Raw genomic sequence first — 57,443 nt, 5'->3', positions numbered from 1 at the left:
ACCCGGTAGCCAAGACCGCCGACCGCATCGATCAACGCGTGCTGTTCGTCGACAAGGCCGCCAAGACGGCGGCGCTGGTCGACGTGCTGAGCCTGGAGTCGGTCGACCGCGCCCTGGTGTTCGCCCGCACCAAGCATGGCGCCGACAGAATCGTGCGTGCTCTTGACAAAGCCGGCTTGCCGGCGGCTGCAATCCACGGCAACAAGTCGCAGAATCAGCGCGAGCGCGTGCTGGCCGCTTTTCGCAGCGGCAGCGTGCGGACGCTGGTGGCGACCGATATCGCCGCGCGCGGCATCGACGTCGCGGGTATCAGCCATGTGGTGAATTTCGACTTGCCGAACGTGCCGGAGAGCTACGTCCATCGTATCGGCCGAACCGCCCGCGCTGGCGCCGCGGGGGTGGCGATCTCGCTGTGCGATGCCGAGGAGCGGCCGTATCTGAAGGCGATCGAGAACCTGATCCGCTGCTCGATCCCCACGGTCGACAAGCGGGGCGAGGTGGTGGCCCGGGCCGAGCCGTTCAGGCGCGATGCCGCGGCAGCCGCCGACGCATCGGCGCCGACCCGGACGAAGCCGGTCCGCAGCCGGTCGAAGCGCCGGCCGGGGTCGGCGGAGGGACGGCAGGCTGGTGGCGTGGCGGTCGCGCCGGCGAAGACCGAGCAACGTCCGGCCGGCAAGGCGGGACGCGAGCGTGTGGCAGCGCCGTCAGCGCCGGCGGCGGCGGCTCCGCGCGCCGGGCGGCCGGCGCAGCAGGGGGCGCCGACCCGCGGCAAGTCGCGCTCGGCCAGCCGGGAGCCGGCGAGCGAGGCCGGGTTTGCGTCGATGGCGTTCATGCGGCCGGTCCGGCGGCCGCGTCCGGACGAGCGCGCGTCGGCGGGGCGCCCGACGCGTTGAGGTGTCACGCGGGTCCCCGGCGCTGCGAGCCGGGGACCTGCCTTTTGGAGTTAAAGGATGTCAAAAGAAGAACTGCTCGAATTCGACGGCGTCGTCACCGAGGTGTTGCCGGACGGCAATTTCCGGGTGCGCCTCGACAACGATCACGAAATCCTCGCCTACGCGGCCGGCAAGATGCGCAAGCACCGCATCCGCACTATCGCGGGCGACCGCGTGGTGGTCGAGATGTCGCCCTACGACTTGGAGCGTGGCCGCATCAACTTCCGCCACAAGGCCGAGAGCTCCGGCCCGATCGGCTCCGGTCAGCGCCGGCCGCAGTTCCGGCGGCGCTGACCCGGCGCCCCCGCGCCGGTGCGGTCATCCCGCCTGACGTACCAGCGCCTCGATCCGGGTGACGGCAGCTGCCGGATCCTCGCGCAGGCGGTCCAGCCTGCCGTGCAGCGCCCTGATTTCCAACTTGGCCGTCAGCTTGACCCGCCGCCGCGAGCGTCGGCGGCGCGAGGTCGAGCAGGATGACGCGGTTGGGTCGATCGGCGCCAGCGCGGGTGCGCTGGGCGTCGCCCCGCCATCACCACGCCAAAGCTGAAGATGAACGGCCCATCCGCCGCGCCATGGCGATGCGGCGCGATGGCGCGGTTGATTTTGGGATCACGAACGGATCATCGGAAAAACGTCCGCGCCGGAAACCGCATCAATCCGTCGCGCTGGCGTCCGGGATGCCGACCTCGGATGGCTCGACGATGTAGCGGCTGGAGCAGAACTCGCACGTCACCGTGATCTTGCCGTCCTCAACCATGTGCTGGCGGTCATCGAGCGAAAAGCGGTTCAGCATGTCGCGGATGGTCTCGACCGAGCAGCGGCAGAAATTGGTGACCGGCCGGGGCGCGAACACCCGCACGCCGCGCTCATTGAACAACCGCCACAACAGCCGCTCCGACGACAATGCCGGGTCGACCAGTTCGTGATCCTCCACGGTGGCGGCCAGGGTGCGCGCTTCGACCCAGGCGTCGTCTTCCGCGACCGTGCCCGGTTCGATGCCGGCCGGGGCGTCGCCGGGATCGAGGTCGGCACGCGCCATGCGTTCGGGGTCGGCCGGCATGAACTGCACCATCAGCCCGCCGGCGCGCCAACTGCGCTTGGTGCCGTCCGCGGTCGCCGTCATCTCTTCGGCGACCGCCAGGCGGACGAAGGTCGGGATCTGCTCCGACTGGGCGAAATACTGGTGGGCCGCCGCCTCCAGCCCCTGGCCGGCAAGTTCGACCACGCCTTGGTAGCGGCTCATGTCCGGCCCCTGGTCGATGGTCATGGCGAGGTGGCCCCGCCCGATCATCGCTGCCGGCCGAGTGTCGGTCGCCGCCGCCACCAGCTCCGCGTCGAACCTCGCGCACGCCCGGATCTTGTCCGGGGTCTCGAAATCGACCACCAGCATCCGCACCGGGCCATCGGTCTGGGTCTGCAGGATGAAGCGGCCGTCGAACTTCAGCGCAGTCCCCAGCAGCACGCCGAGCGCCACCGCTTCGCCGAGCACCCGCGAGACCGGCTCGGGATAGCCGTGGCCGGCAATCACCGCGTCGACCGCCGGGCCGAGCGTGACGATCCGGCCGCGCACGTCGAGCGTGTCGACCTGGAACGGGGTGATGCGGTCTTGTTCGGCGACGGGGTCGGGAAGGCGCCCGGGGACCTCTGCGGTCATGCCGCGGGCTCCGCGTGCAGGCACCACGCCAGAATGCTCTTCTGGGCGTGCAGCCGGTTTTCCGCCTCGTCGAAGACCGCCGACTGCGGCCCGTCCATCACCTCGTCGGTGACCTCCTCGCCGCGGTGGGCGGGCAGGCAGTGCAGGAAGATGGCGTCGGGCGCGGCGAGCGACATCAACCGGCCATTGACCTGGTAGGGCTGCAATAGATTGTGGCGGTGCTCGGCCTCGCGGTCGCCCATCGACACCCAGGTGTCGGTGATGACGCAGTCGGCGCCGCGCGCTGCGGCGTCGGGATCGTGGCCGAAGGTGACGCGGGCGCCGGTGCGCTGGACGAACTCCCTCACCGCCGGGCGCGGCCCGAGCTCGGGGGGCGTGGCGACGCGCAGCGAGAACTGGAAGCGCTCGGCAGCCTGCACCCACGACGCCAGCACATTGTTGGCGTCGCCGGTCCAGGCCACTGTGCGGTCGCGGATCGGCCCCCTGCGCTCCTCGAAGGTCATGACGTCGGCCATCACCTGACAGGGATGGGACAGGCGGGTCAGCCCGTTGATCACCGGAACGGTGGCGTAGCGCGCCAGCTCGGTCACCGCGTCGTGATCGAGGATGCGGATCATGATGGCGTCGACGTAGCGCGACAGCACCCGCGCGGTGTCGGCGATGCTCTCGCCGCGGCCGAGCTGCATCTCGCTGCCGGTGAGCATGATGGTCTCGCCGCCGAGCTGGCGCATGGCGACGTCGAAGGATACGCGGGTGCGGGTCGAGGGCTTGTCGAAGATCATCGCCAGCACCCGGCCCTCCAGCGGCCGGTCGGATCGCACGCCGGCGACGCGTGCCTGCTTCATCTCGGCGCCATGGTTGAGGATGCGCCGCAGCTCGCCGGCGGAGAGCTGGTCGAGGTCGAGGAAATGCCGGGGGCCGCCGGCGCCGTTGCTGGTCATGCCGCCGCTCCCGTCTTCGGATCGGAGGTCCGCGCCGCCGACAGTTGTGCGCAGGTGCGGTCGATCGCCTCGACCGCGGTTGCGATGTCCGCCTCGCCGATGGTCAAGGGCGGCAGCAGCCGCACCACGTTGTCGCCGGCGCCGACGGTGAGCAAAAGATTCTCGCGCAGCGCCGCCTGCAATTGGGTGCTGGGGATCAACGCCTTGAGGCCGAGCAGCAATCCCTCGCCGCGCACCTCGGCGATGATGTCGGGGTGGCGGTCCTTGAGTTCGGCCAGCCGCTGCTTGAGCAGCAGCGCGGTGTGCCGCACCTGGTCCATGAAGCCTGGCTCCAGCACGATGTCGAGCACAGCGTTGCCGACGGCCATCGCCAGCGGGTTGCCGCCGAAGGTCGAGCCGTGGGTGCCGGCGGTCATGCCGCGCGCCGCCGCGGTGGTGGCAAGGCACGCTCCCATCGGAAAGCCGCCGCCGATGCCCTTGGCAATCGCCATGATGTCGGGGGTGATGCCGGCCCACTCATGGGCAAACAGCCGCCCGGTGCGGCCGACGCCGGTCTGAACCTCGTCGAGCACCAGCAGCAGCCCGGCGTCGTCGCACAGCTTGCGCAACGCGCGCAGCATCTCCGGCGCAAACGGCCGAACCCCACCCTCGCCCTGGACCGGCTCGAGCAGGATGCCGGCGGTGGCCGGCCCGATCGCGCCGCGCACGACGTCGAGGTCGCCGAACGGCACCTGGTCGAAGCCGTCGACCGGCGGGCCGAAGCCCTCAAGATATTTCGCCTGGCCGCCGGCGGCGATGGTGGCGAGCGTGCGGCCGTGGAAGGCGCCCTCGAAGGTGATCAGGCGGTAACGCTCCGGCTGCCCGCCGGCGGCGTGGTACTTGCGCGCCATCTTGATCGAGCACTCGAGCGCCTCGGCGCCGGAATTGGTGAAGAATACCGTATCGGCGAAGGTGGCCTCGACCAGGCGCGCGCCGAGGCGCTCGCCCTCCGGGATGCGGTAGAGGTTGGAGACATGCCACAGCCGGGCCGCCTGCTCGGTGAGAGCGGCGACGAGGTGGGGATGGGCGTGGCCGAGCGAAATGACTGCGACGCCGCCGCCGAAATCGAGAAAGCGTCGGCCGTCCTCGGCGGTCAGCCAAGCACCCTCGCCGCGCACGAAGGCGAGGTCGGCACGGGCGTAGGTCGGCAACAGGACGGAAGGGCTTTTGCTAGGCACAGTCTTGGCGGTCACGGGACGCCTCTCCGACAGGCTCGCTAGACCGGGGTCACAACCGGCGCGATGCGGAACGGGCTAAAAGAGGGCAGCAAACGAAACGTGCCGCCCCGCGGGGCGGCACATTCACAGTGAATAGTACCCCCCGGTAAGCCTGTGTCAACATGGCCACACCAGTCGAGATTGTTACGACAGCGCCGGCCGTTTGTTGGGGAAAATGACTCGCGAGTCCGGCGGACTCTTGTCGGCGAGTCAGCACCTATTGTAGCCTTCTTTCGGTCCGGCACGACATCTCGGTGCGACGGCCAGTTCCCCTTTGAGTGATGCGGCGCGTTTCGCCGAGCTTTTGTTGGCTCGGCACGGGGAGCGATTCGGCCCGCAGGATGTGTCGGACCCAGGACGAGAGGCTGACGACGATGTCGTGGAACGAAGAGCGGATCGAACTCCTGAAGAAGCTGTGGGCGGATGGCCTTTCGGCCAGCCAGATCGCAGCGGAACTGGGCGGCATCACGCGCAACGCCGTGATCGGCAAAGTACATCGGCTCGGCCTATCCGGCCGGGCGAAAACACCTTCGGCGGCCGTGCCGCGCTCGCGCAAGCAGCGCACCCAGACGCCCCCGCGGCAAGGCGGGTTCGTCCACGGCAATGTCGTGCTGGCGCCCCGGGTCGCGCCGGAGGAGATGCCGGAGGTCGAGCCGGAATGCGCGGTCGAACCGGTGGAAAACGTGGTGCCGATCGGCCAGCGCTGCACCATTCTCGACCTCACCGAGGCCACCTGCCGGTGGCCGCTTGGCGAGCCGGGCCGCGCCGACTTCTCCTATTGCGGCGGCCGGGCGACGCCTGGCCTGCCCTATTGCAGCTTCCACGCCCGGATCGCGTACCAGCCGGTGGTCGACCGTCGGCGCGACCGCCGCGTGGTCGGCGGCTGACGCGCCAGCCGGCGGCATCACCGGACGGCCGGCGCGCCGGAGCGTCCGACCCAACGGGGGGTACGGTTCTCGGCCGCTCTGGCCGCCGAGCCGCAGTCCCACCGTCGAAAACCGCAGTTTCGCGACACGCATTCTCGTCGGGACGATGTTCTGGACTGCCATCCGACCTGACGGCGTCAGGTCGGATGGCAGTCCAGGTTTTGACGTTTCGCTCCCAACGCCGGTGTCCGCTGTTGCGAGCGCATGCGTTGAATCAAAGGCTTGAAGCGACCTGGTACCCGAGGTGCTGACGGCTGACCGTTCTCGGCCTCATGGTGAGGAGGCTGCGAAGCGACCGTCTCGAACCATGGGGCAGGCCTCAGCTCGAAAGTCCGCCTTCGAGACCCGCTGTCGCGGGCTCCTCAGAGCTTGTGAATCTTTTCGATTCCGCCGCCCGTTCCACCGCGCGGCGTGCCGGCGCTCCGGCCTGTCGCAGCCCTTGAGCCTTCAGTAAACCCGCGCGGCAAGCCGGCGGACGCGGTGCTGCCGGCGCTGAATGATCTGGTTCAGGATCGTCGCGATCTCGAACACGGCAAAGTTCTTCGGGACGTTCCGGTCGATATTGGCTTTGAAGGACGCCAGCGACGCCAGCATCGTCTGCACGGCGCCGACGATATCCTTCTCGAAGCTCTTCACCGCCAACCCGACCTGCATCTCCAGGATCCAATCGACGTTGGGGCGCTCCTGCGGCATCGTGCTCTTGTTGCATTCGACGATGACCGGGCAGCCGACGTGGATGGCTTCGCTGACGCTGCCGGGGCCCGGCTTGCCGATCAGGAAATCCGCCAGCCGCATGTAATCGGCAACGTTGGCAACGAAGCCGACGGCGTGGCAGCCCGCCCGGCCCTGCAGGCTGTCGTAGAGCTTTTTGTTGTTGCCGCACATCACGATGGTCTGAAGCTTGAGCTTGGCCGCCTCGAACTGCTCGAGGATGCTCAACGACACGCTCAATGACCCGTTGCCGCCGAACATGATGATCGCGGTGGGTAGGCTTGGCCGAAGGCCGAGGTGCTCGCGGGTCAATTGCCACTTCGCAGCGTCCTTGTAGAAGGATTTGCGAAGGATCATGCCGGAAACCTCATAGATATTCTGCGCCCGGTAGAACCCGCTGGTCTTGGCCTGTTCGAGCGCGCGCTGCGTGCCGCAGACCACGACTTGGTCCTGATCCTCCATCCAGAAGTGCGGCGGGCAGTCGACCATGTCGGTCATGACGGTGACGAACGGCGTGTTCGGGTGGACCGCCTTCAGCGCCCGAAACATCACGCCGTTGAAATTGGGGATCACCGAGACGACGAGGTCGGGCGCCTCGGCGTCGGGCCGGCACCAATAGCGCTTGAGGATCCCTTCGATCTTCGGCGCGTTCAGCTCGATGTAGGTTTGCAGGATGGGCAGGATCGCGCCGAGCCCGAACGTGACGCCGCGTTTGAGCGCGACGTTGTAGATGTCCTGGGTCTGGAACGGCCGGAAACTCAGGCGCGGCGCCAGTGGCACCAGATATTTGTGCAGCGGGCGGGACAGCTTTTCGGTGATCTGGTGAACCGGGTCGGCCGGCTCGAGGAGTTTCTGCAGGTTGACCGGCTTGATGCACCAGGTCGGATAACGCTCCTCCAGAACTTCCTTCAGCGCGTTCATCGCGCTGCGGTGGCCGCCACCGGCGTCGAAATAGACGATCTCGAGGACTGCACTCGGCTGTCTCATGGTGAATGATCTAATGGCTCGAAGCGGTGAGATCCAGCGACGCCGACAGCGAAAAGCGTAGCACGTCCGCTTCGGCTGCGCAGTCCGCCGTCACGCCCGCAGCCGGCTTGCGCGCCGCACGCCGCTTGCCGCGGCCGGCCGGCTGCTGTAGCCCGCGCAAATCATGGCCCGCTCCGATGATTCCGCCCCGCCGCGCGCCTGGCAGCGCATGCTGTCCGGCCGCCGGCTTGATTTGCTCGACCCCTCCCCGCTCGACGTCGAGATCGAGGACATCGCCCACGGCCTGGCCCGGGTGGCGCGCTGGAACGGCCAGACCCGCGGCCCCCACATTTTTTCGGTGGCCCAGCACGTGCTGCTGGTCGAGGCGATCTCGCGGCGGCTCGCGCCCAACCTCGACCGCTCGTGGCGGCTGGCGGTGCTGCTGCACGACGCGCCGGAATACGTCATCGGCGACATGATCTCGCCGTTCAAGGCGGTGATGGGCGGCGCCTACAAGACGGTGGAGGCGCGATTGCAGGCCGCCATCCACATCCGGTTCGGGCTGCCGCCGGCATCGCCGGCGGAGCTGCACCGGCTGACCAAGGCCGCCGACCGCGGCGCCGCCTATCTGGAGGCGACGCGGCTCGCCGGCTTCTCCGATGACGAGGCGCGCAAGTTCTTCGGTGCGCCGCCGGACCTGCCCGCCGCCTCCGCCGAGCGCCTGCTGGCGCCGTGGACCGCGGGCGAGGCGGCGCGAAAATTCCTCACCCGCTTTCGCGCCCTGGCCGGGGATTGACCCCGGCCTGCGGGCGCGTCGGCACCCGGACGACCGGCAGGCTCCGTCGCAAAAGCTTGTTCGAAAACAAGATTTTTGCCGAGGCGACGATGCCGCGACGGCGGGCCGGCCGCAACGCCCGTCACACCGCCGAGTGCACCCATTGCACCAGCTTGGCCTTCGGCGCGGCGCCGACCTGGCGCGAGGCCAGCTCGCCGTTCTTGAACAGCATCAGGGTCGGGATCGACATCACGCCGTATTTCGCGGCAGTCGCCGGGTTTTCGTCGACGTTCAGCTTGACGATCTTAATCTTTCCGGCCATTTCCGCGGCAATTTCGTCGAGAACCGGCGCGATCATCCGGCACGGTCCGCACCATTCCGCCCAGAAATCGACGAGAACAGCATCGCTCGACTTCAGAACATCCTGGTCGAAGCTGGCATCAGTTACCTTGGAGACAGCCATGGCCGGTCCTTTCCATTGGAAGGCGGGGTCGTTGATTACGTAAAACTAGGGATCGGTCGGGAGAGCGTCAAGGCAGGGCGGGTGCGGAGGTGAGCCGCGCCAACGCCTCGTCGAGCAGCGCGTCCGGCACCGGCATCACCCGCGGGCCGCAGGTGAACACCAGCCAGCACGCCACCGGCCGGCCTGGAAACAGCTCGGCGAGCAGGGCGCGATAGAGCGCGAGCTGGCGCCGATAAGCACCCGGAACGTCCGCGGCTGTGGTTGGAACCGCGGTGTCTGTCTTGAAGTCGGCGATCAGCACCGCATCCTCGCCCACCCAGACCCGGTCGATGCGGCCGGACACCGGCACCGGCGTCAGGCCGGCCGAGCCGATGGTGCCGGCGAGCGGCACCTCGGCTCGGCTGCCGGGGCCGAACAGCCGCGCCAGGGCCGGGTCGGCGATCAGCGCCAGCGTGTCCTCGACCACGCCGGTGCAGCCGGCGGGCTCGAGGCCGAACCGGGCCGTCAGCGCTTCGGCCACCGCCGGGCGCTCGGCGGGCGGCAGATCGGGCAGCACTTCGAGCAAACGGTGGACCAGCCGGCCGCGCGCCACTGCGGCGGGGTCGGCCGGCGGGCCGGTGCGCGAGGGCTTGAGCGGCGCCGGCCGGGCGATGGCGCTGTCCACCGGGCGGTCGAGCCAGGCCGGTCGCTCCGGCGGCGGCGCCGGGGCCGGGGCGCCGCCTGCCGCCGCCGCCACCTCCGGCCAGCGGCTCCAGCGCCACACCGTGCCGTCCCAGCCGTCGGCCGGCTCCTCGGCCGCCTCGGCCTTGAGCGCGCCCTCGACCAGCCTGTACCAGCAGCCGTCCGGCTCGGCGGTCTTGCCGCGGGCGCCGGCGATCACCAGCACGTCGGCGGCGCGGGTCAGCGCGACGTAGAGCAGGCGGCGATATTCGGCCGCGGCCTCGGCCCGCACGCCGTCGCGGGCGGCGGCGGCCGCCGCCGGCTCGCCGGCCCGGGACGGCACCCAGACCCGCGGCTGCGGGGCGCCGTGGGCGGCGCCGGGCCGGGCGAGCGGCAGCAGGCGTAGATCCTTGGCGCCCTCGGGCCGGGCGACGGTGTCGGCCAGGATCACCACCGGCGCTTCGAGGCCCTTGGCGCCGTGCACCGTCATCACCCGCACCGCGCTCGCCCCCACCTCCATGTCGCGCTTGACCTCGGCGCCGGCGGCGCGCACCCGGTGGAGAAAGCCGGTCAGCGCCGGCAGGCCGGCGCCCTCGTCGGCGAGCGCCAGCGCCAGGAACTCGTCGAGCGGGTCGGCCGCCTCCGGCCCGAGCCGCGCCAGCATCGCCCGCCGCCCGCCGTCGCGGCCGAGCACCCGCGAATAGAGGTCGAACGGGCGCAGCGCCCGGCCCTCGGTCCGCCATTGGGCGAGGCGGGCGGCGGCGGCCTGCGCCTTCGGCTCGGTGGCGTGATCGAGTGCCGCGGCGAGCGTGCCGGTGCGCGGCGCCGCAATCGCCATCAGCTCGTCGTCGCTGAAGCCGAACAGCGGGCTTTTCAGCAGGCAGGCCAACGCGAGGTCGTCGTGCGGGCACAAGATGGCGTCGCCGAGTGCGATCAGGTCCATCACCGCGATGTGCTCGGCCAGCACCAGCCGGTCGGCGCCGGCGACCTCGAGGCCGCACGCCTTCAGCGCCTTCAGCATCGCCTCGAACAGCGCGCCGCGCCGGCGCACCAGGATCAGCACGTCGCCGGCGCCGATCGGGCTGCCGTCGGCCTTGCGGCGGCCGCCGCGGGTCCAGGCCGCCACGCTCGCGGCGATGCGGTGGGCCAGCCGCACATTGGGGCTGGCGGCGGTGGCGGCGTCGAGCGGCAGGTCCCACGGCTCGCGGCTTTCCGAGGCCGCGTCGGGCTCGATCAGCGGCCACAGCTCCACCACCCCCGGCGCGCCGGCCCGCACCGACTGGTGGGCCAGGGCGGCGTCATCGACCACCTGGAGCCCGGCGCGGGCGGCGTCCTGGGCGAACACGCGGTCGACGGCGTCCAGCACCGGCTGGCACGAGCGGAACGACACCTCGAGCCGCACGCTCGACCAGGCGTAGTCGCCGTCCTCGGCGGCGTCCTTGAAGTGCGTCTGCATCTCGCCGAACATCGCCGGCGCCGCGCCCTGGAAGCCGAAGATCGACTGCTTGGCGTCGCCCACCGCGAACACCGTGCGCGGCCGCTCGCGCGCTCCTTTGCCGGCAAAGAATTCGGCGGTCAGCGCCGACACGATCGCCCATTGGGCCGCCGAGGTGTCCTGCGCCTCGTCGACCAGCACATGGTCGATGCCGCGGTCGAGCTTGTAGAGCACCCACGCGGCGCCGATGTCTTCGAGCAGGGTCCGGGTGTTCGCCACCAGGTCGTCGAAGTCGAGCAAGGCGCGCCGCGCCTTCATCGCCTCGTAGCGGCCGATCACGGCGTCGGCGAGCACCAGCAGCGCGGCGCTGCGCTCGGCGGCGGCGGCGGCCCGGCGGGGTTCGATCAGCGCCGCCAGCCGGTCGCGCTCGGCGCGGAGCGCCAGGGCGAGGGCGGGGTGATCGTCGCGGATGCGCTTGGAGGGGAACTGCTTGTCGCTGCGCGGCTCCTCCTTGTCGGTCAGGAATACCTTGAGACAGGCGTCGAGCGCCTGGGCATCGTCCGTGGCCGCGGCGGCAGCCAATAAATAGCCGGCAAACTTCTTATCGTTGGCGCCGCTGCCGGCGGCGAACTCCGCCGCAACCGCCGGCCATTCGCTGCGCGGCAGATGGGGGCTCGCCAGCATGTCGGCCTCGATGGCGGCGCGGGTTTCGCCAGGGCGCAGCCCGAGGCACTCGGCGACCTGGCCGGCCGCCGCCTCGACGCCGCCCGCCGCCGCGATCCAGCCGGCGATGGCGTGGCGGTCCTGCACCGCCTCGGCGAACGCCTCGGTGAGCCCGTTGTCGGAGGCCGCTGCAATCGCGGTCTCCAGCGCCCGGCCGAGCGGCGATGACGGATCGTTGGCCGCCTCGACCATCACGCGGGCACGGGCGCCGGCCAGCAGCTCGTCGGCGAGGCGGTCGTCGAGCACCGAGAACCCGGCCGGCACGCCGGCCTCGAACGGGAACTGGTGCAGCACGCGGTCGCAGAACGCATGGATGGTCTGGACCTTCAGGCCGCCCGGCGTCTCCAGCGCCTCGGCGAACAGCCGCCGCGCCCGCGCCCGGCGCTGCGGGGTCGGGCTGTCGCCGTCGATCTCGGCCAAGGCGCGGTCGAGCTCGACGTCCGTCGCGGTGGCGAACGCCGCCAGCGCCGCGAGCACGCGGTTGGCCATGTTGGCGGCGGCGGCCTTGGTGAAGGTCAGGCACAGCACCTTGTCGGGCGGGGTGCCGCGCAGCAGCAGCCGCACCACCCGCCGCGCCAGGACGTGGGTCTTGCCGGAGCCGGCATTGGCGTCGACCCAGGCCGAGCGGGCGGGGTCGGAGGCGGCGGCCTGGTCGAGCCGGGTCTTGTCGGGAATGCTGAAGGCGCTCATGCCTCGCCCTCCTCGCCGGCGCCGCCGGTCGCCGACCATTCGGCGACGCGGGCGAGATGGTCGTAGTCGCCGTGGCGGCCCGTAAATTCGGACCGCACCAACGACTGATAACCTTGCGTGGGCTCGCCGAAGCGCGCCACCAGCCGCGCCAGGCCGGCCAGCGCGGCGGGAGCGAGGTCGGCCACCGCCCCGGCCTTGGGCTTCACCGGCTTCCACTCGCCCGGCGGCTCGCCGCCCGAGACGCGGACATAAACCAGGCCGTCGATGGCGGTGCCGGCCGGCACATCCTTGAAGCCGCCCAGCGTCACCATCGCCGCCTCCAGCGGCAGTTGCGGCGCAAGCCCGCTCTCGACCTGGGGGCTGGAGGGCGGCTGGCCGGTCTTGTAGTCGATCACCACCGCGCCGTCCGGCGTCAGGTCGATGCGGTCGGCGCGGCCGGTCAGCAGGAAGCCGGTGCCCGGCACCGTGATCTTCCCCCCCAGCTCGACCAGGCTCTGCACCGGGCCGGCGCTGCGGCGCTCGGTCTCCACCGCCACCAGCCAGCGCGCGACGCGCTGAAAGCGCGGCCACCACACCGCGACGAGATCGGGAAAGCCGTCGAGGCGGGCGAACGCGGCGCGGCCGCAGCCGAGCAGCCGTGGCAGGGCGTCAGGCGGCAGCCGCTCGGGATAGACCTTGAGGAACTCCGCCAGCGCCTCGTGCACGATGGTGCCGCGGGCGGGCGCGGCGACGTCGGCGTCGAGCGGCTCGAGCGGGCTGAGGCGCAGCACGTGGCGGGCGTAGATGGTGTAGGGGTCGCGAATCCAGTCCTCGACCTCGGTGACGCTGAGCTGCGTCGGCCTGAGGTCCAGCGGCGGCGCCGGCATCGGCCGCGGCGCTGGCACGGCGGGCGGGGCGGCGTCGACCAGCCGGGCGGTGGCGAGGATGCGCTCGCCGCGCGCGCCGACCTCGTGCCAGGCCGCGCCCGACACCGCGGCGAGCCGTTGCAGGAAGCGCGCCGGCACGGTCGGCGCGCCGCCGGCCTTGCGCGCCCGCGTCAGCACCACCTCCGGCGCGCCGAAGCACTGCGCGAAATCGTGCGCCGATAGCCCGATGCGGCGCTCCGGCAGGTCGAGCCCCAGCGCGCGGCGCATCGGCCGGCTGAGCCAGGGGTCGTTCGAGGTGTCGGGCGGCCAGCGGCCCTCGTCGAGGCCCGACACCACCACCCGGTCGAGCGGCACCAGCCGCGCCTCAAGGGGGCCGAGGATTCGCACCCGCGCCGCCTCGTCGAACGCGGTGCGCACCGCGACGCCGCGCATCAGCGCCGGCACCGCCTCGGCGTAGTCGGCCAGCGACATCGCCGCGGCGTCGGCCGCCGCCTCGGCCAGCTCGTCGAACCATGTCATCAACGCGTCGCCGTCGGCGCCGGCGAGGCCGGAGCCGTCCGGATGGCGTGCCGCCGCCTCGACCGCGTCGCGGTGGGCGGCGAGCAGCGCCGCGAACGGCTGCGCCCGGCCACCCAGCGCCAGCACTGGGCCAAGGCCGGTCTCCAGCCGCGCCACCAGGTCGAAGGCAAGCGCGAAGTCGGAGTCCAACAGCGTGCGGCGCGGGTCGCGGCGATATAAGGTGGTGCGGGCGTCCTGCACCTCGCGCAGCGCCAGGGTGAGGCCGCCGGTGCCGGCCTTGGGGCGCGGCCCGCGCAGCACGGCGAGTTCCAGCGCGGCGCGCCGCGCCGCAAGCTTGGCTTCGGTAAGGCCGAAGCGGGCGTCGGGCTGGTTCAGCAGCACCGCCAGCGGCACCGGCGCCAGCGCCGCGGCTGCGGCGTCGGCCAGCGCGCGGGCGAGCAGGCCGGCGCCGGAGTCGGCCAGCGGCACGCCGGCGGAATCGTCGACCCGGATGTTCCAGCGCGTCAGGTCGGCCGCCACCCGGCGGGCCAGGGCGCGGTCGGGCGTCACCAAAGCGGCGGTGCGGCCGGGCTCCTCCACCACCTCGCGCAGCGCCACCGCGACCGCCAGCGCCTCCTCCTGCGGTTCGGCGGCGACCACCAGCGCCACCCGCGCCAGCGCGGCGGCAGGGTCGAGATCGGGATCGGGCGTCGCCCACTGGTCGGTGGTGGCGGCCGGGCGCAGCGCCCGCGACAGCAGTCGTTCGCGCCCGCCCGCGGCGGACGTCGCCAGCGGCTCGACCTCCTCGCGCCCAATGCCGATCGCCGCCAGCAATTGCTGAAGGCCGAACTGGGGATGGGTCGGAATCGGCTCGCCGTCGGCGCCGGGGTCGAGCGCGCGCCACGACGCCTCGTCGAGGTCGCAGTCGAGGCCGGGCAGCACCACTGCGCCGCTGGGGTGGCGGGCGATGGCGGCGATCAGCGCGCGCGTCGCCGGAAGCGAGCCGGTCGAGCCGGCCACGATCACCGGACCGCCGTTCCCCGCCGCCAGCCGCTCGGTCTCGGCCCTGGCGAGCAGGTCGCGCCGCACCGCGGGGTCGAGCCTGCCGCGCTCATTAAGGATCGCCGGCCACAGCTCGGTCGCGACCGCCTTCAGGAAGCGGATCGAGATTTGCCAGTAGCGGTCGAGCTCGTCCGGCACCAAGCCGTCGAGCCCCGACCACGGCACCCGCCCGGTCGCCATGCGGTCCATCAGCTGCGCCAGCTCATCGGCCAGCGCCAGCGCCGCCGCCGGCGCGGTGGCAAGGCCGGCGGCGTCGCCGAGCTTGAGCGCCGGGCTGCCGGCAAAGCCGGCGACCAGCTGCGCCAGCAGCAGCCGGCGGCTCAGCTTCGGGATCGCCGGTGGCAGGTCGAGGCCGCCGGCAAGGTCGAACTCGTCCTCGTCGACCTCGCCCAGCGCGACGAGGCGCGGCAGCAAGGTGGCGTTGCCGCCGTGGGCCTTGAGGAACGCCGCCTCGATCAGGCGGCGGGCGCGCTGGGTCGGCAGGTAGAGCGTGGCGCGGGCGAGCGACAGCGGGTCGGCCGGGTCGGGAAAGCCGCGCACCACCTCGCCGGCCAAAAGCGCGGCGACGAAGGTGTCGAGAAACGGCGCGCCGGCGGGAATGGTGAAGACGCGCGGCGCCATCACGATGCCGCGTGCGGCTGCGCGGCGATCGCGGCCTCGGCCAGCGCGATGGCGGGCGGGGTGCCGACGTGGAGCCACAGGCCATCGAGCCGCTGGCCGTGCAGCCGCCCGGCCGCCTGCGCCCGGTCGAACATGCGGGTGAGCTTGAACGGTCCGGCCGGCGCGCCCTCGAACAGCGTCGCCGTCATCACAGCACCGCCGGCATACACCAACGGCGCGGTCGGCGCCGCGCCGCGGCGCTTCAGCCGGCCGTCGGGCTCAAGGAAGAAATCGCCGGCGCCGTCGAAGCCGATGGCGGCCGCGCGGTCGGCCAGCAACAGCCGCGCGTCCATGGCCTCCGGGTCGAAATTGGCCGCCAGCGCCTTGAGATTGAGGCCGGGCCGGTCGAGCCAGAAGCTGTCGGCGTTGAGGACCAGGAACGTGTCGCCGAGCTGCGGCAGCGCCTTGACCACGCCGCCGCCGGAATCGAGCAGGCCGTCGCGTTCGTCGGAGACGATCACCGTCGGCCGGCTGCGGCGCTCGAGATGGGCGATAAGCTGGTCGGCGAGGTGGTGGACGTTGACCACCGCGCGTTCGATGCCGGCCTCGGCCAGCGTGTCGAGCACGCGGTCGATCAGGGCGCGGCCGGCGACCTCGATCAGCGGCTTGGGCATCGACAGCGTCAGCGGCCGCATGCGCAGGCCGAGGCCGGCGGCCAGCACCATCGCCGTGGTCGGCAGCAAGGTCGCCATCGCCTCACTCCGCCTGCGGGATCGACGGCGGCAGATCGGCGGCGGGCCGATAGTCGAGCGGCACGTGGGCGGCGTACCACTTGGCCAGCGGCGCCAGGCCGGGATGGGCGAGGCTGCGCTTGAGATAGCGCGCCACCCGCGGCAGGTGGGTGAGGTATTGCGGCTTGCCGTCGCGCGCGTTGAGGCGGGCGAAGATGCCGAGGATCTTGGTGTTGCGCTGGGCGCCGAGCGTGGCGTAGGCGCGGGCGAACTGGGCGACGTCGAAGCCCGCGTCCAGCCCGCGGCGCAGCGTGACGTAGTGCTTGAGGATCGCCAGCTCGGTGTCTTCCGGCACATCGACGCGGGCGTCCTGCGTCAGCGACACCACGTCGTAGGCCGGCGGCCCCATCACCGCGTCCTGGAAGTCGATCAGGCCGAGCTGCGCCACGCCGCTGCGCTGGTCGAGCCAGATCAGGTTGGGGGAATGAACGTCGCGCAGCACCCAGGTCCGCGGCCCGGCCGTCACCGGGGCCAGCGCCTCGCGCCACAGCGCCACGAAGTCGCCGCGCGCGCCGGGCGGCAGCATCACGCCGTGGAACGGCAGGTACCAGTCGAGCAGCAGCTCGGCCTCGATCAGGAAGGCGTCGATGTCGTAGCGCGGCAGCACGTGGTCGACGCCCGGCGCCACCGCCAGCCGGTCCGGCAGCGACAGCGAGTGCAGCGCCGCGAGCAGCTCGGCGGCGGTGCGATAGCGCTCCAGGATCGGCTCCGCCGGGTCGCCCGCCACCACCTTGCCGTCGCCGAGATCCTCCAGGACCAGGAGCCCGAGCGCCAGGTCGGCGGCGAGCACCTCCGGCGCCGACAGCCCGTGCTCGCGCAAGCCCCGCGCCAGGGCGAGAAACGGCGTGACGGTCTCGGCGAGGTGGGCGATGCGGCTGTAGGGCAGGCCGGCCCGCACCGGCGGGCCGTCGGGGCGGGCCGGCGCGTCCATCAGCACGGCGCGGCGTCCGGGCTCGACCAGCCGCTCGTAGCGGCGGCTGGAGGCGTCGCCGGCGAGCGGCCGGCGCTGGGCCTCGCCCCAGCCGGCGCCGTCGAGGAAGGCGCGGATGTCGCGCATGCGCTTGAGCCGCGGCGCAAACGCCGCCAGCCCGGTGAGCCGGGCGCGGCGCGCCTCGGCGCCGAGGTCGGGCGCGAGGTTCAGCACGATCTCCAGCCGGTCGGCGGCGAGCAGGCTGCCGGCGCGGTCGGGCCATTCCACCAGCGCCAGCGCGTCCTCGGCCGCTTCGTCCCAGCCGATCTCCTCCAGCTCGTCGGGGCTGCGCACGCGGTAGAAGTCGGCGTGGACCACCGCGAACGGCTCGATCTCGTAGGTCTGCAGCAGGGTGTAGGTCGGGCTCGGCACCTCGAGCCCGTCGTCGCCGGCGAGGGTGCGGATGATCGCGCGCGCCAGCGTCGACTTGCCGGCGCCGAGGTCGCCGGCCAGCGTCACCAGGTCGCCGGCCTGCAGCCCGAGGCACAGATCGCGTGCCAGCCGTGCCGTCGCCTGCTCGTCCGGCAGCACCACGTTCCAGACCAGTTCGGTGAGCGCTGCGGTCATCCGCCGCTACTCCGCGGCCATCACGTGTGTCATGGGAAACCGCACCACCACGGTGGTGCCGCGGCCGGGCTGGGTCTCGATCGCGACCTCGCCGCCGTGCAGCGCCACCAGCGAGCGCACGATCGACAGGCCGAGCCCGGCGCCGCGGTGCTGGGTGCCGCCGGGCGAATAGCTCTCGAAGCGCTCGAACACCTTGTCCTTCAGCTCGGCGGGAATGCCCGGCCCCTGGTCGGTGACGCGGAACACCACCGCGCCGGCCTCGGCGCGGGCGGCGAGCGTGATGATGCCGCCTTGCGGGGAGAAGCTGACGGCGTTGGAGAGCAGGTTGAACAGCACCTGCCGGACGCGCTTGGCGTCGGCGATGAAGGTGCCGATGCCGGGCGCGACGTCGAGCACCAGCTTGAGCCCGGCCTCGGCGAGGCGATCCTGCACGCCGTCGCTGGCGGCGCGCATGGTCTCGCGCAGGTCGATCTCGAACGGCTCGATGGTCATCGCGCCGGCGTCGATGGTGGCCAGATCCAGAATGTCGTCGATGATGGCGAGCAGCGCCGCGCTGGAGCCGGTGATGTGGCCGACATAGTCGCGCTGCTTGGCGTTGAGCGGGCCGATGGCGGGGTCGCCGAGCAGTTGGGCGAAGCCGATGATGTTGGTGAGCGGCGAGCGCAGCTCGTAGGAGACGTGGTGGATGAAGCGCGTCTTCAGCCCGTCGGCCTCCTCGAGCGCCTCGTTCTTCTCGGTCAGCACCCGCTCGACCGACACCGAGTCGGTCACGTCGCGGAAGGTGACCAGGGTCGAGCCGTCGGGCAGCTTGGCGGCGCTGGCGTCGAGCACGCTGCCGTCGGCCCGCTCGATGCGGCGCGCCACCGGCTCGTGCCGGCCGCCGATGGCGGTGACGGTGGCGTGCAGCACCGACCAGGCGTCGTTGGCGCACATCGCCTGGCACCAGGTGCCGACCACCTCGACGTGGGGCTGACTCGCCAGCGCATCCGGCGACAGCCGCCACAGCCGCACGAACGACGGATTGTGCAGCTTGAGCCGGCCGTCGGAGCCGAACACCGCCACCGCCTCGGCCAGGTTGTCGAGGGTTTCGCGGTGCAGGCCGGACAGCTGGTTGATGCGGCTTTCGAGGTCGATGCGCTCGGTGATGTCGTCGAACAGGTAGGTCAGGCCGCCGTCGGGATTGGGATTGGTCACCACCCGCAGCATCTGCCCGCCCGGCAGGTGCCAGGAATGCTCCTGCGGCTCGATGGCGCGGTAGGCGCCGAGGAAGCCGTCGCGCCATTTGCGGAAGTCGGCCTGCTCGGGCAGCTTGCGCTCGGCGCGCAGCCGGTCGAGCACGTCGGGGTCGGACGGCTTGTCGTCGAGGAAGGCGGGGTCGAACTCGAACAGTCGCTGGTAGGCGGCATTGTAGAACACCAGCCGCTTGTTGGCGTCGAAGATGGCGACCCCGGTGGCCAGGCTGTCGAGGATGCGGCGGTGGGCGGCGATGGTCTGCTGCAGGCCGACCCGCACCTGCTCGGCCTCGGTGGCATCGAGCGCGATGCCGGCGCAGATGCCGTTGGCGTCGGTGATCTCGACCACGTCGAGCTGGCGGCGCTCGCCGGCGACGATGGCGGCGACGCGCTTTTCGAACCGGCCGTGGGCGTCGCGGGCCTGGGCGGCGGTGATGCGGTCGCCGCGGTCGAGCAGTTCGGTGCCGCGGTCGATCGACTCCTCGGTGGTCTTGGCGTCGACGGCGTGGGCGTAGGCGGCATTGGCCCAGCTCAGGCGGCCGGTGGCGTCGCGCACCCACATCGGCACCGGCAGGCTTTCCACCAGCGTGCGCAGGATGGCGGCATCGCGCTCGGCCCGGCGCAGCCGGTCAGCCAGCTCGGCGGCTTCGCCGCGGGCGCCGGTGGCCTCGCGCAGCCGCAGCACGGCGTGGCCGCCGATGGCGCGGCCGTCGGCCTCGATGTGGCGGCCGTCGCGGGTGGCGAGCGCCATCGCGAACGCCTCGCCGCGCTCGCGCAGCCGCTCGACCGCCGCTTCGAGATCGCGCGCCCGCTCGACATCGAGCCAGATGCCGAACGCCAGCACGCGGAACGGCTGGGTGGCGCCGACCACGCCGATATCGCCGCCGATCTCCGGTTCGCCGCCGCTCCACACCACGGTGATCTGGCGGTCGAGCTGCAGCAGGGTGCGGATGCGGTCGGTCTCCGCTCGCAGCGTGGCGATCTGGCTGCGCGCCGCCGCCCGATCGCGGCTAGCCCGGCGCGCCACGCGCAGCAGCTGGGCCGCCGACAGGATGGCGAACAGCGTCACCCCGGAGGTGAACGCCATGGTGAGGATCTGGTGTGGCCCGAGCAGCGTGACCAGTTCGGCGGCATTGACCAGCATCGGCTCGGCCTTGGCGCCGGTGGACATCACACCGGTCGGGATCAGGGCGGCGGAGCCGGCGACCGTTTCGAGCAGGCGATGCCGGCACCACGCCGCGGTCCGACTCCGCTCTGCCATTCTCGATCACCCTCCAAGGGTCGCGGCCCGCCGAACGGGCTCGCCGCGCCACGTCTCGAATCGAAGGCCACTGTAACCCCGAGGGCAGAGGTCGCAGAAGGGGAAAATGGCTGTCGCATCGCCTCCCGCCGCCGTTCGGCTGGCCGAAGCCGGCGTCAGCTCGCGGGTGCCGGGGATCCCGAGGTGCGGTGTTCGGCCGGCCGCATCCCCAACAGCATAAGGCCGGGTCGAAACCCGGCCTTATATCGTCTCGACGTCACGCCAACGCCGCTGCGGCAGGCCGCCGGCTCACAGCCCGTCGAACAGCGCGGTCGACAGATAGCGCTCGGCAAACGAGGGCAGGATCACCACGATGGTCTTGCCGGCGAACTCCGGGCGGGCGCCGACTTCGAGCGCGGCGGCGATCGCCGCGCCCGAGGAGATGCCGACCGGGATGCCCTCGTAGCGCGCCAGCGCGCGGGCGGTGTCGAACGCGGTCTGGTTGCCGACCGTGACCACCTCGTCGATGACGCTGCGGTCGAGTACGTCGGGCACGAAGCCGGCGCCGATGCCCTGGATCTTGTGCGGGCCGGGCTGGCCGCCCGACAGCACCGGCGAATCCTCCGGCTCGACGGCGATGACACGAAGTCCCGGCTTCCTCGGCTTCAGCACCTGGCCGATGCCGGTGATGGTGCCGCCGGTGCCGACGCCGGCCACCACCACGTCGACCGCGCCTTGGGTGTCGTTCCAGATTTCCTCGGCGGTGGTGGCGCGGTGGATGGCGGGGTTCGCCGGGTTCTTGAACTGCTGCGGGATCACCGCGTTCGGCAGGTCCTTGACCAACTCCTCGGCCTTGGCGACCGCGCCTTTCATCCCCTTGGCGGCTTCGGTGAGCACCAGCTCGGCGCCAAGCAGCGCCAGCATCTTGCGGCGCTCGATCGACATCGATTCCGGCATCACCAGGATCAGCCGGTAGCCGCGGGCGGCGGCGACGAACGCCAAGGCGATGCCGGTGTTGCCGGAGGTCGGCTCGACCAGCACGGTGTCCGGCTTGAGCACGCCCTGCGCCTCGAGCGCGTCGATCAGCGACACGCCGATGCGGTCCTTGACGGACGAGATCGGGTTGAAGAACTCAAGCTTGGCCAGAATGTTGGCGTTGACGCCCTTGAGCTGGGGCAGCCGGTTCAGCTTGACCAGCGGGGTGTCGCCGATGGTGTCGGTGATGGAGTCGTAGACCCGGCCGCGGCCGGGCACGCGGGCAGGCTGGAAGTGGTGGGCGGGCTGGGCCATCGGGTTCTCCTGAAATCGCGTCATATGCCGTGACGCAATATACGCATGAAATACGGAATTTAATTAGTAACCATTTTGTGAATGTATTTTACGCAGCGGCAGCCGGCGTTGGCTCCGACCGCAATCCCGATCATACGGTTTCCGGCTGATCGGCTCGGAATGGCCGTTGGTCGAGGGGCGCGTCTTTTCCCTCTCCCCTTGTGGGAGAGGGTGGCAAGGATGAGCGAAGCGAAATCCGAGCCGGGTGAGGGGTATGTCAGCCTTCTGCGCGCAGGCCCCCTCACCCGCCTCGCGATCTTTACGATCGCTCGGCACCCTCTCCCGCAAGGGGAGAGGGAAGGAAGAGCCGAGCTGATCAAACGGAAATCGTATCAGATCGCGAAATCTTCGCCGCTGGTGTCGCGGCCGAGCCCGGCGGCCTCGGCCTGCCGGCACAGCTCCTCCAGCGTCATCGCCTCGAGCCGGGCGCGGGCGTCGGTCGCCGCCTCCGCCAGCGCCGGCATCACGATGCGCGCCATCAGCGGCGAGCCGGGCAGCTGTTCGGGCTCGTCGAGCTCGGCGGCGGCCAGCACGTCGGCCAGCCGGATGCGCCGGCGCTCGCGCGCCAGGGTGTAGCCGCCGCGCGGGCCGCGCGCGCCGGCCAGGAAGCCGTCGCGCACCAGCGTCTGCAGCAATGGCTCGAGGGCGCGCGCCGGCAGGCCGAGCCGCGCGGCGATCGCCTTGCCGGGCACCGCGGCGCCGCGGGCATGGAGCGCGACGTCGAGGATGGCGGCGACGGCGAGGTGGGAGCGGCGGGACAACAGGCGCATCGGGAAAATCGGGGGGCGAACGGTGGACATTCGGGCGCGCCAGCATGCCACAACCACGACGGCGCGAAAGGCGCGGCGCCGTGGCATTACCGAACCGAACCGGCGCTTGTCCGGGACGACGGCGCGAGCACGGCGCCGTGGCGCGCAGCGCGCGGCTTCTGTTTAGCCTGACCCGGACGACAGCCCGGTCGAGCCGAAGCCGCCGGCGCCGCGGACGGTGGCGTCGAGGTCGGCGACCGCGACCGGCTTGGCCTGCACCACCGCCGCCACCACCAGCTGGGCGATGCGCTCTCCGCGGGCGATGGTGACCGGCTCGCCGCCGTGGTTGATCAGGATCACCGCCACCTCGCCGCGATAATCGGCATCGATGGTGCCGGGCGCGTTGAGCACGGTGACGCCACGCTTCAGCGCAAGGCCGGAGCGCGGTCGCACCTGGCCCTCGAACCCGGCCGGAATCGCCATCTCAAGGCCAGTCGGCACCGCGGCGCGGGCGCCGGGCTGAAGCGTCAGCGGCTGGCCGGCCGGCAGCGCCGCCACCAGATCGAGACCGGCGGCGCCTTGGGTGGCGTAGGCCGGCAGCGGCAGGCCCTCGGCGTGCGGCAGGCGGCGGATCGGCAGCTCGATCATGGCTCGCCCCGTGCCAGCCGCTTGGCGATGCGGGCGACCAGGCAGGTCGCCACCTCGTCCTTGGACAGCTCCGGCCAGCTCTCGACGCCGGAGGTCGAGATCAGGTGGATGCGGTTGCGGTCGCCGCCCATCACTCCGGTTTCAGGCGAGACGTCGTTGGCGACGATCAGGTCGCAGCCCTTTCGAGCCAGCTTGGCCTTGGCATGGTCGATGACGTGACAGGTCTCGGCGGCAAAGCCGACCACCACCGCCGGCCGGCGGGGGCCGCGCGCGATGGTGGCAAGGATGTCGGGGTTCTCGACCAGCACCAGAGCGGGCGGACCCTCGCCGGTCTTCTTGATCTTGTGATCGGCGTCGCGCGCCACCCGCCAGTCGGCGACGGCGGCGGCGAACACCGCGGCGTCCGCCGGCAGCGCCGCTTCGCACGCTTTCAGCATGTCGCGGGCGGTCTCGACGCGCACCACCTCGACGCCGGCGGGATCGGGAAGCCGCACCGGCCCCGACACCAGCGTGACGCGGGCGCCGAGCGCGGCGGCGGCGGCGGCGATGGCGTGGCCCTGCTTGCCGGAGGAATGGTTGGCGATGTAGCGCACCGGGTCGATCGGCTCCCGCGTCGGGCCGGAGGTGACCAGGATGTGCCGGCCCTTGAGCGGCCCGGGCGCGGGGATGAGCCGAGCCATCACCGCCTCCACGATCTCCGCCGGCTCGACCATGCGGCCAAGCCCCGATTCGCCGCGCTCGGCCATCGCCCCCGCGGCCGGCCCCAGCACCACAACGCCGCGGGCCTGAAGCGTCGCCACATTGGCCTGTGTTGCCGGGTGCGCCCACATCGTCGGGTTCATCGCCGGCACGATGACGATGGGCTTGTCGGTGGCGAGCAGCGCGGTCGAGGCGAGGTCATTGGCGAGACCCAGCGCCATCTTGGCGATCAGGTCGGCGGTGGCGGGGGCCACCACCACGAGGTCGCAGTCGCGCGCCAGCTTGATGTGGCCGACGTCGTGCTCGTCGGTGAGGTCGAACAGCTCAAAGAACACCCGCTCGGCCGACAGCGTGCCGACGGTGAGTGGGGTGACGAACTCCGCGCCCGCCTTGGTGAGCAGGCAGCGGACGAGCACGCCGCGCTCGCGCAGGCGCCGGATCGCCTCCAGCACCTTGTAGGCGGAGATGCCGCCGCCGATGACGAGCAGGACGCGCTTGGCGGGGGACACGGACGAGGGCATGGGTTCACTCGGACCAGGGGTCGATGACGTCGAGGCCGACATCCTCGAAGTCTCTCACATTGCGCGTCACCACCGCCATGGCATTGGCGCGCGCAATGGCGGCGATGCCGGCGTCGAACGGCGCAATCGGGCGGCCGCGCTTCTGCCGTGTCGCCGAAATGTCGGCGTAATGCACCGCCGCGACGGAATCGAAGGGCAGGATGCGATGGCGAAACCTGTCCGTGAACATGATGCCGGCGCGTGCCGCGAGCGCATCGCGCCTTGCACCATTCGGCATCTTGGCGATTCCGAACAAGATTTCGCTCTGGGTGAAGGTGGTGATGAAGAGATCACCGCGGCTGACGGCGTTGACCCAACTGGAAACCTTTTCTGCCGGTGCCGGCCGCATCAGCTCGGAAACCACGTTGGTGTCGAGCACGAACATCACTCGAAGGTGGGCGGCTCGCGCCCCATCTCGCGCGGCGGCAGCTCCAGCTCGACGCCGCCGAGCGGCGCAAACAGCGCGTGGATGGCGTCAGCGAGCCCGGTCTTCGGCTCGGCCGGCTGAGCGAGCGCCTGCGCCAGCAGCTGCCGGGCCTCCTCCTCCATCGAGTGGCCGCGCTCGGCTGCCCGCCGCCGCAGCCGCGCCTTCACCCCGGCGTCGAGGCCGCGGATGGTCAGGCTCACGGTGCCTTGCGGCTTTCGGCGAGGCGAATCTGGCTTGGACGGCGCGGCTGATTTCGGCATGCGGACAGTATAGGCAGTGCCGGCACTGCCATCAATGCAATCACCACAGCTTGACCAGCAGCGCCGCCAGGAGGGCCGCGATGATCCAGGCCGCCGCGGCGATCTGGCGGTTGCCGCGGCCCTCGGCCCGGCCGATCGCCTCCACCGTCTCCGGCGCCAGCACGAAGCCGGCGCGGGTGAGTTCGTCGACCCGGCGGACCAGCACCGCGGAGCGGCCGAGCAGCTCCGGCACCGCGCCGATGAAGCGGCCGACGCCGACGGCGCCGTCGGTGACGTCCTCGGCCCGGCCGATCGGGCCGAGATTGCGGGCGATCCACTCGCGCACCACCGGCGCCGCCGCCGTCCACATGTCGAACTTGGGGTCGAGCGCGCGGGCGACGCCCTCCACCACCACCATGCTCTTTTGCAGCAGCAGCAGCTCGGGCCGGGCGCGCATGCCGAACAGCGAGGTGATCTCGAACATCAGCGTCAGCAGCTTCGCCATCGAGATCTGGTCGTTGGAGCGGCCGTGGATCGGCTCACCGATGGCGCGGATGGCCTGGGTGAACGACTCCACCGGGTGGATGTCGGGCACGTAGCCGACCTCGAAATGCACCTCGGCGACGCGGCGGTAGTTGCGCACGATGAACCCATGCAGCACCTCGGCCAAAAAGCGCCGCTCGGTGTCGCCGAGCCGGCCCATGATGCCGAAATCGACCGCGACGATGCGGCCTTGATCGTCGACGAACAGGTTGCCGGGGTGCATGTCGCCGTGGAAGAAGCCATCGCGCATGGCGTGGCGCAGGAAGCTCTGCATCAGCGCGCAGCTCACCGCGGCGACGTCGCGGCCGGCCGCAATCAGCGCGTCGCGGTCCGACAGCTTGATGCCGTCGATCCACTCCAGCGTCAGCACGGCGCGGGCGGTGCGGTCCCAATCGACCTCCGGCACCCGGAAGTCATGGTCGTCCTTGGTGTTCTCCGCCATCTCCGAGGCCGCGGCGGCCTCCAGGCGGAAATCCATCTCCAGCGTCACCGAGCGCGCCAGCGTCTCGACCGCTGCCACCAGCCGCAGCCGCTCGCCCTCCGCGCTCAGCTGTTCGGCGAGGCGGGCGATGAAGAAGAAATCGCCGAGGTCGCGCTTGAAATGGCGCTCGATGCCAGGGCGTAGCACCTTCACCGCCACGTCGCGGCGGCTGCCGTCCTCCCGCACCACGCTGGCGCGGTGGACCTGGGCGATCGAGGCGGCGGCGACCGGCGGGCCGAACTCGGCGAACAGCGCCTCGACCGGGGCGCCGAGCGCATCGGCGATCACCGCGCGCGCCTCGTCCATGCCGAACGGCGCCATCTTGTCCTGCAGGCTCTCCAGGTCGCGGGCGAGCTGTTTGCCGACGATGTCCGGCCGCGTCGCCAGAAACTGGCCGAACTTGACCCAGGACGGCCCCAGCCGCGTCAGCGCCGCCGACAGCCGGACCCCGGCCGCGCCGGCGTTGCGACGCTCCAGCAGGCGGATGGCGGACACCGCGAAGCGCGCCAGCGGCGGCAGCGACGACGGGTCGATGATGGCGAAGACACCTTCGCGGGCGCAGACGAAGCCGGCGCGGGCGAGGCGGGCAAGATGGCCGAGGGCACGCAGCACGAGAGACAGGCTTTCAAGAACAAGGCGATCCCCGCGATCACGGCAGATCAGTGGGGACCCAGTCGAGCCGGTGCCCCGCGAACGGGACCGCCGGCGTGCGAGCGGTGGAGCGCCCGGCAGGGCGCCGGTTCCGTCAGACCTTCCAGCCCGAATGCAGCGCCACCACGCCGCCGGTCATCGGCATCGCCGTCACCCGGGAGAAGCCGGCCTCCGCGATCATGTCGGCGAACACGGTGCGGTTGGGGAAGCGGCGGATCGATTCCACCAGGTACTGGTAGGGCTCCGCTTCGCCCACCACCATCTTGCCGATGCGCGGGATGAGGTGGAACGAATAGAAATCGTAGATCTTGTCGAGGCCGGGCACGTCGACATTGGAGAATTCCAGGCACAGGAAGCGGCCGCCCGGCTTCAGCACCCGGTAGGCCTCCGCCAAGGCGCGGTCGATGCGCGGCACGTTGCGGATGGCGAACGCGATGGTGTAGCCGTCGAACTGGTTCGATTCGAACGGCAATTCCTCGGCGTTGCAGACCTGGAAGGTCAGGCGGTCGCTGAGGCCCCGTTCGAAGGCGCGCTCCTCGCCGACCTTCAGCATCTCCGGGTTGATGTCGCAGACGATGGAGCTGACGCCGGCACCGGCCCCCTCCACCACCCGGAACGAGATGTCGCCGGTGCCGCCGCCGACGTCGACCAGCCGGAACGGCCGGCCGGTCTTGGGTGCGGCGAGGGTGTTGACCATGGCGTCCTTCCACAGCCGGTGCAGGCCGGCGGACATCAGGTCGTTCATCAGGTCGTAGCGGCGCGCCACGGTGGCGAACACGGTGTCCACCAGCGCCTGCTTCTCGGCGAGCGGAACCTCGCGAAATCCGAAATGGGTCGCCTCCGTATCTCGAAGCGCGTCGCCGGCCATGTCGTCCACCTTACTCTTCGTTCGCCTGGGAGCGCCCACCGGTCCGCTGACCGGGATGGTCACTCCAGGTTTTTGGTTTATCGCATGTTCTCCGCAAAACCGGGTCCCGCGGATGCGGAAAATGCGCTGGTTCGAGGTCTCGTGCTGCCCTGTTCGCGGCGCGTGGACCATAGCCCAGCGGGCGCGCGCGCGCTATCTCATAGCGACTCCAGCCGGCTTTGGCCGGCGGCCGCGGTCAGGTTTCCGAAAATCCCTGGTTTGACAAGGATTTGATGGCGATTTGCCCCACGCGCCCACCGCTGCGGGCGCGCAAAGAGGCCGGCCGCACCATGTTTCGGTCGGTCGACCCTCCGGCGGCCGGCCGCAGCGGCCGGGTCGGCTCGCCTGGTCCCACCGCCGCGCCGCGGCGTCATACATGCTCCGGAGCGTCGCGCCGGCGATTCCGGACGAATCTCTGCCGAAACCCCCTGATCGGACGGGGAATTTTCGGCGACTCGACGACGAAACGCCGGCCTGATCGGCGACAATCCGGATCAGGCCGATGAGCGATGGTGTCATGCCCGAACTTCCCGAAGTCGAAACCGTGCGTCGTGGCCTGCAGCCGGCGATGGAGGGCGCGGTGTTCGAGACCATCGTGCTGCGCCGGGCCGATTTGCGCGTGCCGTTTCCGGCCCGGTTCGCCGAGCGCCTGGCCGGCCGGCGCATCCTCGCGCTCGGCCGCCGCGCCAAATACCTGCTCGCCGACCTCGATTCCGCCGAGGTGCTGGTGATGCACCTCGGCATGTCCGGCTCGTTTCGCGTCGAGGCGGCGCCGGTCGGGGCGTTCCACCATCCGCGCGGCCGCGATCCGGTCCACGACCATGTGGTGTTCGACCTCTCCACCGGCGCGCGCATCACCTACAACGACCCCCGCCGGTTCGGGCTGATGGCGCTGGTGCCGCGGGTCGGGCTGGCCGACCACCCGTTCTTCGCCGGCCTCGGGCCGGAGCCGCTCGGCAACACCTTCTGCGCCGAGCTGCTGGCGGCCGTCGCGCGCGGCCGGGTGACCAGCCTCAAGGCGCTGCTGCTCGACCAGCACGCCGTCGCCGGGCTCGGCAACATCTATGTGTGCGAGGCGCTGCACCGCGCCGGCCTGTCGCCGTTCAACGCCGCCATGACGCTGGCCGACGCCGCGGGGCAGCCGGCCGCAGGCGCGGCGCGGCTGGTCGAGGCGGTGCGGCAGGTGTTGGAGGAGGCGATCGCCGCCGGCGGCTCATCGATCTCCGACCACGCCCGCCCGGACGGCGGCCTCGGCTATTTCCAGCACGCCTTCCGGGTCTATGACCGCGAGGGCCAGCCCTGCCCGACGCCCGGCTGCCGCGGCGTGGTGCGGCGGGTGGTGCAGAACGGGCGCTCGACGTTCTTCTGCCCGGTGTGCCAGCGGTAGGGCCGGCAGCTCGGCTGCTGCGCTGGCAGGCCTGCTGCTGAAGCGGCGCTTTGCTCCACCGTCCGACCAACGAACGAGACGTGGTGCCGTTGCGCCCGCACCGGCATTCGTTAACCTCGCCGCCCACACCCCGGGAGGACTGCATGAGTTATGAGACGCTGATCGTCGAGACCCACGGCCGGGTCGGCCTGATCACCCTGAACCGGCCGCAGGCGCTGAATGCGCTGTGCGATCAGCTCACCAGCGAGCTCGATCAGGCGCTGGCGGCGTTCGACGCCGACCCCGCGATCGGCTGCATGGTCATCACCGGCTCGGCCAAGGCGTTCGCCGCCGGCGCCGACATCAAGGAGATGCAGCACCGGCAGTTTCCGCAGACCTATCTCGACGAGTTTCTCAACTGGGGCGCAATCGCCAGGAAGCGCAAGCCGGTGGTGGCGGCGGTGGCCGGCTACGCCCTCGGCGGCGGCTGCGAGATCGCCATGATGTGCGACATCATCATCGCCGCCGACACCGCCAAGTTCGGCCAGCCCGAGATCAAGCTCGGCGTCATTCCCGGCGCCGGCGGCACCCAGCGCCTGACCCGCCTGGTCGGCCGCGCCAAGGCGATGGACCTTTGCCTCACCGGCCGCATGATGGACGCCGCGGAGGCCGAGCGGGCCGGGCTGGTGTCGCGGGTGGTGCCGGCGGCCGAACTCCTCACCGTGGCGCTCGACGTCGCCGCCACCATCGCGGCCATGCCGCTGCCGGCGGTGCTGGCGGCCAAGGAGTGCGTCAAGCGCGCCGACGAGGTCGCGCTCGAAGAGGGGCTGTTGTTCGAGCGGCGCGCGTTCCATTCGATGTTCGCCACCTTCGACCAGAAGGAAGGCATGGCCGCCTTCGCCGACAAGCGCGCGCCGAAGTTCGAGAACAGGTGATTCGGCGGTCGGTGGCGGCGGCGTCCGGCCGGCGCAGCGAACACCGCGTTGCCGAAAGCCCGACGAGCCGGACCCGGCATTTTCGGCGGGCGGGGTGGTTGCCGAGCGGCGGCGCGGCCTGTAGAGGGAATGCCAACGCTTGAGCGGGGCCGGGCGCGCGGTGCGCACCCCGATTCCGCGCCGCGCCGGACATCCGCAGCAATCGGAGCGGGATTTTCGGCGATCGGACTGCGGCTTCCGGCTCAACCGCCGGGGTCGGTGCTGCCGCGGGGGGCGTGCCCACTGCACGGCGTGTGCCGAACGCCGTGTTCGGACCGGTGGCGTTGATACGGCCGGGGGCATCCGTTATGGTGCGTCCGCATCGGCACCCGTAGCTCAGCTGGATAGAGCGTTGCCCTCCGAAGGCAAAGGTCACAGGTTCGAATCCTGTCGGGTGCGCCATTAAAATCAATCACTTAGCGAAATTTCACCGTTTCAGATTTAGGGATTGAAACGGTTTTCGCCCCCGCCAACGGGCGCCGTGAGGCTCGGTCTCCACCACGTCTGCCAAACCATGGCTCGGAGAAGAGAGCGAGGGCGCGACGGAAGGCGGGCTCGCTCCATGCTGCACAAGGACGGGATCGAGTGCCATTTGGGCACTTGTGGGCGGCGGTTGGAAGCGTCGGCACGGCACAGACGATCGGCGGCGCGGTCCACCGATAAGAGCCGTCATGCCCAGCGCGAACAGACCGGCAAGACGCAGTTGGAATACGCGCTTCGGCTTGCATCAAGCGCGTTTGGCAGCTGCCGTGCGGGCCAGCGTTGCCACGAAACCGACCAGCGCGACAACGGTCAGCGGCCCGCTCCAGGCACGGCCGTCGGACCACGCCAGCAGGTCGCTGGCGATGCGCAGCAGAACCGAGGCGTGCAGCACGGCGAGCGGTGCGTAGAGGAGCGGCCGATAGGCCAGGCGCACCCGCGCCACCGCCGGCAGGATGATCAAGGCGTGGCCGAACACCATCGAGAGAACGAAGCCGACCAGCACGGCGTGCAGCACGGCGTCATAGCCGAAGGTGGCGGTGGCCGGCGGCGCGGCGAGCAGGAGCACGCCGGCAATACCGAGCCACGCATAGCCGGCGGCCATGCAAACCGCCATGAAGCGGGTCTGGCCGGACCTCCGCAACGTGATGCGCACCACGTCGTGGCGCACCAGCCAAGCGGTCATCGCGACCAAGGCAAGGCCGATCATCGCGGCGCCGCCGCGGTCCAATATGCCGTACGCCGCGCCGGCCAAGAGCAGCACAACGGCAGCGCCGAACAGAACCACACTGCCGCTCTTCGGCGCGGTCAGCCGGCTGAGTTCGAGCCGCTCGCCGGCAATGGTCAGGATCAGGAAGGCGAGCCACCAGCCGGTGACGTCCGGCACGCTGTGGCCGCCAAGCCACAGCAGGTTGCCGACCAGCCAGGACAGCGCGCCGAGCGATAGCGTCGCCATGAACAGCGCCGGCTGCCGCGTGGTGATGAACAGCGTTGCCGCCGAAAGCACCGCGGCGGCGAGCACATAGGCGAGCGCGCCCACCGCAGGCGGCAAGCCGGCCAAAAGGCACAAGCTGCCGAGCGCCGCCAGCGCGGGCGCTGCATATGCCGCGTCGCGCCCGAGCGCCACCGCGCGCTCCAGGCTGATCACCGTGCCGAACAGCCCGCACACCAGCAGCGGGCCGTGCAGGTCGGCAACACTGCCGCCATGCGGCAGCGCCCAGCCGGACCGCCACAGCCCGCCGTAAAGCCCGGTGAGCATCGCCAGCGCGCCGAGCCCGAGCAGCACGATGCGAAACGGGATCCGGCCCGCTGCGCCGGTCACGCCAGCCGTCTCACGCGGTGCGCTCGATGCGGACGCGCCAGACATCGGGGCCATCCTCCAGGTAAGTCCAGGCGAACTGATCGGGGTGCGACAGATCGAGATAGCCGCGCAGCGGCTGGGGGTCGTGGTCGTTGACAACGGTCAGCACCGCGCCGGGCGCCAACTCCTGCAGGGTGCGCACGAGGGTGTTGCGGCAGGTGCCCGGCGGCAGGGTACGGACATCGATGGTTGCGGACGTCGCGGTGGTCATCAGGCTCAGTTCCTCGGTGGGCGGCCCAACAGCGTCAGGCCGTGATCGGTGATGCGGTCCGGGCTCCAGGCCGGCTCCCACACCAGAGCGACAGTGACGGGGGCGTCCATGAAGCGCCGGCGCAGCGCCGAGCGGGCGTCCTCGACGATCATGTCTCCGAGCGGGCACGCCTGGGCGGTGAGGGTGAGGTCGACCTCGATGCCGGCGGTGGTGCGGGCGGCGCGGTAGACCAGGCCGAGATCGACCACGCTGAGCCCGATCTCCGGGTCGATGACGGCACAAAGGCAGTCGAGAACCTCGGGATCGAGCGCAGCGGGCGGGGGATACGGTGCGGGGGAAGGCGGCTGAGACACGGCGGACCTCGCTGAAGAGGTCGCCACCATGACGAAGCGGGATGCGCCGCTCTTTGTCGGGGCGCAAACTCGGCGACGATTGCGCCGCCCGGCCGCACCGGGGTTGTCCGGGGACAACGAGCGATCAAGGCCGGCGGCCCAAAACCACCGCGGATCAATACGCTTCGCCGTGGAGGACCGATGGACGTTCAACCCTGGCACGCCGTGGCCGCCGTGATGGACCGCGCGCCGGCAACGATCCGGGTGTTCCTGGATCACCGCATGCACTGCGTCGGATGTCCGATCGCCCGCTTCCACAGTGTCGAGGAGGCCTGCCGCGAGCATGGGCTCGCGCTGGCGCGGATCCTCGCTGCGTTCGATGCCGCCGCTCGCGTCGACGAGCCTTCGTGACGAATCCTGACGCGCCGCTCAGCCGGTTCCCTCGGCCAGCAGCATCAACTGGTGGGGCTGGCGCAGCGTGATCTTCTGGCGGGCGCTTTCGACCAGGCCGCGCGCCTCCCAGGCGCTGAGGATACGGCTCACGGTGTGGAGCGTGGTGCCCGTCATCTCGGCGACGTCCTGCCGGGAGATTGGAAAATCGATCGTCACCCCGGTCTCGACCTTGCGACCGGCCTGCTGGGCGAGGCGCAGCAGCGCGTGCGCGATGCGGCGCTCGACCTCCAGCGTCGCCATTTCGACGACGCGGGTGTGCATGTCCTGCAGCCGCGCGCCGACCGTCTGCAGCGTGTTGTTGGCAAGTTCGGGATGCGCCGCCGCCAGCCGCGGCCAGGCCGCAGACGGCCATTGCAAAGCGATGCTGTCCGCCACCGCCACCGCCGTGCCGGGATAGACGGTGCGGCCGATCGCCATGGCGACGCCGAACACCTCGCCGGGCACAACGAAGCGCACCACCACCTGTTGGCCGTCCGGTGTGAGCTTGAACACCCGCAAATGCCCGTGCAGCAGCACGAAGAACGCTCGGGCCTCGGCGTCCTGGTGGAACACCGTCACACCCTTGGGATAGCGGACCGACTGGGCCTCGCTCAGCAGCGCGTCGAGTTCCTCGGGCTTGAGGCCGGAGAACAGCGGGAGGTTGGCGATCAACGTCCGGTCAAGGCTCGCCATCATTGGCTCCGGTCAACCGACCTTCCGTCAAATAGATTCCTGAGTGCGCATGATGCTCCGCCAATTTCAGGAGGCGGTATGTTGTCCGGCTACAGTTAGCCGATTTGGCTCGGCGTTGGCAGGTGGTGGACCGCCGCTCATATTCGCGGATTTCCGGGTGGCCGCTTGGCGAACCTTCTTGCCAAACGCCACATGCTGACGCGCGGTCATCATGTGGCGATGCCTTGCGCCAAATGTGTGCGGGTGAGTCGGTCGGCCTGTCCGCGACGGCGACGCGAACGTTGTTTACGGCGAGGGCTGCCCGGTTTTTGGTCCAAGCTTCGGGCAGTCATTGGACGGCGTCCTCCGGCACCTCCCGGCCCTCGGCGCTCATGCGCTGGTGATGTCTGCAATGAGGCAGGCCGCCGCCATGCGGCCTGACAGGGTCGCCATCGGCACGCCCGCGCCGGGGTGGGTTGAGCCCCCCGCCAGATAAAGGCCGGGCAGCGTGGTTCGTACGCTGGGACGCTGGAACGGCGCCCGCCAGCCATGCGTCGCTTGGCCATAAAGCGCTCCGCCGGTTGCCGGAAACCTGCGATGAAAGTCGGCTGGCGTCGACACGACCATCTCTTCGGTGTGCCATTTCACCATCAGGCCACACGAGCCAAGGAGCGAAAACGTGCGCTTCGCGTAGTCTTCAATCTCGGCCGGTGTAAGCGTCTGCTCGTCGCCGCGTGCCACCACATTGAGCTGGTGGAACAGCCGTTCTCGCGGGAGCGCTTGGCCGCCCGGCGTGCGGTGATCCTGATCGGGTCGGCCTGCGCCGGTGAGGCCATCGTCGTTCCGATCCTGCGCGCATAGATAGACGGTCGGCTCACGGGGCAGCCGGCCGGCGACAATGTTGGCAAATTCGGCGCGATAGTCGCGCGAAAAGAAGAAATTGTGGCGGATCAGCGGGAAACCGTCAGATTCCGCGAGCATCGAAAAGGTGATCGCCGAGAAGGATCGCTTGGCCACCGGCCGGCGCGGCACCACCCGCGCCGGCTTCGGGCCAAACAGGCCTGAGGCAACCGCCGCAACATCGCCATTGACGATGACCGCGGCCGCCGGCACCACCTCGCCGCTGGCGAGCACGACGCCGGCCACCCGGCCGCCCTCGACCAGCAGCCGATCGACATGTGCGCCAAAGCGGAATGTGGCGCCCCGCGCGCTGGCCAGCGCCGCCAGCGCCTGGGCGATGCGGCGCATGCCACCGTCAACCAGCCACACCCCCTGCTGCTCGACATGGGCGATCAGCATCAGGGTTGCCGGCGCGGCGAACGGCGTCGAGCCGCAATAGGTCGCGTAGCGGCCGAACATCTGGCGCAGGCGCGTGTCGCGGAAACGGCGGTCGAGCTCACGCCACAGCGTGGTGAAGGGCTTGATCCGCAGCCCTTCGAGGCCGTGGCGGCGGATCAATGCCAGCGAGCTTGGGTGAACCGCCCGGATGAAGGGCTGCTCGACCAATCGGTAGATCGCCCGCGCTTCGGCGCGGAAGCGCTCGAACGCCCGCGCCTCCGCGGCCCCGGCGAAATCGCCGATCGCCTCTGCTGTGCGCGCGGGATCGGCAAACAGATCGAGCCGCGCGCCCCCCGGCCAGGCGTGGCGGGCCAGGATCTCCACCGGCTGCATCGGGATGTGGGCGGCCAGATCCTCGCCGACCGCGGCGAACAACTCCTCGAACACCCAGCGCATGGTGAACACGGTCGGCCCGACGTCGAAGGCCACCCCTCCGACCGAGGCCGGCTTGAGCTTGCCACCTGGCTCGCTGTCACGCTCGATCGCAATCACCTCGAAACCGCTTGCCGCCAGTTCCAGCGCCGCTGCGAGGCCACCTGCGCCGGTGCCGACGATTACGATGCGTTTGCGTAGGCCGCCAGAGTGTCTCAGGAGGTTCATCGAGCCAGTCCATGGGCTGCGCCACTGCCGCGCGGTCGACCGCGCTGCCCCACTCCGAAGCGAGGCTCGCTCAACCGGCATGCACTCGGTCCAGCAACACCCGGATTGGCATTGCCAATGCGCACTCCACGGCCATACTTGTTAGAGTGCTCCGAAGATTTCCTTTTTTGATAATCTATCCGAGAGATCCTTTCAACGCATGCTTTATGACGCTCTGAAATCTCTGCATATTCTTGGTGCCGTGGTTCTGCTCGGTCGCGTCACTATCACCGCATTCTGGAAAGCATTTGCGGACCGGTCCAGCGATCCGCGGCAAGCCGGTGCGGACGACCGTGCCCGCTCACCACGTCAACCGGGTCTTCGGCGCTCCGGCACCGGGCCGGCTCTGGGCCCTGGACGTCACCTAACGTCAGAACGTGGTCCAACCGGGCCCGGCTCCGCGTCTTTGGATGGCGGCGGACCGAAGCGTGACCGCTACCGGCGGCGACCTGCCTAAAATGTGCGCACCCTGCCCGGAAACTGCCCGCGGCGGCGGCGCCGCGCCGGGTGCAGCCCGATACGGGCAGGGTTTTTTTCTGGCACGAAATCTGCTCTAACGACGTCATAACGCATCTAGGGTTCCGGCCGCTGCCGCGGCGCTGGTCCGAGAGATGCACTCCCGCCCCGCAAGGGGCGGAGCCACGGCGGGATAAAAGCCCGGGAGATCCACCGCGAGAAGCTTCGGATTCTCAAGGCGAGGTCTCTGCCCGTGCACCCGCTCGATGGGCCTCCCGATTCGGATCTCCTCGCGAACGATGCGTGAGATCCAATCGCGAGGGTTCAATGACCGTCTCATTCAAGCGACTTTGCGGCCTCGTCCTGGGGCTGGCCGCTGCGACCGCCATCGCCTGTTCGCCCGCGGCCGCCGCCGAAAAGACCAGCTTCAAGATCGCCTGGTCGATCTATGCCGGCTGGATGCCGTGGGGCTACGCCGCCGATACCGGCCTGATGAAGAAATGGGCCGACAAGTTCGGCATCAATGTCGAGATCGTGCAGATCAACGACTACGTCGAGTCCATCAACCAGTACACCGCCGGCGGCTTCGACGGCTGCGTCATGACCAACATGGACGCGCTGACCATTCCCGCCGCCGGTGGCGTCGACTCCACCGCGCTCATCGTCGGCGACTTCTCCAACGGCAATGACGGCATCGTGCTGAAGACCGGCAAGAGCGTCGCCGACCTCAAGGGCGAGAAGATCAACCTGGTCGAGCTGTCGGTGTCGCACTACCTGCTGGCGCGCGCGCTCGACAGCGTGAAGCTGACGGAGAAGGACGTCGCCGTCGTCAACACCTCCGACGCCGACATCGTCTCGGTGTTCACCTCCTCGTCCGACTCCACCGCGGTGGTGACCTGGAACCCGCAGCTCGCCGAGGTCGCCGCGGTCAAGGGCGCGACAAAGGTGTTCGACTCCTCGAACATCCCCGGCGAGATCATCGACCTCATGGTCGTCAACACCGCAACGCTGAAGGACAACCCCGCGCTCGGCAAGGCGCTGGTCGGCGCCTGGTACGAGATGATGGAGAAGATGGCGGCCGGCGACGAGGCGATGCTGACCCATATGGCGAAGGCCTCGGGCACCGATCTGGCCGGCTACAAGGCCCAGCTCGCCACCACCCGCATGTTCTTCAAGCCCGCCGAGGCGGCCGAGTTCGTCACCTCGCCGCAGTTGGCGAAGACCATGGAGCTGGTGCGCAGCTTCTCGTTCGAGCACGGCCTGCTCGGCGAGGGCGCCAAGACCAAGGATGCGGTCGGCATCGCCGTCCCCAGCGGCGAGTTCCTCGGCGACAAGGCGAACGTCAAGCTGCGCTTCGACGCCGACGCCATGAAGCTCGCCGCCGACGGCAAGCTCTGACCCGCGGCGCAAACCGCGGCGCCGGTGTTGCGAAACCACCATCCTCGCTCGGACGCCAAGGTCCGACGACGATGCCGTCGCAAACACGCTCTGCTTCAGGAGAGCTCACGACATGGGCCTTCGCATCATCAACCGGCGCCCCGGCCGGGGCAGCGCACTGTTCTGGGGCGCGCTGCCCTTCCTCGCCGTGCTGGCGTTGTACCTGGTGTTTTCGACCCTCCGGCTGGCCGAGAACCCCAACGACAAGCTGCTGCCGGCGCTTTCCACCATCGCCGACACCGTCGGCCGTCTCGCCTTCAGCTTTGATCAGCGCACCGGGCAGATCCTGCTGTGGGCGGACAGCGCCGCGAGCCTCAGCCGCCTCGGCTACGGCCTCGCGGTGTCCGCCGCCATCGGCCTCGTCGTCGGCATCGGCAGCGGCCTGGTGCCCTTCATCCGGGCCGGGCTGGCGCCGTCCATCGCCGTGGTCTCGCTGATCCCGCCGATGGCGCTGCTGCCGATCCTGTTCATCTCGTTCGGCCTCGGCGAGCTGTCGAAAGTGGTGCTGATCGTCGTCGGCGTCGCGCCGTTCCTGGTCCGCGACCTCGCCATGCGGGTCGAGGCAATTCCGGCCGAGCTGATCATCAAGGCGCAGACGCTCGGCGCCTCGACCTGGCAGATCGTCACCCGCCTGGTGCTGCCGACCATGCTGCCGAAGTTGATCGACGCGCTGCGGCTGTCGCTCGGGCCGGCATGGCTGTTCCTGATCTCGGCGGAGGCGATCGCCGCGCAGGACGGGTTGGGCTACCGCATCTTCCTGGTGCGGCGTTATCTCGCCATGGACGTCATCCTGCCCTACGTCGCCTGGATCACGCTGCTGGCCTTCCTGATGGACTGGGGCTTGCGCACGCTGAACCGGCGCATCTCGCCCTGGCTGACGCGGGGGGCGGCATGAGCACCGTGCGGGTACGCGATGTGTGGATGCAGTACGGCGACCAGGTGGTGCTGGAGCGCATCAATCTCGACATTCCGTCCGGCGAGTTCTGCGCGCTGGTCGGGCCGTCGGGCTGCGGCAAGACCACCTTCCTCCGCCTGCTGCTGGCGATGGAGCAGCCCTCGCGCGGCGCCATCACCGTCGACGGCAAGCCGTTGCCGCGCGAGCCGCGGCCCGACCGCGGCGTGGTGTTCCAGCGCTATTCGGTGTTCCCCCATCTCACCGTGGAGGGGAACGTGGTGCTGGGCCTCGAATTCGCCCGCGCGCCGCTGACCGGGCGGCTGTTCGGCGCCAGCAAGCGCCGGGCGCTGGAGGAGGTCGCCGACGTCATCGACCGCGTCGGGCTCGGCGCGGCGCGGGCGAAATATCCAGGCGAGCTGTCCGGCGGCATGCAGCAGCGGCTCTCGATCGCCCAGGCGCTGGTGCGCAAGCCGCGCATCCTCTTGATGGACGAGCCGTTCGGCGCGCTCGATCCCGGCACCAAGAACCAGATGTACGCGCTGGTGCGCGAGCTGTGGCGGGCCGAGCGCATGACCGTGTTCATGGTCACCCACGACCTGAAGGAAGGCTTCTCGCTGGCAACGCGGGTGCTGGCCTTCGACAAGGTGCGGCACGACCCGCAGGCGCCGGAAGCCTATGGTGCCACGGTGAAATTCGACCTCCCGCTCGACGACAAGGCCGAACGCGCCGAGATCGTCGGAAAACTGCCCGCCCTCGCAGCGTCGGTCGACGAAGAGGGCGCCACCCGGGGACGACCCTGGGCCAGGCTCTTCGATTTTGCCGGGACGACCCGGCGCAAGCGGAGAGATTCGCATGACCGAACTTCTGTATGAGGACGTGCTGCCCGGCGGCAGCCACTGGTCCTTCACCGTCCGGCGCGGCACCGTTCTGCGCCTGATCGACCGTGACGGCGGCGCCAATGTCGGGATGCTGTTCTACAATCCCGCCAACCTGTTGGAGCGCTACAACGCGCCCGACACGCTGAAATGCCAGCACACCTTCAAGCTCACGAGCGGCAACTGCCTCTACTCCGACATGGGCCGGGTGTTCTGCTCGATCATCGCCGATAGCGTCGGCTGGCACGACACCGTGTGCGGCAACACCACCCGCGCCATGGTGGCGGCGCGCTGGGGCACCAAGACCTATCAGGCCTGCCGCAACGACTGGCAGTTGAACGGCCACGACAGCTTTCTGGTCGAGGGCGGCAAATACGGTCTGGGCCGCCGCGACCTCGCCGCCAACGTCAACTGGTTCTCGAAGGTGGCGGTCGCCGACGACGGCGCCATGACGTTCGACGCCGCCAACTCGAACGCCGGCGATCACGTCGATCTCCGCTTCGAGATGGACACCCTGGTGCTGCTGCACACCTGCCCGCACCCGCTGAACCCTGCGGCAGCCTACCCGCGCGCGGCGGTGCGCTATCAGTTCCGCCGTGCCCAGCCGATGACGGACGACGACGTCTGCCTCAATGCCTGCCCGGAAAACCGCCGGGGCCTTGAGAACAACCGTCTTTACCACCTGTTCGGCTGAGAGGGCCCGCAACATGCTGAAGGAAAGCACGCTGGCCGTCGCCGCCGCGCTCCATCGCGCCGTCGTTCCCGCCGGCGACTACTGGCTGCACGAGGTCAAGACCGGCCAGACGTTCCGCATCGTCGACGTCGACGGCAACCAGGCCGCCGACACGCTGTTCTACAACGCCGGAGATCCGTTCGAGCGCTATTCGGCGACCGACACCATCCGCGCCCAGGCCAATGTCTATCTCGGCGTCGGCTCCAAGCTGCTGTCGACCGACGGCAACGTGATGGCGACCATCACCGCCGATACAGTCGGCCGCCACGACACGCTGGGCGGCGCCTGCGCCACGGAATCCAACACCGTGCGCTACGCGCTCGAAAAGAAGACCATGCACGCCTGCCGCGATTCCTACCTGCTGGCGCTGGCCGAACATGACCACTTCGGCCTGACCAAGCGCGACATCGGCCACAACATCAACTTCTTCATGAATGTGCCGATCACCGAAGATGGCGGCCTCACCTTCGCCGACGGTGTGTCGGGGCCGGGCAAGTACGTCGAGATGGTGGCGGCGATGGACCTGCTGGTGCTGATCTCCAACTGCCCCCAGCTCAACAATCCCTGCAACGCCTACAATCCGACGCCGATCGAACTGCTGATCTGGGGCGAGGGAGCCTGACGCATGTTTGCCAAGGTTCTGATCGCCAATCGCGGCGCCATCGCCTGCCGCGTCATCCGCACGCTGCGGCGCATGGGCATTGCCTCCGTCGCGGTCTATTCGGAAGCCGACCGCCATTCACTGCACGTCGCGGCGGCCGACGAGGCGGTGTGCATCGGCCCCGCGCCCGCCGCGCAGAGCTATCTGCGGGCGGACGTCATACTCGAAGCCGCATTGCGCACCAAGGCGCAGGCGATCCACCCCGGCTACGGCTTCCTGTCGGAGAATCCCGAGTTCGCCGAGGCCTGCGCCGCGCTCGGCATCGCCTTCATCGGCCCGCGGCCCGAGCACATGCGGGCGTTTGGCCTCAAGCACACCGCGCGCCAGCTCGCCCAGGCGGCGGGCGTGCCGCTGGCGCCGGGCTCCGATCTTCTCGCCGACGTCGATCACGCCAAGGCCGAGGCCGGCCGCATCGGCTACCCGGTGATGCTGAAGAGCACCGCCGGCGGCGGCGGCATCGGCCTCACGCTGTGCCGCAGCGAGGACGAGCTCGAACCGCTGTTCGAGCGCGTCCAGCGCCTCGCCCGCAACAACTTCAACAATGCCGGGCTGTTTGTCGAAAAGTTCGTCGAGCGCGGCCGCCACATCGAGGTGCAGATCTTCGGCGACGGCCAGGGCGAGGTGGTGGCGCTCGGCGAGCGCGACTGCTCGGCCCAGCGCCGCAATCAGAAGGTCATCGAAGAAACCCCGGCGCCGGGCATCGGCGATGAGCTGCGCCGCGCGCTGTTCGACACCGCCGAACGGCTCGGCCGCACGGTGAACTATGCCAATGCCGGCACGGTGGAGTTTCTCTACGACACTGACAGCGGCGCGTTCCACTTCCTCGAAGTCAACACCCGGCTCCAGGTCGAGCACGGCGTCACCGAGCAGGCGACCGGCATCGACCTCGTCGAGTGGATGATCCGCCAGGCCGCCGGCGAGCCGCTGCCGCTCGGCGCGGTACCGCCCGCGCGCGGCGCCGCGATCCAGGTCCGGCTCTACGCCGAGGATCCGGCGCGCGAGTTCCGGCCGTCGTCCGGACTGCTCACCCACCTGCGCTGGCCGGACGGCGCCCGCATCGAAACCTGGGTCGAGCCCGGCATCGAGGTGTCGCCCTACTACGACCCGATGATCGCCAAGATCATCGTCACCGGATCCGACCGTGACGACGCGGTTGAAAGGCTCGGCGCCGCGCTGGCGGCGACCGAGGTGGGCGGCATCGAGACCAATCTCGATTATCTGCGCGCGGTGGTGGCGGGCGATGAGTTCGCCGGCGGCCACATCACGACGCGCTCGCTCGCGGCGTTTGCGTTCCGGCCGCGAACGATCGAGGTGATCGCCGCCGGCACCCAGACCACGGTGCAGGACTATCCCGGCCGCGTCGGCTATTGGGACGTCGGCGTGCCGCCGTCCGGGCCGATGGACCATCTGTCGTTCCGCCTCGCCAACCGTGCCGTCGGCAACGACGCCGGCGCGGCCGCGCTCGAGATCACCATGTCCGGGCCGACGCTGCGGTTCAACGCGCCCGCGCTGATCTGCCTTGCCGGCGCCGACATGGATGCGCAGCTCGACGGCGTGGCGCTGCCATTGCTGCGCCCGGTCGAGGTCGGCGCCGGGCAGGTGCTGCGGCTCGGCGCCGCCACCGGCGCCGGCTGCCGGGCCTATCTCGCCGTGCGCGGCGGCCTCGACGTGCCGGATTATCTCGGCGCGAAGGCCACCTTCACGCTCGGCGGGTTCGGCGGCCCGGCCGGCCGGGCGCTGACGGCCGGCGACGTGCTGCATCTTGGCGATGCGAGCGAGACCGCGCCCTGCGCGGTGCCGGCGTCGCTGGTGCCGCCGCTCACCCGCGACTGGGACATCGGCGTGCTGTACGGCCCGCACGGCGCGCCGGACTTCTTCACCGAGGACGACATCGCGACGTTGTTCGCCGCGTCGTGGGAGGTTCACTACAACTCCAGCCGCACCGGCGTGCGCCTGATCGGCCCGCGGCCGACCTGGGCGCGCAGCGACGGCGGCGAGGCCGGCCTGCACCCCAGCAATATCCACGACAACGCCTATGCCATCGGCACCATCGACTTCACTGGCGACATGCCGGTGATCCTGGGGCCCGACGGGCCGAGCCTCGGCGGCTTCGTTTGCCCGGCCACCATCGTCAAGGCCGAGCTGTGGAAGATCGGCCAGCTCCGGCCGGGCGACCGCGTGCGCTTTTGCCGCCTGACGCCGGCCGAGGCCGCGGCGCTGGAGGCGAGGCAGGAGGCCGAGATCGCCAGCTTCGCGCCGGTGCCGTTCGATCCGCTTTGGCTCGCGGCCGATTGCGGGCCGGACGACGCCGTCGTCGGCGAGATCGCGGCGGCGGACGAGCGCCCGCGTGTGGTCTACCGCCGCGCCGGCGACAAATATCTGCTGGTCGAATACGGCCCGCTGGTGCTCGATCTCGAGCTGAGGTTCCGTGTCCACGCGCTGATGACGGCACTCCAGGCGGTGTCGCCGGCCGGCATCGTCGAGATGACGCCGGGCATCCGCTCGCTGCAGATCCATTACGACAGCCGCGCGCTGCCGCTGCCCCAACTGCTCGAGATCCTGCGCCGCACCGAGGCGTCGCTGCCCGCCACCTGCGACATCGAGGTGCCGACCCGCATCGTTCACCTGCCGCTGTCGTGGGACGATGAGGCGACCCAGCTCGCCATTCGCAAATACATGCAGTCGGTGCGGGCGGACGCGCCGTGGTGTCCGAGCAATATCGAGTTCATTCGCCGCATCAACGGCCTTGCCAGCATCGACGACGTCAAGCGCATCGTGTTCGAGGCGAGCTATCTGGTACTCGGCCTCGGCGACGTCTATCTCGGCGCGCCGGTGGCGACGCCGATCGACCCGCGCCACCGCCTCGTCACCACCAAGTACAATCCGGCGCGCACCTGGACGCCGGAGAACGCGGTCGGGATCGGCGGCGCCTATCTGTGCGTCTACGGCATGGAGGGACCGGGCGGCTATCAGTTCGTCGGCCGCACCTGCCAGATGTGGAACAGCTTCAAGGCGACCGACGCCTTCGAGCCCGGCAAGCCGTGGCTGCTGCGCTTCTTCGACCAGATCCGCTTCGTCGAGGTCAGCGCGGCGGAGCTGCTCGCCTTCCGCGCCGATTTCCCGCGCGGCAAGGCACGGCTCAAGATCGAGCACGGCACCTTCCGCCTCGCCGATTATCGCCGCTTCCTGGCCGACAACCGCGACGGGATCGACGCCGTCAAGCGGCGCCAGCAGCAGGCGTTCGACCAGGAGCGCGTCCGCTGGGAGGCCGCGGGACAGAGCGGCTATGACGCCGAACTGCCGGATATCGTCGATGACGGCGGCGACGATCCGCTGCCGCCCGGCGGCGTTCCGGCGGCATCGCCGGTGCCCGGCAGCGTGTGGAAGATCGCGGTGACGCCCGGCCAGAGCGTCGAGGCCGGCGACATCTTGGTGGTGGTGGAGAGCATGAAGATGGAAATCACCGTGGCGGCGCCGATTTCCGGCGTGGTGGCGGAGCTGCGGTGCGCGGAGGCGCGGGCGGTGGCGCTGGGCCAGACCCTGGCCGTGGTGGTGCCGGCGGAGGCGCGCTGATGCTGTCGCTCGACATCGCCTTTCTGAAGCACGGCTATGAAACCGGCACGCTCAAGCCTGAAGCCGTGCTCGATATGGTCTATGACCGCATTGCCGCGCGCGGCGAGCGGCCGGTGTGGATCACGCTGGTGCCGAAAGCGGCGGCGCTGGCGCAGCTTGCCGCGGCGCCGCGCGGCCCGCTGTGGGGCATTCCGTTTGCGGTGAAGGACAATATCGACGCCGCCGGTTTGCCGACCACCGCGGCCTGCCCCGCCTTCGCCTATACCCCTCGGCGGTCGGCCGGCGTGGTGGAGCGGCTGCAGGCCGCCGGCGCGATCCTGATCGGCAAGACCAACATGGACCAGTTCGCCACCGGGCTGGTCGGCACCCGCAGCCCGTACGGCATCTGCGCGTCGGTGTTCAGTGCCGACCACATTTCCGGCGGCTCGTCGTCCGGCTCGGGCGTCGCGGTCGGCGCCGGGCTGGTCGCGTTCGCGCTCGGCACCGACACCGCCGGCTCGGGCCGGGTGCCGGCGGCGTTCAACAACGTGGTGGGGCTGAAGCCGACCCGCGGCCTTATCAGCACGCGCGGCGTGGTGCCGGCCTGCCGCAGTCTCGATTGCGTCTCGGTGTTCGCCGGCACGGTGGCCGACGCGCTCGCGGTGTTGGAGGCCGCCGCCAGCTATGACGCAGAGGATGCGTTCTCGCGCCGGCCGCAGCCGGCCGCGCCGCTGCCCGAGCGCGTCCGCTTCGGCGTGCCGGCGGCGCTCGAATTCTTCGGCGACGATGCCGCCGCCGCGTTGTTCAAGGCCAGCGTCGAACGGCTCACGGCACTGGGCGGCGAGGCGGTCGTGTTCGACTTTCAGCCGTTCCGCGACGCCGCCTCGCTGCTCTATGCCGGGCCGTGGGTGGCCGAGCGGCTCGCCGCGATCGGCGATTTCGCGCGGCAGCAGCCCGAGGCGGTGAACGAGGTGGTGCGCGACATCATTCTCGGCGGCGGTGGCCATTCCGCCGTCGATGCGTTCAAGGCGCAATACCGGCTCGCCGAGCTCGTCCGCGCCGCCGAGGCCGAATGGGCGAAGATGGACGTCATGGTGCTGCCCACCGCACCCACGATCTATCGCATCGACGAGGTGCTGGCCGACCCGGTGCGGCTCAACAGCAATCTCGGCACCTACACCAATTTCGTCAATCTGATGGATCTGGCCGCCATCGCCATCCCGGCCGGCTTCCGGCCGGACGGCCTGCCGTTCGGGGTGACGCTGGTCGCGCGGGCGTTTCAGGACGGCGCGCTGGCGGTGCTGGCCGACGCCCTCCACCGCGCGCTGCCCGGCGCCTGCATCGGCGCGAGCGATGTTGCGCTCGCCGCGACGCCGCCTGCGCGCATCCAGACCTCCGCCGATTGCGTCCGGCTCGCCGTGGTCGGCGCGCACCTCACCGGCCAGCCGCTGCACGGCCAGCTCACCCAGCGCAACGCGCGCCTCGTTTCAACCACCCGCACCGCGCCCGGCTACAGCCTTTATGCATTGAAGGGCACCCAGCCGGCCAAGCCCGGCCTGGTGTGCGACGGCGCGGGAGCCGGCGGCATCGAGGTCGAGGTCTACGAGATGGACTTGGCCGGCTTTGGCAGCTTCGTCGCGCTGGTGCCGTCGCCGCTCTGCATCGGCACGGTGACGCTGGCCGACGGCAGCGAGGTCAAGGGCTTCCTGTGCGAGGGCCGGGCGACGGCGGACGCGCTCGACATCACCGGCTTTGGCGGCTGGCGGAGCTGGCTGGCCTCGCGGCCGGGCGAGCGACCGCTTTAGAGAATTCTCCGCAACAGCAGGTCGCGGTCGTGCGGACGAGAACTGATGAAATCAAATCCGGTCGGGGCGATGGGGTAAAGGAGGCGTCATGGCTTGGCTCGCGCTGTTTCTCGCCGGCCTGCTCGAAATCGTCTTTGCGTTTTCGATGAAGCTGTCGGAGGGGTTCACCCGGCCCGGTCCGACCGCGATCACGGTGGTGAGCCTGATCGGCAGCCTGATGCTGCTGTCGGTGGCGATGAAGGCGCTGCCGCTCGGCACCGCCTACGCGGTGTGGACCGGGATCGGCGCGGCCGGCGCCTTCGCCGTCGGCATCGTGTTCCTCGGCGAGCCGATGACGGCGCTGCGGATGCTGGCGGCCGCGCTCATCGTGTCCGGCATCGTGCTGATGAAGCTGGCGGCGGAATAGCGCGGTCGATCCGGGGTTTCGGTCTCGTTGTCGGCGGATGTCGTCTCAGCCGTTGACGCGCCCGAACGGGTCGGCCGCCACCGGCACCACGTCGACGGCGACGGTAAGCGCGTGGTCGCCGGTGGCGACGATGACGCCATCGACCGGCGCGGCATCGGCATAGTCGCGCCCCACCGCCAGCACGATGTGGTCGAGCCCGGCCAGCATGGCGTTGGTGGGGTCGAGCCCGACCCAGCCGACCGCCGGGCCGCACCACAGCGACACCCAGGCGTGGGTGGCGTCGGCGCCCTCCAGCCGCGGCTGGCCCGGCGGCGGCGTGGTGCGCAGAAAGCCGCTGACATAGCCGGCGGCAAGGCCGAGCCCGCGCAGGCCAGCGATCATGATCTCGCTGAAGTCCTGGCACACCCCGCGCCGCAGCGCGAACGCGGTCGCGGCCGGCGTGGTGACGTCGGTGGCGCCGGGCGCGTAGGCGAAATCGGCCTTGATCCGGCACGCCAGCTCCAGTCCGGCCGCCACGATCGGCCGACCGCGCGGGAAACTCTCGGCGGCATAAGCGGTGATCTTTGGCACCATCGGCACCCGCCGGCTGGCGAACAGATGGTGGGCGGGGGCGTGCGGCGTGAGGTCGGCCGAGGCCCAGGCGAGCTCGCGCACCGTCTCCCACGGCAACGTCGCCTCCGGCGCCGGGATCGCCGGCGGCGCGACGGCGATGCGCGCATGGGTGCGCAGCACCAGGGCGTCGTGACGGGTGTGCAGCGCAATGCGGGTGAGGCCGTTGCCGAAGAAGTCGCGCATGTCGGCGCGCTCGGCCGGCGCCGGCACCACATTGAGCACCGTCGACAGCACCCGCTGACCGGGCCGGTCGACCGGCGTCAGCCGCAGCAGGTGGCTGGCGGTGGCGACCGGTGCCGCATAGCGATAGGTCGTCACCTGCCGCACGTCGTAGATCATGACGACGGGTCTGCCTGGTCGCGATGGGTGAACCAGCGATCGGAAATCGCGTCCGACAGCGCCATCAGCGCCTGTTCGGCCCGAACCATGTCGAGGTCGCCGATGTGGGCGGCGTCGAGCGCGGTGACGTCGGCGGCAAGCCGCAGCAGCCGCCGCTCGGGCGGCGAGGCGGTCTCCTGCACCAGCCGCGCGGTGAGCACCGCCATGTGCTCGCGCATGTGCTCGATCTGGAACATCACCGAGCGCGGGTTGGAGGGGTCGAGCACCACGGTGTCGAGCACCGGCGCGCGCGCCGCCACCATCACGTAGCGCATGCGGTAGGTGATCTGGCTGTCGGCCAGATCGAGCAGAACGTCGAGCGCCTCCTCCGGCGCGGTGGCGAGGCCGAACTGGCGCGCGAAACGACAGGTGACGAGGGCGCGCTCGATGCGCCGCCCCAGCTCCAGGAAGCGCCAGCCGGTGAGCTGGTTCATGTTCTCCTGGGCGAGGCCGGCGAACGAGGCGGTCAGGCGCAGCGCCTGGTTGATGCGCGCCAGCACGGTGGCGCCGGTGCCGTCGCTCGCGACCGTTCGCGCCAGCAGGAACTCAAGGTCGGTCAGCGTCCGCCAGGCGTCGGGCGAAAAGCGATCGCGGATGACCGAGGCCGCCCGCCGTGCCGTCGACGCCTGCGTCAGGATCGAGCCCACGGTGTCGTGGTGATTCAGCGCCCGCGCCGCAAGGCGGATCGGGTCCATCGCGCCCGGCGGGGTATCGACCACCTTCCACACCCGCAGCAGGTCCTCGATCAGCCGGGTGGTGGCGGCACCGCGGCGCTCGCGCTCGGCGGCGCGGGCGGTGAGCAGCCGGGTCAGGCGCAGCGTTGCCTCGGCGCGCTCGATGTAGCGGCCGAGCCAGAACAGATTGTCGGCGACCCGGCTCGGCAGCGGCCCGACATTGCGCCGGATCGGCACGTGGCCCGGCGCCGGCAGCAACGACACCGGGGCCACCGCCACCTCGGACGGAACCCAGACGTCGGCGGCGCGGCCGCCGCGCTGCATCGACACCGCGCGGGCGTCGCCGTGGTCGGCGATGCGGCACAGCCCGCCCGGCATCACCGTCCAGCCGTCCTTGGTGCGGGCGAGATAGACCCTGAGCACGAACGGCCGCGGCTCCAGCCGGCCGTCACACCACACCGGCGTGGTGGAGAGCTTGGCCGCCTCGTGGGCGACGAGGTCGACGCCGCGCTGGCGGATCATGTCGACCAGGGCGGCGCGGTCCTTGGCGTCGAGGTCGGCGGCGACCACCGGCCCGTTGTGCAGCGGCGGCGGCAGCGGGTATTCGAACGCCGGCGCGATGACGAAGGCGCTGAGGTCGGCGATCACCGCCTCGCGCTCCAGCGGCTGGCCGCACCACCAGGTGGCGACGTTCGGGATCTTGAGCGAGGCGCCGGTGAGATGGCGCGCCAGCGCCGGCACGAAGCTGAGCAGCGCGCGGGTCTCCAGCACGCCCGAGCCCAGCGCGTTGGCGAGCGTAACGTTGCCGGCGCGCACCGCCTGCACCAGGCCCGGCACGCCGAGCCGCGAGGCCGGGTTGAGCTCCAGCGGGTCGGCCCAGTCGGAATCGAGCCGGCGCCACAGCACGTCGGTGCGCTCCAGCCCCTCGATGGTGCGGATGTGGACGGCATCGCCGCGCACGGTGAGGTCGGCGCCCTCGACCAGCACGAAACCGAGATAGCGGGCGAGGTAGGCGTGTTCGAAATAGGTCTCGTTGAGCGGGCCGGGCGAGAGCAGGCACACCCGGCCGTCCGGATTGCGGCACAGCGCGGTCAGGTCGGCGCGCAGCGACTGGAAGAAGCCGGCGAGGCGCATCACCTGCAGGCGCTCGAACAGCTCCGGCAGCGCCCGCCCCATGGTGATGCGGTTTTCCAGCGCGTAGCCGGCACCGGATGGCGCCTGGGTGCGGTCGTCCAGCACCCACCAGCGGCCGTCCGGGCCGCGGCCGATGTCGGCGGCATAGACCGACAGGCCGGCGCCCTCGCCCGGCGCGGTGCCGGCCGGCAGGGCGCCGACCAAGGGGCGCAGGAACTCGCGGCTGCCCGTCACCACCGCGGCCGGCAGCCTGCCCTCGGCCACCAGCCGGGCCGGGCCGTAGATGTCGGCGAGCAGTTTCTCCAACAGGCTGGCGCGCTGGGTGAGGCCCGACACCAGCGTGCGCCATTCCGCCGGGTCGATCACCAGCGGCAGGTGCGACAGCGGCCACGGCCGCTCGACCCCGGCGGCGTCATCATAGAGCCGGTAGAACACGCCGGAGTCGGCGAGGTAGCGGTCGGCGGTCTGGAAGCGGCGGCCGAGCTCGGCCGGCCCCAGCGCGGCAAGGCCGTCGAGCACCGGCCGCCAGTGCTCGCGCACGGCGCCGCCGTCGTCGATCATCTCGTCGCGCACGCCGGGCAGCGGCCGATAGCCCTCGATCAGCGCCGCGCGGTCGCGGTCGGCGTCGGACGATACCCGGCTGCTGGACGCGCTGTTCACGGCGTTGGCCGCCTGAGGTCGAGGGTGGTGGGAAACCGGACGCCCGGCGTCTCGTCGACGCGGGTGACCTTCATGTCGAAGCCGAACGACGCCTCGGCGGGACCGACGGTGCCGGAGATCGGCGCGGCCGAGCGGTAGTGCGGCGTCGCACACAACGGAATATGGCCCTCGCCGCACAGCAGGCCGGAGGTGGGGTCGAGCCCGATCCAGCCGGCGCCGGGCAGAAAGACCTCGGCCCAGGCGTGGAGCGCGGCGAAGTCGTGATCGGTGCCGGACGGGCCGTCGAGCGATTGCAGGTCCGGCCGGAGCTGAACGAGGTAACCCGACACGAAGCGGGCGGCGAGGCCGAGCCGGCGCAGCAGCTGAACCAGCAGCCAGGCGGTGTCGCGGCAGGAGCCGGCTGTGAGCTCCAGCGTCTGGTCGGGCGTCTGCACGCCCGGCTCCATCCGGATGACGTAGCCAATGTCGCGTTGCAGGCGGGCGTTGAGGTCGACCACGAAATCGACGGTGTTGATCGGCCCGTTCGCCACCTCGGCGAGATAGGCCTCGAAGGTGTGGCCGTCCGCCTCGCATTCGAGATAGGGCGCCAGATCGCGCGCGGTCTCGGCCGGATAGGCGAACGGGAAGCGATCGGCCCACGGCTCGACAAAGAAGTCGAACGGGTTGACCGTCGACAGCTCGACGAGGAGATCGACGGTGATCGCGAACTCGGTGGTCATGTCCGGGAAGACGAAGCGCGCCACCCAGTTGCCGAACGGATCCTGCTGCCAGTTCACGAAATGGCGCTCGGGCACCACCTTCAGCGAATAGGACGGGATACGGGTGCGGCAGAGCGGCGCCGGTCTCAACCGGATCAACTGCGGGCCGAGGGAAACGGGACGGTCGTAAACGTAATGGGTGACGTGATGAAGTGCCGCGAGGATCGCCATCCGGTGAGGGTAAAGGTCAAGTCCCTGCGCGGTCAAAGCTTTGTTGCGGGCGTCGGCGCATTGGCGGTGCAGGATGTCGTTGCGACTGCACTGGGTCGCCCGATTGCGGGGATACGCCGCGATTGCGCCGGCGCGAGCGGGCGCCCTGCGATCGGTCGAAAACCGATCAGTGGCGCGAGAACAGGTCGCGCAGCCGGCACAGGCTGGTGGTGATGTCGAACCGCGGATCGGCAAGCGCCTCGCCGGCGATCAACCGCGACAGCGCGGTGGCCGGATCGGTCTCGCCGGTCAGCAGCACCTCGGCGCCGCGCTTTTTCATGTGACGGACGAAGCCGTCGCCGGCGCTGCCCGCGACGATGATGCCGACGCCATCCAGCGGATGCGGCGCGCCGTCCTCAAGGAAGTGGAACATCTGCTCTTTCGCCAATTCGACCCGCCGCGGCTCCGGCAACGGGGCGCCAGGGCGATGGTCCGACAGGTCGAACAGCAGCCAGCACCGCGCCTGCCCGGCATGGCCGCTGACGGCGTTCCAGTCTTTGGTGGCGACGGCGATCTTCATGGCATGGTTTCCGCGACCGATGGCGTCACGCGGGCGGGCGCCTGTCAAGAGGCCAGGCCCGAAACGGTCCCGCGGGTGGCCGCACCCGGGGACCTGCGGGCATCGCACCGCGTCACCGGGCGGGGGCGATGGCGGCGGCGTTTCATACGGTTTCCGGACGATCCCGTCGTAGCCCCGGAAACAACCTCGCCAAAAAGGCCCTGGATCGAACCGGGATTTTTCCGCGGCCGGACGACGAAACGCCGACCTGATCGGCCGGACGTCGTCTCACGCTCGGTAGATTCCAGACAAACCCGCGCTTGTTCAACTCGCGGTCGCGCCAACCGAAACAATCGCCACACATTGAAATCGTGAACTCGAAGTCGCGCGAATATTTCGCGCAGGACTACGTTGCATTCGATTTGTCTTGAGGGGTAATTGTCACATTTTGCCAAATTGCGGTCTCGCTGGCGCCACTATGACAGTTATGTCACGAGTTAATCTATATAGATTCGAATGAATCTATTGTCAGATTCGGGCGGCCAGAGCGCGTTAACCGGCTATTAACCACGTTACCGGAAAGTTTTACTGCCCACCAAAAGTGATTGTGCGTAACCGGAGCGGGTGCTCCGGCCGATCCAGCGGGCTTCGCCGAAGTCCGCATCCGCAAAGGAGCGCACCGGAAATGCAACTTAAAATCGGTCAAAAACTTGCCGTCAGCGCCGCCCTCGGCATGGCGCTGGTGGTTTCGCTCATCGTCCTGTCGCGCGTTGCGCTGGAGGATATCGACGAGACGACCGACACGCTCGATCGCGCCGGCCACGTCGTCACCAAGCTGGTCGACGTCAAGCTGGCGCTGCGGGATACTCGCGCCCTGTTCTACCAAGCCATTTCCACTCCCTCCGCCAACGCGATCAACGACGCCATCGCTGCGGCCGACCGAATCGGCGCGCCGCTGTCGGAGCAGATCGCGCAGCTCGCGGCGCAAGCCGCCCTCGCCGCCAACCGCGAACGGCTGGCCCGCGCCAAGCCGCTGGTGGAGTCCTATCTCGCCGGCTGGCGCGAGGGCGTCGTCGCCCGCCGCGACATGATCGAAGCGCGCGCCAGACTGATCGCGCTGGTCGCCAGCTGGCGCAGCGAATTCGCCCGGCTTGAGGCCGTCGCCGCCCGGCTCGGACCGGACGCCGCGGCGGCGGCGGCGCGCGTCGACGGTCACGTCGCCGATGCCCGTGCCGGGATCTGGCGGTTCTTCGCCACCGAGGACGCCGAGCTGAAAAGCCAGGTCGACCGCGGCATCGACGCCGCCGTGCATGACCTGCGCGCGCTGGAGGCCAAGGATGCGCCGCAGATCGCGGCCGCCGCCGCCACGCTGGCCAAATTGGCCGAGCAGCACCGCGCCCTGTTTGAAACCAGCCGAGCCGCCATCGCCAAGCAGGCCACCACCATCGCCACCATCGCGCCGATGCGGGTGGAGGTCACGCGGCTGGTCGACGAGTCGCTCGAGGCCGCGAGCAAGCTGGAGGCCAAGCTCAACGCCGACGTTCACAGCGCGGTCGCCGGCGCGGCGCGCAGCGGCCTCGCCATCGGCGCGCTGACGGCGCTGGTGATGGCCGGCGCAGCGGTGTTTGGCTTCGCCGGCGTCGGCCGGCCGATTCGCCGCATCGCCGGCGTGCTCGATCAGCTCGCGGAGGGAGACAAGACCGTCGACATCCCCTTCACCACTCGCGGCGACGAGGTCGGCGACACCGCCCGCGCCGCCCAGGTGTTCAAGGACAATCTGATCCGGATGGACCAGATGACCGCCGAACAGCGCGAGGCGGAGGCGCGGGCGGAGGCCGAAAAGAGGGCGGCGATGCACCAGCTCGCGGTGTCGTTCGAGGGCGCGGTCGGCGGCATCATCGAGGCGGTGTCGAGCGCGGCGAGCCAGCTGCAGGGCGCGGCGCAGACCATGTCGGCCGCCGCCGACCAGACCAACCGGCAATCCACCGCGGTCGCCTCAGCCTCGGAGGAAGCATCCTCCAACGTCCAGACCGTGGCATCCGCAGCCGAGGAGCTGTCGGCGTCGGTGTCGGAGATCGGCCGGCGGGTCAACGAATCCGCCCGCATCGCCGCCGAAGCGGCCAAGGACGCCGACGAAACGGCGAGCAAAGTCGGCCGGCTATCGCAGGCGGCGCAGAAGATCGGCGATATCGTCGGGCTGATCTCGACCATCGCCGGCCAAACCAACCTTCTCGCCCTCAACGCCACCATCGAGGCGGCACGGGCGGGCGATGCCGGCCGCGGCTTCGCGGTGGTGGCCTCGGAGGTGAAAAGCTTGGCCGACCAGACCGCCAAGGCGACGGCGGAAATCTCGGCGCAGATCGAGGAAATCCAGTCTTCGACCGCCGATTCCGCCCACGCCATCGGCCAGATCACCGAGATCATTCGCCGGATGAACGAGATCGCCACCACCATCGCCTCCGCGGTGGAGGAACAGGGTGCGGCGACGACGGAAATCGCCCGAAACGTGCAGCAGGCCTCGGCCGGCACCGCCGAGGTGTCGAGCAACATCGTCGGGGTGACGCGGGCGGCGGCCGATTCCTCGGCGGCCTCCACCCAGGTGCTGGCGGCGGCCGGCGACCTCGCCATCCAGTCCGGCGTGCTCAAGGCCGAAGTCGGCAAATTCCTGGCGACCGTGCGGGTGTCGTGATCACGATGCCGCCACCGGCAGCCGCCGGACATCCCTCGCCAACACCGGATGTTCGGCGGCGACATCACCGACCTCCGGCCGGCAAGGCCGGAGGTGTTCAGGCGCGGCAGGCCACCACCACCGCAAACTGACTGTCGGGCTTGACCGCGGTGAGCGCCATCTGCTGCGGCGGCACGTAGCCGTTGAGCCGGCGGTTCTTCAGCGCATAGACCACCTGGCCGCGGATCGCGGCGATCCGGCGCTTGCAGATCCGTGCCAGCTTCTCCTCCATTTCGGAAATCGTGAAATGGCGGGTGTGGTAGCGGAACAGGTCGGCATTGATATCGAACGGCAGCGTGGTCTCGATCGGGAACGACAGCAGGATCGGCCCGCGCACCGCCGCATCCACCGTGGCGAGGTAGCCGTCGCAATCCTCAACGTGCTCGATCGATTCGAAGCACACCGCAAAATCGAGCGCCCGCTCGGTCAACGCGAACGGAAAATAGGCCTGGCGGAACACCACGCGGTGGCCGCCATAGGCGGTCTCGGCCAGCGTCACCGCGTCGGCCGAGCCGTCGACGCCGACCATGCGGCAGCCGGCGAGGTCGGCGAGGATGCGCGAGCCGTAGCCATTGCCGCAGAACAGGTCGATGCCGGTGGTGCGGTGTGCCGGCGCCAGTGCATCGCGCAGCCACAGCGCGGCGAACTCGTAGCGGCTGCGGTGATCCTCGCGGATCTCGCCGAGATTGGGCGAGGTCTGCCGCTCGCCGCTGCCCAGCGAAAAATCGCGCTGGGCCGGCGGCTCGGTGAGGTCGCGGACGAAGAGATCGCCGAGCGCGGCGCGCGGGCCGGGCGCGGCCGGGGCGATCGCCAACGCGCGCCACAGGTCGGCCTCGGCGTCGGCGACCCGCTCCTGCGCCGCCTTGGCGACCGCGCGCAGCATCAGGCCCTCGCTGTCGAGTGGTGCGGCCTCAAGCGTGCGGTCGAGGGCGGCAACGGCCGCCGCGAAGTCCCCGGCCTCAATCGATTGCAGGACCGGCTGCCACCTGGATTCGCTCATGCCACGACCTTGTCGATCGACGAAAAACCCCAATCGGCGTTGAGCGCCCGCCGCAGCCGGTTCGGCCGCACCGCTGCCAGCACCGCCGCCGGGCCCGCGCCGCGAACCGCGCTCCAGAACGCCGGATTGCACCAGGCGCCATCCTGCGGCAGCGCATCGCCAAACCCGCCGTCGGCCGGCGCGGTATCGCCGAAGCGATAGAGCGGCGGCGCCAGCCACAGCGCCGCCTTGCCGAAATACTCCGCCTCCACCAGACCGCTCGAATTGAGCGCGCACACCACGTCGATCTCGGGCTGGGCAATGAGGTGGTAGAAATTGGCGTTGGTCCACTGCACCGCCTGCAGCCGGCGCAGGGTGATGCCGGTGTCGGACTGGGCCGGGTCATAGGGATGCGGCTTGAACAGCACCATCGAGGAATCGGCGCAGAGTTCGAGCAGCCGGCCCGCATGGTCGGCGAGGCTGCGGTTCCTGCCGGTCGCGGTGTCGATGGCGGCGCGGTCATCGCCGACCTGGCCGAGCACCAGCGCGGCACCGGGCCGCAGCGGCAGCGGTGGCCGCATCCACGCCGCCTTGCTGCGGATCAGGCCGGCCTGCAGCGCGATCGCCTCGCGCGCCACCGCGTGCTGCGCCAGCAGCGCGTGGATATCGGCCCGGTTGGTGCGCAATGCGAACACCACGTCGTCGAGGAAGCGCACCGGGTGCAGGATGACGTCGACCACCGCAATGCCGGCGCGGCTCAGGATGCGCAGCAGATGGTCGGGGATCTCGTAGCCGACCACCAGGTCGGCGTCGAACAGATCGAGAAGCTCGCGCTCGATGGCGTCCGGCAGCATCGGCCGGCGCAGCAGCTCCACCCAACCGGCGCGGTCCAGCGGCAGGCCGAGCGCGTCATAGATCGCCGGCATGTCGACGTTGCCGTGGCTGCGGCGAAGCGCCGGATCCCACGACACCGTGGCGACGTCCCAGCCGGCGAGGCGGGCGGCAGTGCCGGCGATGCCGTCGAGCCAGCGCACATTCTTCCAGGTCGCGCTCTCCCACCGCTGGCCGAGCCGGAACGGCCGGAAGATGTCGCCGGTCACAATCAGTTTCGACGCCGCCACGGGCCTTCCTTTCGCCAGTGATAGGGTTTCCGGACGATCCCGTCGTGACCCCGGACACCACCTCGCCGCACAATCCTGGATCGGAACCGGATTGTTCGGCGACCGGACTGCGAAACGCCGGCCGATCAGCCGGATTTCGGATGAACGAGCGACCATCGCCGCGGCGACGTCGTCGGAAATCGCCCTCGAGCGGGCGTCCCGGCCGCGCGATCAGCCGGGCCGAAGCGCCAGCGGCGGGGCCGGGTCGGCCGCCGCGGCGGGCAGCCCGAGCGCCAGCGGCGCGAGCGGGGCGCTGGCGGCATCCTCGGCCAGCGCCAGCACCCGGTTGCCGCCGAGCGGCGTCACCAGCACGGTGATCACGCCAACGCGCTGGCTCAGCTGCGGCAGCAGAATCGTGAGCTTGCCGTTCGCGGTGGCCTGGAAATAGCCCGACACCAGCTCCAGCTCGGCGCCGGACAGGCGCTCATCGCACAGCCGCATGACGTCGAAGCTCTCCATGGCGTCACGAACGGAGGCGCCCTGCTGCATGGTGACACCGCGCAACAGCCCCTGGGTCGCCAGCCGGCCGACCGTCACCGCGACCCGCTGCAGCCCGAGCTCGGCGGTGAAGGGAATGTGGATGCGGATGTCGCCGTGGCCGGTGCGCAGGCACGGCGTCTCGGTCGGCACCGTGCGCTGGCGGCCGATCAGCGTCACCTCGACCTTGCCGCAGGGCACGTCGGCGAACACGTCGGTGGGCAGGCTGCCGACGCCGAACAGGGTGTAGATGAAGCCCTGGCTCGGCGACAGCGCGGTGAAGCTGCCGGCCGGCCACACCGGCGGCGCCGACATCCGGCACGCCTCCGACACCGACTTGGCCAGCGTGACGCTGGCGGCGTGGGCCGGGTCGGCCAGCCGCACCACGGTGCGCGAGCCAAGATTGACGTCATGGCCGGCGGTGCCGAGCAGCAGCAGCTCGTCATCGGTCGGCAGCAGCAGCAGGCGGCCGAGCATCGCCACCGCCGCCGCCGCCAGCGCCGCCTGATCGGTGAACGGGTCGAAGCCGGTTTCCAGCCGTTGCTTCAGCTGGCGGACGAAATGCAGCGCGCCGGTCTGCACCGCGTTGGACAGCTCGACCTGGGCGGGGTCGCGATGGTCGGGCTCGCGCACCGCCTCGCCGTCGCGGTAGCTCCGCACGCTGCCGGCCTGGGCACAGCACAGCTGCTCCAGCACCGCGACGTTGGACAGCAGCATGCGCTTGACGTGGGGCGAAACCACCAGGTCGGAAATCAGCGCCTCCGCATGGTCGGCGCCGAGATCGTCGACCTCCTCGTCGCGGGTCAGGAGATAGAGGCCGTGCAGCCGCGGCCCCGGCCCGGCGAGCGTGAGGGCGCGACGGATCCCCTTCTGCACCGAGGCGCTGTAGCCAAGATCGACCAGCACCAGGTCGGTGCAGGTGTCGTAGTCGGGAATCGCCCGGCGCAAATGCTGGGTCAGGCCGCGACGCATCGCGCCGGCAAGCTGTTCGACCGCCGGCCGCCCGAGCAGAGCGGGCAAATTCGTGCCGAGGACCTGGCCGGGTACGATGCCGCCCGGCGCCTTGCGAAAGAACGTCTTCAGCGCCGGCGAATCGACGCCGAGTATTTCGACGGTGGTGGCGTGGTCGATGTCATCGACCGGCTCGAACAGCGGCTCGAAGCCGCCGTCGCCGTCGACGCCGGCCAGGATCGCCGAGCGCCGGTTGACCTCGATATAGCCGGCCGGGCGCTGACGGAGCTCCGACCAGAGCCGGCAGGGCAGGTAGCCGTCGCGGGCGACGAACGCCACCGCGACCTTGCGGCCGGGCTCGCGTTCCAGCTTAGCGACGCGATCGGCGACGAAGCGGTCGAACGCGGC

General features: G+C 70.4%; 45 protein-coding genes, 1 tRNA gene, 1 pseudogene and 1 riboswitch (2 of these 48 cut by a window edge). Of the genes and pseudogenes, 17 read left to right on the top strand and 30 right to left on the bottom strand.

Annotated features, from left to right (window positions below):
• Positions 1-893 carry the 3' portion of a DEAD/DEAH box helicase gene (locus BVIR_RS15585; protein ID WP_061349894.1) on the top strand. It extends 637 nt beyond the left edge of the window, so 893 of the gene's 1,530 nt are visible here — the last part of the coding sequence; the start codon falls outside the window, past its left edge; its stop codon occupies positions 891-893.
• Between the two features lie 57 nt (positions 894-950).
• Entirely contained in the window at positions 951-1,226 is a 276-nt protein-coding gene (gene infA / locus BVIR_RS15580) for a translation initiation factor IF-1 (RefSeq protein ID WP_055038457.1), read from the top strand.
• A 358-nt stretch (positions 1,227-1,584) separates the two neighbouring features.
• On the opposite strand, the gene BVIR_RS15575 is transcribed toward infA, so the two are convergent.
• Genes BVIR_RS15575 through BVIR_RS15565 form a run of 3 tightly spaced genes read right to left on the bottom strand, consistent with a single transcriptional unit; the run spans position 1,585 to position 4,759 of the window.
• The gene (locus BVIR_RS15575) at positions 1,585-2,586 is read right to left on the bottom strand and encodes an Hsp33 family molecular chaperone (RefSeq protein WP_055038456.1); all 1,002 of its coding nucleotides are present in this window, start codon (positions 2,584-2,586) and stop codon (positions 1,585-1,587) included.
• Positions 2,583-3,527 (bottom strand): ornithine carbamoyltransferase, encoded by a 945-nt coding sequence (gene argF / locus BVIR_RS15570; RefSeq protein WP_055038455.1) that lies wholly within the window; start codon positions 3,525-3,527, stop codon positions 2,583-2,585. Before argF ends, BVIR_RS15575 begins: the two co-directional genes overlap by 4 nt.
• Positions 3,524-4,759 carry an aspartate aminotransferase family protein gene (locus tag BVIR_RS15565; RefSeq protein ID WP_236823626.1) on the bottom strand — a complete coding sequence of 412 codons (1,236 nt, stop codon included), beginning with the start codon at positions 4,757-4,759 and terminating at the stop codon, positions 3,524-3,526. Before BVIR_RS15565 ends, argF begins: the two co-directional genes overlap by 4 nt.
• A 389-nt stretch (positions 4,760-5,148) precedes the next feature.
• Between BVIR_RS15565 and BVIR_RS15560 the strand changes: the two genes are divergently transcribed.
• Entirely contained in the window at positions 5,149-5,670 is a 522-nt protein-coding gene (locus tag BVIR_RS15560; RefSeq protein ID WP_055038963.1) for a GcrA family cell cycle regulator, read from the top strand.
• Between the two features lie 486 nt (positions 5,671-6,156).
• On the opposite strand, the gene BVIR_RS15555 is transcribed toward BVIR_RS15560, so the two are convergent.
• Positions 6,157-7,407 carry a glycosyltransferase gene (locus BVIR_RS15555; RefSeq protein ID WP_055038454.1) on the bottom strand — a complete coding sequence of 417 codons (1,251 nt, stop codon included), beginning with the start codon at positions 7,405-7,407 and terminating at the stop codon, positions 6,157-6,159.
• A 163-nt stretch (positions 7,408-7,570) separates the two neighbouring features.
• Here BVIR_RS15555 and BVIR_RS15550 point away from each other — a divergent pair, with 163 nt between their 5' ends.
• On the top strand, positions 7,571-8,182 hold the full coding sequence (locus BVIR_RS15550) for an HD domain-containing protein (RefSeq protein ID WP_055038453.1): 612 nt from the start codon (positions 7,571-7,573) through the stop codon (positions 8,180-8,182).
• A gap of 121 nt (positions 8,183-8,303) precedes the next feature.
• On the opposite strand, the gene trxA is transcribed toward BVIR_RS15550, so the two are convergent.
• From trxA to ubiE, 14 genes are all read right to left on the bottom strand, one after another.
• Positions 8,304-8,624 carry a thioredoxin TrxA gene (gene trxA, locus BVIR_RS15545; RefSeq protein ID WP_055038452.1) on the bottom strand — a complete coding sequence of 107 codons (321 nt, stop codon included), beginning with the start codon at positions 8,622-8,624 and terminating at the stop codon, positions 8,304-8,306.
• 67 nt (positions 8,625-8,691) lie between these two features.
• A complete protein-coding gene (gene addA / locus BVIR_RS15540) occupies positions 8,692-12,132 on the bottom strand; it encodes a double-strand break repair helicase AddA (protein ID WP_055038962.1) in 3,441 nt (1,146 codons plus the stop codon).
• On the bottom strand, positions 12,129-15,179 hold the full coding sequence (gene addB / locus BVIR_RS15535) for a double-strand break repair protein AddB (protein ID WP_055038451.1): 3,051 nt from the start codon (positions 15,177-15,179) through the stop codon (positions 12,129-12,131). The genes addA and addB overlap by 4 nt, the downstream gene beginning before the upstream one ends.
• The gene (locus BVIR_RS15530; RefSeq protein WP_055038450.1) at positions 15,179-15,910 is read right to left on the bottom strand and encodes a nucleotidyltransferase family protein; all 732 of its coding nucleotides are present in this window, start codon (positions 15,908-15,910) and stop codon (positions 15,179-15,181) included. Before BVIR_RS15530 ends, addB begins: the two co-directional genes overlap by 1 nt.
• A 4-nt stretch (positions 15,911-15,914) precedes the next feature.
• Complete coding sequence (gene tsaE / locus BVIR_RS15525; protein ID WP_055038449.1) at positions 15,915-17,486, bottom strand: tRNA (adenosine(37)-N6)-threonylcarbamoyltransferase complex ATPase subunit type 1 TsaE; 1,572 nt, start codon at positions 17,484-17,486, stop codon at positions 15,915-15,917.
• 6 nt (positions 17,487-17,492) lie between these two features.
• Positions 17,493-19,979 (bottom strand): sensor histidine kinase, encoded by a 2,487-nt coding sequence (locus BVIR_RS15520; protein ID WP_082417244.1) that lies wholly within the window; start codon positions 19,977-19,979, stop codon positions 17,493-17,495.
• A 288-nt stretch (positions 19,980-20,267) separates the two neighbouring features.
• The gene (gene cysK / locus BVIR_RS15515; protein WP_055038448.1) at positions 20,268-21,248 is read right to left on the bottom strand and encodes a cysteine synthase A; all 981 of its coding nucleotides are present in this window, start codon (positions 21,246-21,248) and stop codon (positions 20,268-20,270) included.
• 371 nt (positions 21,249-21,619) lie between these two features.
• Entirely contained in the window at positions 21,620-22,057 is a 438-nt protein-coding gene (locus BVIR_RS15510; RefSeq protein ID WP_055038447.1) for an RrF2 family transcriptional regulator, read from the bottom strand.
• Between the two features lie 162 nt (positions 22,058-22,219).
• Positions 22,220-22,684 (bottom strand): dUTP diphosphatase, encoded by a 465-nt coding sequence (dut, locus tag BVIR_RS15505; protein WP_055038446.1) that lies wholly within the window; start codon positions 22,682-22,684, stop codon positions 22,220-22,222.
• Entirely contained in the window at positions 22,681-23,904 is a 1,224-nt protein-coding gene (gene coaBC / locus BVIR_RS15500; protein ID WP_055038445.1) for a bifunctional phosphopantothenoylcysteine decarboxylase/phosphopantothenate--cysteine ligase CoaBC, read from the bottom strand. The genes dut and coaBC overlap by 4 nt, the downstream gene beginning before the upstream one ends.
• 4 nt (positions 23,905-23,908) lie before the next feature.
• Positions 23,909-24,328 carry a type II toxin-antitoxin system VapC family toxin gene (locus BVIR_RS15495; protein ID WP_055038444.1) on the bottom strand — a complete coding sequence of 140 codons (420 nt, stop codon included), beginning with the start codon at positions 24,326-24,328 and terminating at the stop codon, positions 23,909-23,911.
• Entirely contained in the window at positions 24,328-24,570 is a 243-nt protein-coding gene (locus tag BVIR_RS15490) for a FitA-like ribbon-helix-helix domain-containing protein (RefSeq protein WP_055038960.1), read from the bottom strand. Before BVIR_RS15490 ends, BVIR_RS15495 begins: the two co-directional genes overlap by 1 nt.
• A 100-nt stretch (positions 24,571-24,670) precedes the next feature.
• Complete coding sequence (gene ubiB, locus BVIR_RS15485) at positions 24,671-26,245, bottom strand: 2-polyprenylphenol 6-hydroxylase (RefSeq protein ID WP_055038443.1); 1,575 nt, start codon at positions 26,243-26,245, stop codon at positions 24,671-24,673.
• A 133-nt stretch (positions 26,246-26,378) separates the two neighbouring features.
• On the bottom strand, positions 26,379-27,152 hold the full coding sequence (gene ubiE / locus BVIR_RS15480; protein WP_055038959.1) for a bifunctional demethylmenaquinone methyltransferase/2-methoxy-6-polyprenyl-1,4-benzoquinol methylase UbiE: 774 nt from the start codon (positions 27,150-27,152) through the stop codon (positions 26,379-26,381).
• Positions 27,153-27,708: 556 nt separating this feature from the next.
• Here ubiE and mutM point away from each other — a divergent pair.
• The 3 genes from mutM to BVIR_RS15465 all read left to right on the top strand — a co-directional run bounded on the left by mutM (position 27,709) and on the right by BVIR_RS15465 (position 29,933).
• Entirely contained in the window at positions 27,709-28,578 is an 870-nt protein-coding gene (gene mutM, locus BVIR_RS15475) for a bifunctional DNA-formamidopyrimidine glycosylase/DNA-(apurinic or apyrimidinic site) lyase (RefSeq protein ID WP_055038958.1), read from the top strand.
• Positions 28,579-28,721: 143 nt separating this feature from the next.
• Complete coding sequence (locus tag BVIR_RS15470) at positions 28,722-29,492, top strand: enoyl-CoA hydratase (protein WP_055038442.1); 771 nt, start codon at positions 28,722-28,724, stop codon at positions 29,490-29,492.
• A gap of 364 nt (positions 29,493-29,856) precedes the next feature.
• Positions 29,857-29,933, top strand: a tRNA-Arg gene (locus BVIR_RS15465).
• 325 nt (positions 29,934-30,258) lie between these two features.
• Here BVIR_RS15465 and BVIR_RS15460 read toward each other — a convergent pair.
• Genes BVIR_RS15460 through BVIR_RS15450 form a run of 3 tightly spaced genes read right to left on the bottom strand, consistent with a single transcriptional unit; the run spans position 30,259 to position 31,935 of the window.
• Positions 30,259-31,332 (bottom strand): hypothetical protein, encoded by a 1,074-nt coding sequence (locus BVIR_RS15460; RefSeq protein WP_197604376.1) that lies wholly within the window; start codon positions 31,330-31,332, stop codon positions 30,259-30,261.
• Between the two features lie 10 nt (positions 31,333-31,342).
• Positions 31,343-31,582 carry a DUF2249 domain-containing protein gene (locus BVIR_RS15455; RefSeq protein WP_055038440.1) on the bottom strand — a complete coding sequence of 80 codons (240 nt, stop codon included), beginning with the start codon at positions 31,580-31,582 and terminating at the stop codon, positions 31,343-31,345.
• Between the two features lie 5 nt (positions 31,583-31,587).
• The gene (locus BVIR_RS15450) at positions 31,588-31,935 is read right to left on the bottom strand and encodes a metal-sulfur cluster assembly factor (protein ID WP_055038957.1); all 348 of its coding nucleotides are present in this window, start codon (positions 31,933-31,935) and stop codon (positions 31,588-31,590) included.
• A gap of 180 nt (positions 31,936-32,115) precedes the next feature.
• Here BVIR_RS15450 and BVIR_RS15445 point away from each other — a divergent pair, with 180 nt between their 5' ends.
• A complete protein-coding gene (locus BVIR_RS15445) occupies positions 32,116-32,325 on the top strand; it encodes a DUF1858 domain-containing protein (protein ID WP_055038439.1) in 210 nt (69 codons plus the stop codon).
• A gap of 18 nt (positions 32,326-32,343) precedes the next feature.
• Here the strand turns inward: BVIR_RS15445 and BVIR_RS15440 are convergent, their stop codons facing one another.
• Both BVIR_RS15440 and crtD read right to left on the bottom strand, forming a co-directional pair.
• Positions 32,344-33,039 (bottom strand): Crp/Fnr family transcriptional regulator, encoded by a 696-nt coding sequence (locus BVIR_RS15440; RefSeq protein WP_055038956.1) that lies wholly within the window; start codon positions 33,037-33,039, stop codon positions 32,344-32,346.
• A gap of 369 nt (positions 33,040-33,408) precedes the next feature.
• Complete coding sequence (crtD, locus tag BVIR_RS15435) at positions 33,409-34,956, bottom strand: 1-hydroxycarotenoid 3,4-desaturase CrtD (protein ID WP_055038438.1); 1,548 nt, start codon at positions 34,954-34,956, stop codon at positions 33,409-33,411.
• Positions 34,957-35,557: 601 nt separating this feature from the next.
• Positions 35,558-35,661: riboswitch (guanidine-I (ykkC/yxkD leader) on the top strand.
• 117 nt (positions 35,662-35,778) lie between these two features.
• Here crtD and BVIR_RS15430 point away from each other — a divergent pair.
• From BVIR_RS15430 to BVIR_RS15395, 8 genes are all read left to right on the top strand, one after another.
• Complete coding sequence (locus BVIR_RS15430) at positions 35,779-36,849, top strand: putative urea ABC transporter substrate-binding protein (RefSeq protein ID WP_055038437.1); 1,071 nt, start codon at positions 35,779-35,781, stop codon at positions 36,847-36,849.
• Positions 36,850-36,961: 112 nt separating this feature from the next.
• On the top strand, positions 36,962-37,783 hold the full coding sequence (locus BVIR_RS15425; protein ID WP_055038436.1) for an ABC transporter permease: 822 nt from the start codon (positions 36,962-36,964) through the stop codon (positions 37,781-37,783).
• A complete protein-coding gene (locus BVIR_RS15420) occupies positions 37,780-38,655 on the top strand; it encodes an ABC transporter ATP-binding protein (protein WP_082417238.1) in 876 nt (291 codons plus the stop codon). The genes BVIR_RS15425 and BVIR_RS15420 overlap by 4 nt, the downstream gene beginning before the upstream one ends.
• Positions 38,636-39,352 (top strand): urea amidolyase associated protein UAAP1, encoded by a 717-nt coding sequence (locus BVIR_RS15415; protein WP_055038435.1) that lies wholly within the window; start codon positions 38,636-38,638, stop codon positions 39,350-39,352. Before BVIR_RS15420 ends, BVIR_RS15415 begins: the two co-directional genes overlap by 20 nt.
• A 13-nt stretch (positions 39,353-39,365) precedes the next feature.
• Positions 39,366-40,013 (top strand): urea amidolyase associated protein UAAP2, encoded by a 648-nt coding sequence (locus tag BVIR_RS15410; RefSeq protein WP_055038434.1) that lies wholly within the window; start codon positions 39,366-39,368, stop codon positions 40,011-40,013.
• Positions 40,014-40,016: 3 nt separating this feature from the next.
• Positions 40,017-43,625 carry an urea carboxylase gene (uca, locus tag BVIR_RS15405; protein ID WP_055038433.1) on the top strand — a complete coding sequence of 1,203 codons (3,609 nt, stop codon included), beginning with the start codon at positions 40,017-40,019 and terminating at the stop codon, positions 43,623-43,625.
• The gene (atzF, locus tag BVIR_RS15400) at positions 43,625-45,409 is read left to right on the top strand and encodes an allophanate hydrolase (RefSeq protein WP_055038432.1); all 1,785 of its coding nucleotides are present in this window, start codon (positions 43,625-43,627) and stop codon (positions 45,407-45,409) included. The genes uca and atzF overlap by 1 nt, the downstream gene beginning before the upstream one ends.
• 88 nt (positions 45,410-45,497) lie before the next feature.
• Positions 45,498-45,815: a DMT family transporter gene (locus BVIR_RS15395; protein ID WP_055038431.1), complete on the top strand. Its 318-nt coding sequence runs from the start codon at positions 45,498-45,500 to the stop codon at positions 45,813-45,815.
• A 45-nt stretch (positions 45,816-45,860) separates the two neighbouring features.
• Here the strand turns inward: BVIR_RS15395 and BVIR_RS15390 are convergent, their stop codons facing one another.
• The 4 genes and pseudogenes from BVIR_RS15390 to BVIR_RS15375 form a co-directional block, all read right to left on the bottom strand.
• A complete protein-coding gene (locus BVIR_RS15390) occupies positions 45,861-46,766 on the bottom strand; it encodes a transglutaminase family protein (RefSeq protein ID WP_055038430.1) in 906 nt (301 codons plus the stop codon).
• On the bottom strand, positions 46,763-49,174 hold the full coding sequence (locus BVIR_RS15385; RefSeq protein WP_082417421.1) for a circularly permuted type 2 ATP-grasp protein: 2,412 nt from the start codon (positions 49,172-49,174) through the stop codon (positions 46,763-46,765). The genes BVIR_RS15390 and BVIR_RS15385 overlap by 4 nt, the downstream gene beginning before the upstream one ends.
• Before the next feature lie 128 nt (positions 49,175-49,302).
• Positions 49,303-50,202, bottom strand: a pseudogene (locus BVIR_RS15380) (transglutaminase family protein); the annotation flags it as partial.
• Positions 50,203-50,368: 166 nt separating this feature from the next.
• Positions 50,369-50,761 carry a NifB/NifX family molybdenum-iron cluster-binding protein gene (locus tag BVIR_RS15375; RefSeq protein WP_055038427.1) on the bottom strand — a complete coding sequence of 131 codons (393 nt, stop codon included), beginning with the start codon at positions 50,759-50,761 and terminating at the stop codon, positions 50,369-50,371.
• A gap of 664 nt (positions 50,762-51,425) precedes the next feature.
• On the opposite strand from BVIR_RS15375, the gene BVIR_RS15370 reads away from it, so the two are divergent.
• A complete protein-coding gene (locus BVIR_RS15370; protein WP_145911932.1) occupies positions 51,426-53,429 on the top strand; it encodes a methyl-accepting chemotaxis protein in 2,004 nt (667 codons plus the stop codon).
• Between the two features lie 97 nt (positions 53,430-53,526).
• Here BVIR_RS15370 and BVIR_RS15365 read toward each other — a convergent pair whose 3' ends face one another.
• The 3 genes from BVIR_RS15365 to BVIR_RS15355 form a co-directional block, all read right to left on the bottom strand.
• The gene (locus tag BVIR_RS15365; protein ID WP_055038425.1) at positions 53,527-54,468 is read right to left on the bottom strand and encodes a class I SAM-dependent methyltransferase; all 942 of its coding nucleotides are present in this window, start codon (positions 54,466-54,468) and stop codon (positions 53,527-53,529) included.
• Entirely contained in the window at positions 54,465-55,568 is a 1,104-nt protein-coding gene (locus BVIR_RS15360; protein WP_055038424.1) for a hypothetical protein, read from the bottom strand. The genes BVIR_RS15365 and BVIR_RS15360 overlap by 4 nt, the downstream gene beginning before the upstream one ends.
• Before the next feature lie 210 nt (positions 55,569-55,778).
• Positions 55,779-57,443, bottom strand: partial view of an HAD family hydrolase gene (locus BVIR_RS15355; protein ID WP_055038423.1) — the 3' portion only. Its footprint extends 858 nt past the window's final position; 1,665 of the gene's 2,523 nt are visible here — the last part of the coding sequence; the start codon falls outside the window, past its right edge — the gene reads right to left on this strand; the stop codon is at positions 55,779-55,781.

It is taken from the genome of Blastochloris viridis, from assembly GCF_001402875.1.
Classification (GTDB): Bacteria; Pseudomonadota; Alphaproteobacteria; order Rhizobiales; family Xanthobacteraceae; genus Blastochloris; species Blastochloris viridis.
Note: the sequence above shows the minus strand (reverse complement) of the source record. Positions and strands in the feature narration are given on the sequence as shown.

Excerpts from the sequence above, each read along its gene's own strand:
- BVIR_RS15420 (WP_082417238.1), top strand. The coding sequence starts at position 37,780 with ATGAGCACCGTGCGGGTACGCGATGTGTGGATGCAGTACGGCGACCAG.
- BVIR_RS15440 (WP_055038956.1), bottom strand. The coding sequence starts at position 33,039 with ATGGCGAGCCTTGACCGGACGTTGATCGCCAACCTCCCGCTGTTCTCC.
- BVIR_RS15530 (WP_055038450.1), bottom strand. The coding sequence starts at position 15,910 with ATGGCGACCTTGCTGCCGACCACGGCGATGGTGCTGGCCGCCGGCCTC.
- tsaE (WP_055038449.1), bottom strand. The coding sequence starts at position 17,486 with ATGACCGCAGCGCTCACCGAACTGGTCTGGAACGTGGTGCTGCCGGAC.
- BVIR_RS15415 (WP_055038435.1), top strand. The coding sequence starts at position 38,636 with ATGACCGAACTTCTGTATGAGGACGTGCTGCCCGGCGGCAGCCACTGG.
- BVIR_RS15510 (WP_055038447.1), bottom strand. The coding sequence starts at position 22,057 with ATGCGCCTGTTGTCCCGCCGCTCCCACCTCGCCGTCGCCGCCATCCTC.
- coaBC (WP_055038445.1), bottom strand. The coding sequence starts at position 23,904 with ATGCCCTCGTCCGTGTCCCCCGCCAAGCGCGTCCTGCTCGTCATCGGC.
- BVIR_RS15395 (WP_055038431.1), top strand. The coding sequence starts at position 45,498 with ATGGCTTGGCTCGCGCTGTTTCTCGCCGGCCTGCTCGAAATCGTCTTT.
- BVIR_RS15550 (WP_055038453.1), top strand. The coding sequence starts at position 7,571 with ATGGCCCGCTCCGATGATTCCGCCCCGCCGCGCGCCTGGCAGCGCATG.
- dut (WP_055038446.1), bottom strand. The coding sequence starts at position 22,684 with ATGATCGAGCTGCCGATCCGCCGCCTGCCGCACGCCGAGGGCCTGCCG.
- BVIR_RS15430 (WP_055038437.1), top strand. The coding sequence starts at position 35,779 with ATGACCGTCTCATTCAAGCGACTTTGCGGCCTCGTCCTGGGGCTGGCC.
- BVIR_RS15445 (WP_055038439.1), top strand. The coding sequence starts at position 32,116 with ATGGACGTTCAACCCTGGCACGCCGTGGCCGCCGTGATGGACCGCGCG.
- BVIR_RS15385 (WP_082417421.1), bottom strand. The coding sequence starts at position 49,174 with ATGATCGACGACGGCGGCGCCGTGCGCGAGCACTGGCGGCCGGTGCTC.
- BVIR_RS15370 (WP_145911932.1), top strand. The coding sequence starts at position 51,426 with ATGCAACTTAAAATCGGTCAAAAACTTGCCGTCAGCGCCGCCCTCGGC.
- BVIR_RS15575 (WP_055038456.1), bottom strand. The coding sequence starts at position 2,586 with ATGACCGCAGAGGTCCCCGGGCGCCTTCCCGACCCCGTCGCCGAACAA.
- BVIR_RS15410 (WP_055038434.1), top strand. The coding sequence starts at position 39,366 with ATGCTGAAGGAAAGCACGCTGGCCGTCGCCGCCGCGCTCCATCGCGCC.
- trxA (WP_055038452.1), bottom strand. The coding sequence starts at position 8,624 with ATGGCTGTCTCCAAGGTAACTGATGCCAGCTTCGACCAGGATGTTCTG.
- infA (WP_055038457.1), top strand. The coding sequence starts at position 951 with ATGTCAAAAGAAGAACTGCTCGAATTCGACGGCGTCGTCACCGAGGTG.
- crtD (WP_055038438.1), bottom strand. The coding sequence starts at position 34,956 with ATGAACCTCCTGAGACACTCTGGCGGCCTACGCAAACGCATCGTAATC.
- BVIR_RS15495 (WP_055038444.1), bottom strand. The coding sequence starts at position 24,328 with ATGTTCGTGCTCGACACCAACGTGGTTTCCGAGCTGATGCGGCCGGCA.
- uca (WP_055038433.1), top strand. The coding sequence starts at position 40,017 with ATGTTTGCCAAGGTTCTGATCGCCAATCGCGGCGCCATCGCCTGCCGC.
- cysK (WP_055038448.1), bottom strand. The coding sequence starts at position 21,248 with ATGGCCCAGCCCGCCCACCACTTCCAGCCTGCCCGCGTGCCCGGCCGC.
- BVIR_RS15365 (WP_055038425.1), bottom strand. The coding sequence starts at position 54,468 with ATGAGCGAATCCAGGTGGCAGCCGGTCCTGCAATCGATTGAGGCCGGG.
- addA (WP_055038962.1), bottom strand. The coding sequence starts at position 12,132 with ATGAGCGCCTTCAGCATTCCCGACAAGACCCGGCTCGACCAGGCCGCC.
- BVIR_RS15470 (WP_055038442.1), top strand. The coding sequence starts at position 28,722 with ATGAGTTATGAGACGCTGATCGTCGAGACCCACGGCCGGGTCGGCCTG.
- argF (WP_055038455.1), bottom strand. The coding sequence starts at position 3,527 with ATGACCAGCAACGGCGCCGGCGGCCCCCGGCATTTCCTCGACCTCGAC.
- BVIR_RS15375 (WP_055038427.1), bottom strand. The coding sequence starts at position 50,761 with ATGAAGATCGCCGTCGCCACCAAAGACTGGAACGCCGTCAGCGGCCAT.
- mutM (WP_055038958.1), top strand. The coding sequence starts at position 27,709 with ATGCCCGAACTTCCCGAAGTCGAAACCGTGCGTCGTGGCCTGCAGCCG.
- BVIR_RS15555 (WP_055038454.1), bottom strand. The coding sequence starts at position 7,407 with ATGAGACAGCCGAGTGCAGTCCTCGAGATCGTCTATTTCGACGCCGGT.
- BVIR_RS15455 (WP_055038440.1), bottom strand. The coding sequence starts at position 31,582 with ATGACCACCGCGACGTCCGCAACCATCGATGTCCGTACCCTGCCGCCG.
- BVIR_RS15520 (WP_082417244.1), bottom strand. The coding sequence starts at position 19,979 with ATGGCAGAGCGGAGTCGGACCGCGGCGTGGTGCCGGCATCGCCTGCTC.
- BVIR_RS15390 (WP_055038430.1), bottom strand. The coding sequence starts at position 46,766 with ATGATCTACGACGTGCGGCAGGTGACGACCTATCGCTATGCGGCACCG.
- addB (WP_055038451.1), bottom strand. The coding sequence starts at position 15,179 with ATGGCGCCGCGCGTCTTCACCATTCCCGCCGGCGCGCCGTTTCTCGAC.
- atzF (WP_055038432.1), top strand. The coding sequence starts at position 43,625 with ATGCTGTCGCTCGACATCGCCTTTCTGAAGCACGGCTATGAAACCGGC.
- ubiE (WP_055038959.1), bottom strand. The coding sequence starts at position 27,152 with ATGGCCGGCGACGCGCTTCGAGATACGGAGGCGACCCATTTCGGATTT.
- BVIR_RS15425 (WP_055038436.1), top strand. The coding sequence starts at position 36,962 with ATGGGCCTTCGCATCATCAACCGGCGCCCCGGCCGGGGCAGCGCACTG.